The organism is Nocardioides alcanivorans (assembly GCF_021555175.1).
Taxonomy (GTDB): Bacteria; Actinomycetota; Actinomycetes; order Propionibacteriales; family Nocardioidaceae; genus Nocardioides; species Nocardioides alcanivorans.
Genome location: NZ_JAKGRW010000054.1, coordinates 120,001 through 165,385 on the forward strand (window position 1 = coordinate 120,001; position 45,385 = coordinate 165,385).

The 45,385-nt window shown below is 67.0% G+C and carries 46 protein-coding genes, 1 tRNA gene, 2 rRNA genes and 1 pseudogene (1 of these 50 cut by a window edge); 32 read left to right on the forward strand and 18 right to left on the reverse strand.

Annotated elements, in window-relative coordinates; all coding sequences use genetic code 11:
• From L1066_RS23325 to L1066_RS23340, 4 genes are all read left to right on the forward strand, one after another.
• Positions 1-2,340, forward strand: a 23S ribosomal RNA gene (locus L1066_RS23325); it begins 768 nt to the left of the window's first position.
• A 90-nt stretch (positions 2,341-2,430) separates the two neighbouring features.
• Positions 2,431-2,547, forward strand: a 5S ribosomal RNA gene (gene rrf / locus L1066_RS23330).
• Between the two features lie 107 nt (positions 2,548-2,654).
• Positions 2,655-3,641 carry a tetratricopeptide repeat protein gene (locus L1066_RS23335; RefSeq protein ID WP_235738746.1) on the forward strand — a complete coding sequence of 329 codons (987 nt, stop codon included), beginning with the start codon at positions 2,655-2,657 and terminating at the stop codon, positions 3,639-3,641.
• A gap of 152 nt (positions 3,642-3,793) precedes the next feature.
• Complete coding sequence (locus L1066_RS23340; protein ID WP_235738747.1) at positions 3,794-4,105, forward strand: single-stranded DNA-binding protein; 312 nt, start codon at positions 3,794-3,796, stop codon at positions 4,103-4,105.
• Here the strand turns inward: L1066_RS23340 and L1066_RS23345 are convergent.
• Positions 4,059-5,162: a DUF1015 family protein gene (locus L1066_RS23345; protein WP_235738748.1), complete on the reverse strand. Its 1,104-nt coding sequence runs from the start codon at positions 5,160-5,162 to the stop codon at positions 4,059-4,061. The genes L1066_RS23340 and L1066_RS23345 overlap by 47 nt on opposite strands.
• Before the next feature lie 87 nt (positions 5,163-5,249).
• Between L1066_RS23345 and L1066_RS23350 the strand changes: the two genes are divergently transcribed.
• The 24 genes and pseudogenes from L1066_RS23350 (at position 5,250) to L1066_RS23455 (ending at position 25,833) form a co-directional block, all read left to right on the forward strand.
• The gene (locus L1066_RS23350) at positions 5,250-6,134 is read left to right on the forward strand and encodes an HAD-IIA family hydrolase (RefSeq protein WP_235738749.1); all 885 of its coding nucleotides are present in this window, start codon (positions 5,250-5,252) and stop codon (positions 6,132-6,134) included.
• Complete coding sequence (locus L1066_RS23355; RefSeq protein WP_235738750.1) at positions 6,131-6,343, forward strand: hypothetical protein; 213 nt, start codon at positions 6,131-6,133, stop codon at positions 6,341-6,343. Before L1066_RS23350 ends, L1066_RS23355 begins: the two co-directional genes overlap by 4 nt.
• Positions 6,303-7,181 carry a TlyA family RNA methyltransferase gene (locus tag L1066_RS23360; RefSeq protein WP_235738751.1) on the forward strand — a complete coding sequence of 293 codons (879 nt, stop codon included), beginning with the start codon at positions 6,303-6,305 and terminating at the stop codon, positions 7,179-7,181. The genes L1066_RS23355 and L1066_RS23360 overlap by 41 nt, the downstream gene beginning before the upstream one ends.
• On the forward strand, positions 7,178-8,116 hold the full coding sequence (locus tag L1066_RS23365) for an NAD kinase (protein WP_235738752.1): 939 nt from the start codon (positions 7,178-7,180) through the stop codon (positions 8,114-8,116). Before L1066_RS23360 ends, L1066_RS23365 begins: the two co-directional genes overlap by 4 nt.
• Complete coding sequence (locus L1066_RS28170; RefSeq protein ID WP_312008640.1) at positions 8,113-8,457, forward strand: AAA family ATPase; 345 nt, start codon at positions 8,113-8,115, stop codon at positions 8,455-8,457. Before L1066_RS23365 ends, L1066_RS28170 begins: the two co-directional genes overlap by 4 nt.
• Positions 8,367-9,245, forward strand: coding sequence for a DNA repair protein RecN (locus L1066_RS28175; protein ID WP_312008642.1), 879 nt, complete (start codon positions 8,367-8,369; stop codon positions 9,243-9,245). Before L1066_RS28170 ends, L1066_RS28175 begins: the two co-directional genes overlap by 91 nt.
• A 40-nt stretch (positions 9,246-9,285) precedes the next feature.
• Positions 9,286-9,864: a DNA repair protein RecN gene (locus tag L1066_RS28180; RefSeq protein ID WP_312008670.1), complete on the forward strand. Its 579-nt coding sequence runs from the start codon at positions 9,286-9,288 to the stop codon at positions 9,862-9,864.
• 106 nt (positions 9,865-9,970) lie between these two features.
• Positions 9,971-11,137 (forward strand): putative cytokinetic ring protein SteA, encoded by a 1,167-nt coding sequence (steA, locus tag L1066_RS23375; protein WP_235738753.1) that lies wholly within the window; start codon positions 9,971-9,973, stop codon positions 11,135-11,137.
• Positions 11,134-12,219 carry a copper transporter gene (locus L1066_RS23380; RefSeq protein WP_235738754.1) on the forward strand — a complete coding sequence of 362 codons (1,086 nt, stop codon included), beginning with the start codon at positions 11,134-11,136 and terminating at the stop codon, positions 12,217-12,219. The genes steA and L1066_RS23380 overlap by 4 nt, the downstream gene beginning before the upstream one ends.
• On the forward strand, positions 12,132-13,814 hold the full coding sequence (pyrG, locus tag L1066_RS23385; protein ID WP_235738755.1) for a CTP synthase: 1,683 nt from the start codon (positions 12,132-12,134) through the stop codon (positions 13,812-13,814). The genes L1066_RS23380 and pyrG overlap by 88 nt, the downstream gene beginning before the upstream one ends.
• 1 nt (position 13,815) lies before the next feature.
• Positions 13,816-14,403 carry an NUDIX domain-containing protein gene (locus L1066_RS23390; RefSeq protein ID WP_235738756.1) on the forward strand — a complete coding sequence of 196 codons (588 nt, stop codon included), beginning with the start codon at positions 13,816-13,818 and terminating at the stop codon, positions 14,401-14,403.
• A 16-nt stretch (positions 14,404-14,419) separates the two neighbouring features.
• Positions 14,420-15,334 carry a site-specific tyrosine recombinase XerD gene (xerD, locus tag L1066_RS23395; protein ID WP_512699734.1) on the forward strand — a complete coding sequence of 305 codons (915 nt, stop codon included), beginning with the start codon at positions 14,420-14,422 and terminating at the stop codon, positions 15,332-15,334.
• Positions 15,331-17,898: a DEAD/DEAH box helicase gene (locus tag L1066_RS23400; protein WP_235738757.1), complete on the forward strand. Its 2,568-nt coding sequence runs from the start codon at positions 15,331-15,333 to the stop codon at positions 17,896-17,898. Before xerD ends, L1066_RS23400 begins: the two co-directional genes overlap by 4 nt.
• A gap of 171 nt (positions 17,899-18,069) precedes the next feature.
• Positions 18,070-19,017: a ParA family protein gene (locus L1066_RS23405; RefSeq protein WP_446499927.1), complete on the forward strand. Its 948-nt coding sequence runs from the start codon at positions 18,070-18,072 to the stop codon at positions 19,015-19,017.
• A complete protein-coding gene (locus L1066_RS23410) occupies positions 18,986-19,327 on the forward strand; it encodes a hypothetical protein (protein WP_235738758.1) in 342 nt (113 codons plus the stop codon). The genes L1066_RS23405 and L1066_RS23410 overlap by 32 nt, the downstream gene beginning before the upstream one ends.
• Positions 19,324-20,172, forward strand: a complete 849-nt coding sequence (locus L1066_RS23415) for a segregation and condensation protein A (protein WP_235738759.1) — start codon at positions 19,324-19,326, stop codon at positions 20,170-20,172. Before L1066_RS23410 ends, L1066_RS23415 begins: the two co-directional genes overlap by 4 nt.
• On the forward strand, positions 20,169-21,623 hold the full coding sequence (gene scpB, locus L1066_RS28185) for an SMC-Scp complex subunit ScpB (RefSeq protein WP_312008647.1): 1,455 nt from the start codon (positions 20,169-20,171) through the stop codon (positions 21,621-21,623). Before L1066_RS23415 ends, scpB begins: the two co-directional genes overlap by 4 nt.
• A 103-nt stretch (positions 21,624-21,726) precedes the next feature.
• Positions 21,727-22,371 carry a prephenate dehydrogenase/arogenate dehydrogenase family protein gene (locus L1066_RS23430; RefSeq protein WP_312008649.1) on the forward strand — a complete coding sequence of 215 codons (645 nt, stop codon included), beginning with the start codon at positions 21,727-21,729 and terminating at the stop codon, positions 22,369-22,371.
• A pseudogene (locus tag L1066_RS27280) lies at positions 22,368-22,469 on the forward strand (prephenate dehydrogenase dimerization domain-containing protein); the annotation flags it as partial. The gene L1066_RS23430 and the pseudogene L1066_RS27280, both read left to right, overlap by 4 nt.
• A gap of 31 nt (positions 22,470-22,500) precedes the next feature.
• Positions 22,501-22,797, forward strand: a complete 297-nt coding sequence (locus L1066_RS23435) for a hypothetical protein (protein ID WP_235738793.1) — start codon at positions 22,501-22,503, stop codon at positions 22,795-22,797.
• 104 nt (positions 22,798-22,901) lie between these two features.
• On the forward strand, positions 22,902-23,579 hold the full coding sequence (gene cmk / locus L1066_RS23440; RefSeq protein WP_235738760.1) for a (d)CMP kinase: 678 nt from the start codon (positions 22,902-22,904) through the stop codon (positions 23,577-23,579).
• Positions 23,576-24,313: a lysophospholipid acyltransferase family protein gene (locus L1066_RS23445; RefSeq protein WP_235738761.1), complete on the forward strand. Its 738-nt coding sequence runs from the start codon at positions 23,576-23,578 to the stop codon at positions 24,311-24,313. The genes cmk and L1066_RS23445 overlap by 4 nt, the downstream gene beginning before the upstream one ends.
• Positions 24,313-25,668, forward strand: coding sequence for a ribosome biogenesis GTPase Der (der, locus tag L1066_RS23450; RefSeq protein ID WP_376707727.1), 1,356 nt, complete (start codon positions 24,313-24,315; stop codon positions 25,666-25,668). The genes L1066_RS23445 and der overlap by 1 nt, the downstream gene beginning before the upstream one ends.
• A 91-nt stretch (positions 25,669-25,759) precedes the next feature.
• Positions 25,760-25,833: transfer RNA gene (locus L1066_RS23455), tRNA-Pro, on the forward strand.
• Between the two features lie 78 nt (positions 25,834-25,911).
• Here L1066_RS23455 and L1066_RS23460 read toward each other — a convergent pair.
• The 6 genes from L1066_RS23460 to L1066_RS23485 form a co-directional block, all read right to left on the reverse strand.
• Positions 25,912-27,003, reverse strand: a complete 1,092-nt coding sequence (locus tag L1066_RS23460) for a tyrosine-type recombinase/integrase (RefSeq protein WP_235738763.1) — start codon at positions 27,001-27,003, stop codon at positions 25,912-25,914.
• Between the two features lie 126 nt (positions 27,004-27,129).
• Entirely contained in the window at positions 27,130-27,504 is a 375-nt protein-coding gene (locus L1066_RS23465) for a helix-turn-helix transcriptional regulator (RefSeq protein WP_235738764.1), read from the reverse strand.
• A complete protein-coding gene (locus tag L1066_RS23470; protein ID WP_235738765.1) occupies positions 27,485-28,774 on the reverse strand; it encodes a hypothetical protein in 1,290 nt (429 codons plus the stop codon). The genes L1066_RS23465 and L1066_RS23470 overlap by 20 nt, the downstream gene beginning before the upstream one ends.
• Positions 28,774-29,094: a hypothetical protein gene (locus tag L1066_RS23475; RefSeq protein WP_235738766.1), complete on the reverse strand. Its 321-nt coding sequence runs from the start codon at positions 29,092-29,094 to the stop codon at positions 28,774-28,776. The genes L1066_RS23470 and L1066_RS23475 overlap by 1 nt, the downstream gene beginning before the upstream one ends.
• A gap of 225 nt (positions 29,095-29,319) precedes the next feature.
• Complete coding sequence (locus L1066_RS23480) at positions 29,320-29,820, reverse strand: hypothetical protein (RefSeq protein ID WP_312008655.1); 501 nt, start codon at positions 29,818-29,820, stop codon at positions 29,320-29,322.
• Positions 29,821-29,862: 42 nt separating this feature from the next.
• Positions 29,863-30,303 carry a single-stranded DNA-binding protein gene (locus tag L1066_RS23485; RefSeq protein WP_235738767.1) on the reverse strand — a complete coding sequence of 147 codons (441 nt, stop codon included), beginning with the start codon at positions 30,301-30,303 and terminating at the stop codon, positions 29,863-29,865.
• A 414-nt stretch (positions 30,304-30,717) separates the two neighbouring features.
• Here L1066_RS23485 and L1066_RS23490 point away from each other — a divergent pair, with 414 nt between their 5' ends.
• Together L1066_RS23490 and L1066_RS23495 are read left to right on the forward strand one after the other, a co-directional pair.
• Positions 30,718-32,148 (forward strand): hypothetical protein, encoded by a 1,431-nt coding sequence (locus L1066_RS23490; RefSeq protein WP_235738768.1) that lies wholly within the window; start codon positions 30,718-30,720, stop codon positions 32,146-32,148.
• A 188-nt stretch (positions 32,149-32,336) separates the two neighbouring features.
• The gene (locus tag L1066_RS23495; protein WP_235738769.1) at positions 32,337-33,509 is read left to right on the forward strand and encodes a hypothetical protein; all 1,173 of its coding nucleotides are present in this window, start codon (positions 32,337-32,339) and stop codon (positions 33,507-33,509) included.
• 108 nt (positions 33,510-33,617) lie between these two features.
• On the opposite strand, the gene L1066_RS23500 is transcribed toward L1066_RS23495, so the two are convergent.
• The 11 genes from L1066_RS23500 to L1066_RS23550 form a co-directional block, all read right to left on the reverse strand.
• Complete coding sequence (locus L1066_RS23500) at positions 33,618-34,409, reverse strand: abortive infection system antitoxin AbiGi family protein (protein ID WP_235738770.1); 792 nt, start codon at positions 34,407-34,409, stop codon at positions 33,618-33,620.
• 184 nt (positions 34,410-34,593) lie between these two features.
• Positions 34,594-35,619 (reverse strand): type IV secretory system conjugative DNA transfer family protein, encoded by a 1,026-nt coding sequence (locus L1066_RS23505; protein ID WP_235738771.1) that lies wholly within the window; start codon positions 35,617-35,619, stop codon positions 34,594-34,596.
• A gap of 5 nt (positions 35,620-35,624) precedes the next feature.
• The gene (locus L1066_RS23510) at positions 35,625-36,362 is read right to left on the reverse strand and encodes a type IV secretory system conjugative DNA transfer family protein (protein ID WP_235738772.1); all 738 of its coding nucleotides are present in this window, start codon (positions 36,360-36,362) and stop codon (positions 35,625-35,627) included.
• Positions 36,359-36,964, reverse strand: coding sequence for a hypothetical protein (locus L1066_RS23515; RefSeq protein ID WP_235738773.1), 606 nt, complete (start codon positions 36,962-36,964; stop codon positions 36,359-36,361). The genes L1066_RS23510 and L1066_RS23515 overlap by 4 nt, the downstream gene beginning before the upstream one ends.
• The gene (locus L1066_RS23520; RefSeq protein ID WP_235738774.1) at positions 36,961-38,067 is read right to left on the reverse strand and encodes an ArdC family protein; all 1,107 of its coding nucleotides are present in this window, start codon (positions 38,065-38,067) and stop codon (positions 36,961-36,963) included. Before L1066_RS23520 ends, L1066_RS23515 begins: the two co-directional genes overlap by 4 nt.
• 7 nt (positions 38,068-38,074) lie before the next feature.
• Positions 38,075-39,604, reverse strand: coding sequence for a putative type IV secretion/conjugal transfer ATPase (locus L1066_RS23525; protein ID WP_376707726.1), 1,530 nt, complete (start codon positions 39,602-39,604; stop codon positions 38,075-38,077).
• Positions 39,601-39,996 carry a hypothetical protein gene (locus L1066_RS23530; protein WP_235738775.1) on the reverse strand — a complete coding sequence of 132 codons (396 nt, stop codon included), beginning with the start codon at positions 39,994-39,996 and terminating at the stop codon, positions 39,601-39,603. The genes L1066_RS23525 and L1066_RS23530 overlap by 4 nt, the downstream gene beginning before the upstream one ends.
• 57 nt (positions 39,997-40,053) lie before the next feature.
• Positions 40,054-41,523, reverse strand: a complete 1,470-nt coding sequence (locus L1066_RS23535; protein ID WP_235738776.1) for an SCO6880 family protein — start codon at positions 41,521-41,523, stop codon at positions 40,054-40,056.
• Positions 41,520-42,779 carry a TrbL/VirB6 family protein gene (locus L1066_RS23540; RefSeq protein ID WP_235738777.1) on the reverse strand — a complete coding sequence of 420 codons (1,260 nt, stop codon included), beginning with the start codon at positions 42,777-42,779 and terminating at the stop codon, positions 41,520-41,522. Before L1066_RS23540 ends, L1066_RS23535 begins: the two co-directional genes overlap by 4 nt.
• Before the next feature lie 49 nt (positions 42,780-42,828).
• Entirely contained in the window at positions 42,829-43,101 is a 273-nt protein-coding gene (locus L1066_RS23545; RefSeq protein WP_067430786.1) for a DUF6112 family protein, read from the reverse strand.
• A gap of 102 nt (positions 43,102-43,203) precedes the next feature.
• The gene (locus L1066_RS23550; protein ID WP_312008661.1) at positions 43,204-43,494 is read right to left on the reverse strand and encodes a DUF6112 family protein; all 291 of its coding nucleotides are present in this window, start codon (positions 43,492-43,494) and stop codon (positions 43,204-43,206) included.
• Between the two features lie 92 nt (positions 43,495-43,586).
• Here L1066_RS23550 and cmtR point away from each other — a divergent pair, with 92 nt between their 5' ends.
• Complete coding sequence (cmtR, locus tag L1066_RS23555; RefSeq protein ID WP_235737733.1) at positions 43,587-43,961, forward strand: Cd(II)/Pb(II)-sensing metalloregulatory transcriptional regulator CmtR; 375 nt, start codon at positions 43,587-43,589, stop codon at positions 43,959-43,961.
• Positions 43,958-45,385: heavy metal translocating P-type ATPase (locus tag L1066_RS23560; RefSeq protein WP_235738779.1), on the forward strand; the 1,428-nt coding region annotated here is incomplete at its 3' end. The genes cmtR and L1066_RS23560, both read left to right, overlap by 4 nt.

Consider the following 45,385-nt stretch of genomic DNA (forward strand, 5'->3'; position numbering starts at 1 on the left):
GCGGAGTGATCTATCCATGGGCAGGTTGAAGCGCGGGTAAGACCGCGTGGAGGACCGAACCCACTTAGGTTGAAAACTGAGGGGATGACCTGTGGATAGGGGTGAAAGGCCAATCAAACTCCGTGATAGCTGGTTCTCCCCGAAATGCATTTAGGTGCAGCGTCGCGTGTTTCTTGCCGGAGGTAGAGCACTGGATAGCCGATGGGCCCTACAAGGTTACTGACGTTAACCAAACTCCGAATGCCGGTAAGTGAGAGCGCGGCAGTGAGACTGCGGGGGATAAGCTCCGTAGTCGAGAGGGAAACAGCCCAGACCATCAGCTAAGGCCCCTAAGCGGTGACTAAGTGGAAAAGGATGTGGAGTCGCACAGACAACCAGGAGGTTGGCTTGGAAGCAGCCATCCTTGAAAGAGTGCGTAATAGCTCACTGGTCAAGTGATTCCGCGCCGACAATGTAGCGGGGCTCAAGTCATCCGCCGAAGCTATGGCATTCATGCGTATACATTAGCCGCCCTTGAGGTTGGTTCAGTGGTGTGGATGGGTAGGGGAGCGTCGTGTGGGCAGTGAAGCGCCGGAGTGATCCAGGTGTGGAGGCCACACGAGTGAGAATGCAGGCATGAGTAGCGAATGAAGAGCGAGAAACTCTTCCGCCGAATGATCAAGGGTTCCAGGGTCAAGCTAATCTGCCCTGGGTAAGTCGGGACCTAAGGCGAGGCCGACAGGCGTAGTCGATGGACAACGGGTTGATATTCCCGTACCGGTGAAGTAACGCCCATGATGAATCAGTGATGCTAACCGCCCAAAAGCATCCTTATCCCTTCGGGGAGGGGGTGTGGCTGCGCGGGACCCGAACTGGTAGTAGTCAAGCGATGGGGTGACGCAGGAAGGTAGTCCAACCACAGCGATGGTTGTCTGTGGCCAAGGGTGTAGGGCGAGAGGTAGGCAAATCCGTCTCTCATGTGCCTGAGACCTGATGGGGAGCCAATTGGTGAAGTGGATGATCCTATGCTGTCGAGAAAAACCTCTAGCGAGTTATGAGCCGCCCGTACCCCAAACCGACTCAGGTGATCAGGTAGAGAATACCAAGGCGATCGAGTGAACCATGGTTAAGGAACTCGGCAAAATGCCCCCGTAACTTCGGGAGAAGGGGGGCCCGGAACGTGACCCCACTTGCTGGGTGAGCGGGAAGGGCCGCAGAGACCAGGCCCAAGCGACTGTTTACTAAAAACACAGGTCCGTGCGAAGTTGTAAGACGATGTATACGGACTGACTCCTGCCCGGTGCTGGAAGGTTAAGGGGACCTGTTAGAACTTCGGTTCGAAGCGGAGAACTTAAGCCCCAGTAAACGGCGGTGGTAACTATAACCATCCTAAGGTAGCGAAATTCCTTGTCGGGTAAGTTCCGACCTGCACGAATGGAGTAACGACTTGGGCGCTGTCTCAACCATGGACTCGGCGAAATTGCATTACGAGTAAAGATGCTCGTTACGCGCGGCAGGACGGAAAGACCCCGGGACCTTTACTATAGTTTGGTATTGGTGTTTGGTTCGGCTTGTGTAGGATAGGTGGGAGACTGTGAAGCATTCACGCCAGTGAGTGTGGAGTCATCGTTGAAATACCACTCTGGTCGTACTAGATGTCTAACCTAGGTCCGTTATCCGGATCAGGGACAGTGCCTGATGGGTAGTTTAACTGGGGCGGTTGCCTCCTAAAATGTAACGGAGGCGCTCAAAGGTTCCCTCAGCCTGGTTGGCAATCAGGTTTTGAGTGTAAGTGCACAAGGGAGCTTGACTGTGAGACAGACATGTCGAGCAGGGACGAAAGTCGGAACTAGTGATCCGGCGCTGGCATGTGGAAGCGGCGTCGCTCAACGGATAAAAGGTACCCCGGGGATAACAGGCTGATCTTCCCCAAGAGTCCATATCGACGGGATGGTTTGGCACCTCGATGTCGGCTCGTCGCATCCTGGGGCTGGAGTAGGTCCCAAGGGTTGGGCTGTTCGCCCATTAAAGCGGCACGCGAGCTGGGTTTAGAACGTCGTGAGACAGTTCGGTCCCTATCCGCCGCGCGCGCAGGAAACTTGAGAAAGGCTGTCCCTAGTACGAGAGGACCGGGATGGACGAACCTCTGGTGTGCCAGTTGTTCCGCCAGGAGCACGGCTGGTTGGCTACGTTCGGAAGTGATAACCGCTGAATGCATCTAAGCGGGAAGCATGTTTCAAGATGAGGTTTCCCACCGGGTTAACCGGGTAAGGCCCCCAGTAGACGACTGGGTTGATAGGCCGGAGGTGTACAGCAGTAATGCCTAGCCGACCGGTACTAATAGGCCGAGGGCTTGTCTTCTTACTTCTTTTTTGTTTCGCGTCCACTGTTTGGTTCTGGGACAACAACCAACCCCAGTTATATGTTGGTTGAATAGTGTGCCCGTAGAGTTACGGCGGCCATAGCGTCAGGGAAACACCCGGCTCCATTCCGAACCCGGAAGTTAAGCCTGACAGCGCCGATGGTACTGCAACCGCGAGGTTGTGGGAGAGTAGGACGTCGCCGGACATACTTTTGATGTGGGTCACCCCCGAGATTCAACTCTCCGGGGTGGCCCACTTCGCATTTGTCGGCCATAGTTGGTCGAGACGTTGTCAAGAGAGGAAGTCGCCACCATGCCCAGCAGTCAACGACCCAATGGACCGCGGCGAGGCGGTGGCGACGGACGGCGTGAGGGGCGTCCGGAGCGTGGTGGCCGGCCGAGCGCTGGTCGCTCGGGAGACGAGTCCCGCGGTCGGGGCCCCAACAAGGACGGCTCGAAGCCAGGGGAGCGTCGCAGCAGCAGTGCGCGTCGTGACGACCGGCCCACCGGTGGTCGGCGTGACGACCGACGCGATGACCGCAAGGGCGGCGACCGTCCCGGGCGCAAGAGCGATTGGAAGCGTCCGTCCTCCGATCAGCGTCCTCGCTCGGAGGAGCAGGCCCGCTACGACGGTCCGGAGTTCCCCGAGGAGATCACGGGCAAGGAGCTCGACCGCTCGGTGGCCCAGCAGCTGCGGGGACTGCCCGAGAAGTTGGCCCAGCGTGTCGCCAGGCACCTGGCTGCGGCTGGCATGCTCATCGACTCGGATCCGAAGACGGCCTACCAGCACACGCTGGCGGCGCGGGCGCGCGCTGCGCGGATCGCCGTTGTGCGTGAGGCCTGCGGTGAGGCGGCCTACGCAGCCGGGGAGTACGCCGAGGCGCTGTCGGAGCTGCGTGCCGCCAAGCGTATGAACGGCGTCACCGCGTACCTGCCCATCATGGCGGACTGCGAGCGGGCCCTGGGGCGGCCCGAGCGGGCGCTTGAGCTGGCGAAGAGTCCGGCGATCAAGAACTTCGAACCCGCCGCCAAGGCGGAGATGACCTTGGTCGAGGCCGGCGCGCGCCGAGACATGGGCAACGTCGACGCTGCTCTCCGCATCCTCGAGAATGCGCCGCTGTCGACGAAGACGCGTGCTTCGTGGGTGGTTCGCCTCCGTTACGCCTACGCGGAGACCCTGCTGGAGGCGGGGCGCAACGAGGAGGCCCTCAGTTGGTTCCACCGCACGGTGGCCATCGACGGTGAGGACCTGACGGATGCCGCCGCCCGCGCCTCCGAGGTGGAACGACTGATCGGCTGAGCTCCTCTGCCTCGTCCGCTGTTCTCCGGCCCAGGTGAGTGAGCCGGAGTTGCAGTGTTGCCTGTGGATCGCCGGGCGCGGTCCACAGGTCTGGTGGGACCCGGGCTCGGCGCCGGTGGGTTCGGGCACCGTGGTGCTCGGAGGTGGTGCACATGCACAACGAAGTGGTCCTCGAGGGCGAGTTGCCCAAGGATCCGGTCGAGCGAGAGCTGAAGACCGGGGAACGCGTCTGGCTGTTCCAGGTGGCGGTTCCGCAGGTCTCCGGTGAGGGGCACGACCGGGTCGACTGCTCAGTGCGGTCGGGGCGGATGCTCCGGGTCGTGGCGGCGTGGCGTGCCGGGGACCGGGTGCGGATCGTGGGACACCTACGGCGACGGTTCTTCACAGCGGGCGGAGTGAGCCGCTCCACGCTGGAAGTCAGCGTGCAGACCGGCCGTCGGGCACGGCGCGCAGCTGCCGCATGATGACGCCGATGTGCGGTTTCGGCTGGAACGAGCTCGCCTTCTGGGGGAGCAGGTGACCAGAGCGCGCCGACTCCGCCACCTGGGCGAAGGACGGGGACGGCAACAGCACCGCGGTCGCCGTGCGCGCCCGCCCCATGGCTTCGCTCGCCGAGTGGTGGTGTCCGACGGTCTCGGGCAGCACCTCCCAAGCAGGCAGCAGGCTTTCGTGGAGCCATCTCACCAGGAGGCCCACCGGTTGACGCGGGCGCAGGGTGCCCCAGGCGGCGCCGTCGTGCAGCACCAGTGCTCGGTCCAGGTGGGCCAGGGCCTGGTGACTGGTCGGCTGGCTCGTCCAGTCGGCATCGAGCAGCTCAGCGGTGCGAGCCACGGTCGCGAGTGAGAGCCGGGGCACGGTGCGGTGGATCGCTCCCAGCTGGAGCGGGGTGTCGGTCTGGTCGACCACCATCACCAGCGTCTGTGCCCAGTCGCTGCCGGGGTGGAGGCGCCGGAGCCGTTGAGCCGCCTCGAAGCGGTGGTGGCCGTCGGCGATCACCAGGTGGGCGTCACGTAGGGCACTTCGCACCACGTGCTCGGCGTCGTTGCTCCGGATCTGCCAGAGCCGGTGGAGCTGATCGGCCCGGTCCGTGTAGACGAAGTGGGGCGGTTCGGCGGTGGTGCTGTCGAGGACCGTACGGATGTCCGCCGGTCCCTCGTGGATCAGCAGGATCGGAGCGGGGTTGAGTTGCATTGCGCCCATCCGCTCGACCAACTGCTCGACCTGGGCGACGTTGACGTCCTCGTGCGGATGTACGTGCTCGGTCGCCGTCGCGAGTTCGAGAGCGCCCACGATCCCGCGCACCGTGACACCGTGCGAGGTGTATTCGTGCACATACAGGGCGGGCTCCCGATCACGCGCGAGCCGTCCCCGGGCGCGCCACTCGCGGATACGGGCCGGGACGGATCGATAGGGTCGGGACAAGATCCGGTGTGCCACCGGGTCACCGACGTGGCTGTCGGCGAGCCGGAGCGCGCGGAAGCCGGTCAGCACAAAGGCGTCCCCGACGGCGTACTCGTCCATTCTGACGATCGTAGGGGGCGGCACACAGAAGCGTCGCCACTGCGTGGGACCCACGGCGTGGCGTGGACAGATCAGGAGGAGACACGCGTGGCCGAGACACCGGGGTTGCTCATCGACGGGTTCGATCACTTGCTGCTCGACCTGGACGGCTGCGTCTACGAAGGCCCTCGAGCGGTGCCCGGGGCGGTGCCTGCACTGGCGCGGGCGCGAGCGCAGGGTGTGACCCTGAGCTTCGTCACGAACAACGCCGGGCGTACCCCCGCCCAGGTGGCTGCGCACCTCGTGGAGTTGGGCATCGACGCCGGTCCCGATGACGTGGTCACGTCAGCGCAGGGCGCCGCCGCACGACTGGCGGAGCTGGTGCCCCCGGGTTCGCCGGTCTTCCTGGTCGGAGGCGAAGGGCTGCTCCGCGCGCTGGAGGAGGTCGGCCTGCGTCCGGTGAGCCGACTCGACGACGATCCGGTCGCGGTGGCCTCGGGATTCGGACCGGAGCTGCCGTGGCAACGGATCGTCGACGCGGGCATCCTCCTGCGCCTGGGGCTGCCGTGGGTGGCGGGCAACGCCGACATGACCTTTCCCACGGGCAACGGACTGGCGCCAGGACACGGCGCGCTCGTCGAACTGCTCGAACGCTTCAGTGACCGACGCGCCGAGGTGACCGGCAAACCGGCGCCCGGGCTGTTCCTGGAAGCGGTACGACGCCGAGGTGGTCGCCGACCACTGGTGATCGGCGATCGCCTCGACACCGACATCGCGGGGGCCCGTGCGGCGGGGCTGCCGTCGCTGCTGGTGATGACCGGGGTGACCGGTCCCAACGACCTGGCGGCGTGCCCGGTCGAGTCGAGGCCGACCCATGTGGGTGCGGATCTCGGTGCGCTCCACCTGCCGGTCGGGGAAGCTCGGTGGGACCCGCCCACGGTGGGCGAGGTGCGCCCGGCATCGTCCGATGCGGGCGGTAGCGTGGTGCCATGACCCAGGACAGCCACCCCACCCCCGAGACCGACCCAGTGGTCGCGCCCGTGGAGTTCTCCGCTGGTGTCCCGGTGACCGGCGACGAGGCGGTCGACGCCGTGCTCGCCGACGTGGTGGCTGCTGCTGACCAGCCGCTCGAGGAGCACGTGGGCGTCTTCGAGCGCGCCCATGAGGGTCTCCGTGCCGCACTCGACTCGCGCGGGGCGTGACCGGGTGCCGCGTCGTCTTCGCCTCGATGCCGAACTGGTCCGCCGCAAGCTGGCCCGCTCGCGCGAGCACGCCTCCGAACTCATCGCTGCCGGTCGGGTGACGGTGCAGGGCGCCCCAGCGACGAAGCCTGCCACCGGCGTGACCACCGATGCGGCGATCGTGGTGCGCGAGGATCCCGACCGTCCTGACTACGTCTCGCGCGGTGGCCACAAGCTGGCCGGTGCCCTCGAGGACTTCGCCGCGCTCGGGTTCGGTGTCGAGGGGCGACGGGTGCTGGACGCCGGCGCCTCCACAGGCGGCTTCACCGATGTGCTCCTGCGCAGTGGAGCCAGCGAGGTCGTGGCCGTCGACGTGGGCTACGGCCAGCTCGCCTGGTCCCTGCAACAGGACGAACGGGTCCGGGTGCACGATCGCACCAACATTCGCGAGCTCACCCCTGAACTCATCGGTGGTCCGGTCGACGCGGTGGTGGGCGACCTCTCCTTCATCTCGCTGGTGCTCGTGCTCGACTCGCTGCTGTCGGTCGTGAGCGACGAGGCCGACCTGGCCCTGATGGTGAAACCCCAGTTCGAGGTGGGCAAGGAGCGCGTCGGCAAGGGCGGTGTGGTCCGCGACCCCGATCTGCGGGTCGAGGCCGTGCAGGCAGTCGCTCGTGCGGCCTCGGCGCGTGGTTGGGGCGCCCGGGCCGTCACGACCAGCTCGTTGCCCGGCCCCTCGGGCAACGTGGAGTTCTTCCTCTGGCTGCGTCGAGGCCCTGCGGTCCTCGACGACGAGCTCCTCACCGAGGTGGTTCGCAACACCACCCGGCTCGCCTCTGGTGAGAGGGTGGAGACGTGACCGACCGACGCAGAGTGTTCCTGATCGCCCACACCGGTCGTGACGACGCACGCACGGTCGCCCGAGACTGCTGCAAGCGTCTGGTCGACCAGGGCATCGGCGTGCGCCTGCTGCGCACGGAGGCCGCCGCCCTCGACCTCGACGCCCTCATCGACGAGCCGGCGCTGCAGAGCGTCGACCCCGGCCCCGGCCTGTCAGTGGGCTGCGAGCTCGTGGTGGTCATCGGTGGCGACGGCACCATCCTGCGCGCTGCCGAACTGACCCACGGCGACAACACCCCACTGCTGGGCGTCAACCTCGGACACGTCGGTTTCCTTGCCGAGGCCGAGTCCGACGCCGTCGAGGACACCATCGCGGCGATCATCGACCAGCACTACACGGTCGAGGACCGGCTGACCATCGACGTGAAGGTCTTCCAGGGCAAGGAGGTGGTCTCCACCACCTTCGCGCTCAACGAGGCGAGCGTCGAGAAGGCCGCTCGTGAGCGGATGCTCGAGGTCGTCGTCGAGATCGACGACCGCCCGCTCTCCCGTTGGGGCTGCGACGGTGTCGTGCTGGCGACGCCCACCGGCTCCACGGCCTACAACTTCAGTGCCGGCGGCCCCGTGGTGTGGCCCGGTGTGGAGGCGCTCCTCATGGTGCCGTTGAGTGCCCACGCGCTCTTCGCGCGGCCGCTGGTCGTCGCTCCCACCTCCATGCTCGCGGTGGAGGTGCTCTCCGGCACCGAGGGCGCCGGCGTGCTGTGGTGCGACGGCAGGAGGACCGTCGACCTGCCGCCGGGCGCCCGCATCGAGGTCCGACGTGGTGCCCACCCGGTCCGCCTGGCGCGACTCCACCAGGCACCCTTCACCGATCGACTGGTCGCCAAGTTCGACCTGTCCGTCGAAGGATGGCGGGGTGCGGCCGAACGTCGTCGCCGCGGGGCCGGCGCATGATCGAAGAGATCCGGATCCAGTCCCTGGGCGTCATCGAGTCCAGCACCATGGAACTGGGTCCGGGGCTGACGGTGATCACCGGTGAGACCGGCGCCGGCAAGACGATGGTGGTGACCGCACTCGGTCTGCTGCTGGGCGGACGCGCGGACTCGGGCGCGGTGCGCACCGGTGCCACGCGGGCTCGGGTGGAGGGGATCGTCGACGCCACGGCGCTGGCGCGGTTCCGCGGTTCCGTCGAGGAGTCCGGGGAGTGGTCGAGGACGGCCGGGTACTCCTGGCCCGCAACATCGCGGCCGAGGGGCGTTCGCGCGCCTTCGCCGGCGGCGCGTCGGTGCCGGTGACCCGGCTGGCAGAGCTGGCCGAGCCGCTCGTCGCCGTGCACGGTCAGTCCGACCAGCACCGGTTGCTGCGGCCGGCAGCCCAGCGCGACGCCCTCGATCGGTTCGGTGGCGCGAGGCTCGAGAAGCTGCTGAAGCAGTGGCGCGAGACCCACCGCACGCTCAGGGAGGTCGAGGCCGAGCTCGACGACACCGTCAACCACGCTCGCGAGCGGGCCCAGGAGGCCGACCTGCTCCGCTTCGGCCTGGAAGAGATCGAGGCTGTCGGTCCCGTCCCCGGAGAGGACGCCGACCTCGCTGCCGAGGAGTCCCGGCTCAGCTTCGCCGACACGCTGCGGGCCGCTGCCGAACAGGCCCGTGAGGCACTCTCCGCCGAGGAGGAGGCCCCGGACGCGCTCGGCGCGGTGGGCGTGGCCCGCAGGCTGCTCGACGGCGTACGCGACCACGACCCGGACGTGGCCGCACTCAGCGACCGTCTGGCCGAGGTCAACTACCTGCTGGCCGACGTCGCGGCAGAACGTGGCGTCCTACGCTGCCGGTATCGACACCGATCCCCGCCGACTGGCCGGAGTCTCCGAGCGGCGCGCGGCGTTGACGGCGCTCACCCGCAAGTACGGCGAGACGATCGACGAGGTGCTGGCCTGGGCAGAGCAGGGCAGCAAGCGACTGCTCGACCTGGACCAGACCGACGACCGGGTCGCGGCACTGCGGGCTCGCCGCTCCGCGCTGCGCTCGGCGCTGGTCGACACCGGGACGGCCCTGTCGAAGCTGCGCACCAAGGTCGCCACTGAGCTCGCCGAGACCGTCACCGATGAGCTGACGAAGCTGTCGATGCCCCACGCCCGCCTCCAGATCGTCGTGACCCAGACCGAGGTCGACGCCCCGGCCGACCCGGAGGTCGTCGGGACGCCGCTGGCGGTCGGCAAGCGGTGGCTGCGGATCGGGTCCCACGGTCTCGACGACGTCGACCTTCAACTTGCGGCCAACACCGGTTCCGAGCCTCGCCCGCTCGCGAAGGGCGCCTCCGGGGGCGAGCTCTCCCGCGTCATGCTGGCGCTGGAAGTGGCGCTGGCCGGCACCAGCCCGGTGCCCACGTTCGTCTTCGACGAGGTCGATGCCGGCGTCGGTGGCAAGGCGGCGGTCGAGATCGGGCGGCGGCTCGCCGCGCTGGCCCGGAGCGCACAGGTGCTCGTGGTGACCCACCTGCCCCAGGTCGCAGCCTTCGCCGATCGCCACGTGGTGGTCGCGAAGTCCAGTGACGGCACGGTGACGACCTCCGGACTCACCGTGCTCGGCGCTGACGACCGGGTCCGGGAGCTCTCCCGGATGCTGGCTGGCATGGAGGAGAGCGACACTGCGCTCGCGCACGCCCGAGAGCTCCTCGAGGTGGCACAGAACGACCGGGCCTGAGAGGGCGCGCTGCTGAGCCCCGGTGCCGTCGGATCCGATGCGATCCCCACCACGTCCGCGTGGCCCCCGGAAACGACCCACCTTCGCGTGTCACGATGGCGCCGCCATGAGACTCACCAAGCAGCGTCACTCGCCCGAGCTTCCGGGGATCGTCGGCGTCGCGCGCGTGGACCGGCGTACGGCGGCCCTGCTGCCTCGCCTGCAACGCGGCGACATCGCGGTCATCGACCACCTCGACCTCGACCGCACGACCGCCCAACGCCTGGTCAACGCCCAGGTTGGCGCGGTCGTCAACGTCTCCCGGTTCGTCTCCGGCCGTCACCCGGCTCGCGGCGCGGGGGTCCTGATCGAGGCCGGTATCCCGCTCGTCGACCAGGTGCCTGCAGCAGAGGCCGCCCGGATCCGGGATGGGGCCAGGTTGCGACTGCACGGCGGCGAGGTGCACTCCGCGGAGGAGCTGCTCGCCTCGGGCGAGGAACTCACCGCCGAACGGCTCGCGGAGGAGCTGGAGGGTGCCCGTGCGGGTCTGCCCAGCCAACTCGCGACCCTCACCCACAACACCACCGAGTTGCTCCGCCGCGAGGAGCGACTGCTGTTGCACCGCGAAGGGCTGCCGCGCGTCGGCAGCACGTGGGCAGGCAACCCGGTGCTGGTCGTGAGCCCGGGCCCCACCGTCGCCGAGGAGCTGCGGGGGCTGAAGCCGTGGCTCAAGCAGCAGCCGGTCACGGTCGTGGCAGTCGGTGCTGCCGCCGAGGCCGCGACCAAGGCCGGCCGCAAGGTCGACGTGCTGGTGCTCGCCGCGGGCGACCTCGAGCTGGTGTCGGCGAAGGCTCTGCGCGCCGCCGGCGCCGTGGTGCGGGTGGGCGCGCCCGGCGAGGCCGAGATCGAGTCCTTGACCCGTCTCGGGGTGCGTGCCCAGGTCTTCGACACGTCGGTCGGTGCGCACGAGGCTGCCCTCGTGATGGCGGTCGCTGGTGACGCCACCGTGGTGGTCTCGGCTGGTCATCACGCCGACGTCGCCACTTTGCTCGACCGTCAGGGATCTGGCCCGTCCGCGCTCCTGGGGCGACTCGCCGTCGGCGACCGGCTCGTTGATGCCGAGGTGCTCCCGCAACTGTGGAGTGGCCACGTCCGCTCCTGGCACCTGTGGCTGGTGCTCCTCGTCGGTCTGCTGGCGGTTGCCGCCGCCGTGCTCGTGACTCCCGTGGGCCAGGACTGGTGGGACCAGCACGGCCGCGATCTCTTCGATTCGATGCAAGGACTGTTCCGATGATCTCCTTCCGCCAGCACGTCGTCTCCCTCGTTGCGGTCCTCGTCGCCCTGGCGGCCGGGGTCGCGCTCGGGGGTGGGCCGCTCTCCGACATCGGCCGGACCGCGTCGCCCGAACTGCGAGCCGAGAACGACGACCTGCGCGCCGACTTGAAGGCGGCCAACGGCGCGGGTGAGGTGGCCGACGAGCTCCTCACTGCCCACGCAGCCAAGGTCGCTGCCGGCACGCTCAAGGATCTGCGCATTGCCCTGGTGACCCTTCCGGGGGCGCCGGAGGAGGCGATCGTCGGCGTGGACCGATCCGTGCGCCAGGCCGGTGGCACCGTCGTCGCGACCTACGGTCTCGAGGCCAAGGCGTATGACGCGTCCGGCAAGTCGCTCGTCGACACGCTGGGCAGTCAGCTCGCCGACGGGTTGGATGCCGTGCCAGCAGAGGCGACCACCTATGAGCGACTGGGCGCCATCATCGCTGCCGCGATCGTCGGGGCCGATGACACGGCCACTTCGGTGACCAGCAGCTTGACCTCTGCGGAGCTCATCACGGTCTCCGACGAGGCAGCTGCCGCCGACCTCGTGGTCGTGATCGCGGGGAGAAGGCCTCGAACGTCGAGGCCGAGGCGCTCGCCGACCTGCTCGGCGGCCTGGATGCAGGGGTGGACGGAAGCGTCGTCGCCGCCACGTCCGCATCGGCCGACTCCGGTCTGCTCAATCGGCTTCGCGACGACGCCGACTGGGCCTCCGTGGGCACGAGCGTCGACTCGGTCCAGACCGCTTCGGGCCAGCTCAACGTGGTGCTGGCGCTCGCGGCGGACGCCGCGGGCGGCTCGGGCCACTTCGGCGCGCTGGGCGCTGACGGAGCCGTCCCCAGCAGTTGATCCGGCGCGCCACGTGGTGGGGTGTCCCAAACCGTCCGGGGGACCGGTACACTGGAATCCCGTAGTGGACGGTGACAAATCACCAGTCTCAACGTCTGATCGCGGGAGTTTTCCTTGGGCACAGTGCCGACCAAGCATGTCTTCGTCACCGGAGGCGTTGCGTCTTCGCTCGGCAAGGGGCTCACCGCCTCGAGTCTGGGCAGTCTGCTGAAGTCCCGCGGACTCCGGGTCACCATGCAGAAGCTCGATCCCTATCTCAACGTGGATCCGGGCACGATGAACCCGTTCCAGCACGGCGAGGTGTTCGTGACCGAGGACGGAGCGGAGACCGACCTCGACATCGGGCACTACGAACGCTTCCTCGACACCAACCTCAACCAGATCGCCAACGTCACCACGGGGCAGGTCTATTCGTCGGTGATCGCCAAGGAGCGCCGCGGCGACTATCTCGGTGACACGGTGCAGGTCATCCCGCACATCACCAACGAGATCAAGGACCGGATCCTCGCCATGGGCGGCGACGACGTCGACGTGGTCATCACCGAGGTCGGCGGAACGGTCGGCGACATCGAGTCGCTGCCGTTCCTCGAGGCGGCCCGTCAGGTGCGCCACGACGTGGGTCGCGACCGGGTGTTCTTCATCCACGTCTCGCTGGTGCCCTACATCGGCCCGTCCGGAGAGCTGAAGACGAAGCCCACCCAGCACTCCGTGGCCGCGCTGCGTCAGGTCGGCATCCAGCCCGACGCGATCGTGTGCCGTTCCGATCGTGAGCTGCCCGACTCCATCAAGAAGAAGATCGCGCTCATGTGCGACGTCGACGTCGAGGCCGTGATCAACTGCGCCGACGCCCCGTCGATCTACGACATCCCGAAGGTCATCCACCGTGAGGGCCTCGACGCCTACTTGGTGCGCCGTCTCGACCTGCCCTTCCGTGATGTCGACTGGACCGTGTGGGACGACCTCCTCCGCCGGGTGCACCACCCCAAGGAGGACATCACCGTCGCACTGGTCGGGAAGTACATCGATCTCCCCGACGCCTACCTCTCGGTCGGCGAGGCCTTGCGTGCCGGCGGATTCGCGCACGAGGCGAAGGTGCACCTGCGCTGGATCCCCTCCGACGAGTGCGAGACCGACGCCGGTGCCGCCAAGCACCTCGAGGACGTCGACGCCGTCTGCGTGCCCGGCGGCTTCGGGATCCGCGGTATCGAGGGCAAACTGGGCGCGCTGAAGTATGCCCGCACCCACGGCATCCCGACGCTCGGTCTGTGCCTCGGCCTGCAGTGCATGGTCGTCGAGTACGCGCGCAACGTAGCCGGCATCGCCGGTGCCGGCTCCACCGAGTTCGACCCCGCGACCACTGAACCTGTCATCGCCACGATGGAGGAGCAGAAGAACTTCGTCGAGGGTGCGGGCGACCTGGGCGGCACCATGCGACTCGGCTCCCAACCGGCCCAGCTGGTTGCGAGTTCCGTCGTCGCCACGGCCTACGGCGCCACGTCCGTCACCGAGCGGCACCGGCACCGCTACGAGGTCAACAACTCCTACCTGCCGCAGCTGACCGAGGCGGGCCTGGTCGTCTCGGGCACCCATCCGGACTGGGGACTCGTGGAGTTCGTCGAACTCCCCGCCGACGTCCACCCCTACTACGTCGCCACGCAGGCTCACCCGGAGCTCAAGTCGCGTCCCACCCGCCCGCACCCGCTCTTCGCGGGGCTGGTCGGTGCGGCGATCGAGCGTCAGCGTGAGTTGCGCATCCCGATGGACGAGTCGCAGCTGCACCGGGTCGAGGAAGACACCGAGGAGTGACGTGGCGCTGATCGGCGACACCCCGGAGTCGTGGCCGGTCGATTCATCGACCTACCTGCACCGCGACGACTGGGTGGTGGCGTTCCGCTCCGACCAGGTACGCACGCCGCAGGACCCTGACGCTCCGTCCTTCCGTCGTCTCGTGGTCGAGCATCCCGGCGCCAGCGTGGCCATGGCGGTCGACGCCGACGACCGGGTGTTCTGCCTCAAGCAGTACCGGCACCCCGCGCAGATGCGTTTCCTGGAGTTCCCCGCCGGCGTCATGGACGCTGCCGGCGAGGACCCGAAGGACGTCGCGGTGCGCGAGCTGCGCGAGGAGGCCGAGCTCGAGGCCGGGCGCTGGACCCACCTGCTGTCGGTGTGGGCCACCCCGGGCATCTCCGCCGAGCGGCACCACCTCTTCCTGGCCGAGGAGCTCTCGACCGCGAGTCGAGGAGACTTCGCCCTGCACCACGAGGAGGCCGACATGGAGTCCCTCTGGGTGCCCTACGCGGAACTCCTGGACGGGGTGCTTGACGGCACCGTCAGCGACGCCCCGGTGGCGCTCGCGGTGCTGGCGCTGCACGCTCGACGACTGCGGGGGCAGTGAGCTGGAGCGCGACGACCTGGTGCGGGTGGTCCGTACCTACCTCGATCACCTCGCCGTGGAGCGCGGCCTGGCCGACAACACGCTGAGTGCCTATCGACGTGATCTGCGGCGCTACCGGGAATTCCTCGAGAGCCGTGGCATCACCCGGCTCGGGGCGGTCACGGAGCAGACGGTGGCCGACTTCCTCACTGCGTTGCGCGAGGGCGACGCCGACCATCCGGCGTTGGGCGTGACGTCGGCGGCCCGCACCCTCGTGGCTGCCCGTGGCTTCCACAAGTTCGCGGTGGGCGAGGGAGTCGTCGAGACCAATCCGGCGGCCGCCGTCAAACCGCCGACCCCCGACAAGCGCCTCCCGAAGGCGTTGCCGCTGCCCGACGTCGAGGCGATCCTCGATGCTGCGGGCGCGCCGGGCACGCAGTTGGCGTTGCGTGATCGGGCCCTGCTCGAGGTGCTCTACGGCACCGGGGCCCGGATCTCGGAGGCCGTGGGTCTCGATGTCGACGACATCGACACCCACGACGCCACCGTGCTGCTGCGTGGCAAGGGCAGCAAGGAGCGGTTGGTGCCCATCGGCTCCTTCGCGCTCGAGGCGGTCGACGGCTACCTGACGCGGTCGCGTCCTGCACTGGCCACCAGCGCCTCGCCGACGGGTGCCCTCTTCCTGAACGCTCGCGGTGGCCGGCTCTCACGGCAGAGCGCGTGGACGGTGCTGGTCAAGGCCGCTGAGCGCGCCGGGGTCACCGTCGACGTCTCGCCCCACACCTTGCGCCACTCCTTCGCCACCCACCTGCTGGAGGGCGGCGCCGACGTACGCGTGGTGCAGGAGCTGCTCGGTCACGCGTCGGTGACCACCACCCAGATCTACACCCTCGTCACCGTCGACAGCCTCCGCGAGGTCTTCGCGACCGCCCATCCGAGAGCGCAGCGATGAACGCCCCACACCTAGGCAAACGACTGGTCGCCCCCGGCAACCCCGACGGCGTGTACGACGCCTTCCTGGGCTGGGTCGAGGACCTCGGGCTGGGGCTGTATCCCCACCAGGACGAGGCGATCATGGAGATCGTCGCCGCCAACAACGTGATCCTCGCGACGCCGACCGGTTCGGGGAAGTCGATGGTCGCCACGGCGGCCCAGTTCTGGGCACTGTGCGAGGACAAGGTCAGCTTCTACACCGCGCCCATCAAGGCGCTGGTCAGTGAGAAGTTCTTCGCCCTCTGTGCCGCCTTCGGGGCCGACAACGTCGGCATGCTCACCGGGGACGCCTCGGTGAACCCCGATGCCCCCATCATCTGCTGCACTGCCGAGGTCCTCGCCAACATCGCCTTGCGGGAGGGCGAGACTGCCGACGTCGGCCTGGTGGTGATGGACGAGTTCCACTACTACTCCGAACCCGATCGCGGTTGGGCGTGGCAGGTCCCGCTGCTGGCGTTGCCCCAGGCGCAGTTCGTGCTCATGTCGGCGACCCTCGGCGACGTCACGTTCTTTCTCGAGGACCTGACCAGGCGCACCGGCCGGGAGTCGGCGCTCGTCGACGACGCCGAGCGCCCGGTGCCCTTGTCGTTCAGCTGGTCACTGACGCACCTGGGCGAGACCCTCAGCGAGTTGGTGGCGACCAAGCAGGTGCCCGCCTATGCGGTGCACTTCACGCAGAAGGACGCCGTCGAGCACGCCAACTCGTTGGTGGCCGCGAAGTTCGCCGATCGCGAGCAGCGCGACGCGATCAACGAGGAGATCGGTGCGTTCCGTTTCGGAGCCGGCTTCGGAAGGGTCCTGTCCAAGATGCTGCGCAGCGGCGTCGGCGTGCACCACGCGGGGATGCTGCCCAAGTACCGTCGGCTCGTCGAGCAACTGGCCCAGAAGGGTCTGCTCACCGTCATCTGTGGCACCGACACCCTGGGGGTCGGCATCAACGTGCCGATTCGCACGGTGCTGTTCACCGGGCTCGCCAAGTTCGACGGCACCCGCCAGCGGATCCTGCGGACCCGGGAGTTCCAGCAGATCGCCGGGCGTGCGGGCCGGGCCGGTTACGACACCGCCGGGTACGTCGTCGTCCAGGCGCCGGAGCACGTCATCGAGAACGAGGCAGCCAAGGCGAAGTCGGCGGCCAAGAACGCCAAGGACCCCAAGAAGAAGAGCAAGCCACACCTCAAGAAGCCGCCCGAGGGCACGGTGGTGTGGACCGAGCAGACCTACGACAAGCTGGTCGAGGGCAAGCCGGAGGCGCTGGTCTCGCGCATGAAGGTGGACAACTCGATGCTGCTCAACGTGGTCGCGCGCGAGCGCGACGCGTTCCAGGTGATGCGGCAGCTGCTCCGCGACAACCATGAGGACGCCAAGCAGCAGGTGCGGCTGCAGCGGCGCGCGCTGCGGTTGGCGCGCTCGTTGGTGGAGTCCGGCGTGCTGGTGCGGTTGGACGAGGTGGATGAGTACGGCCGCCGCTACGTCCTGACTGATGCGCTCCCGGAGGACTTCGCCCTCAACCAGCCCCTGGCGCACTTCGCGCTGGAGGCCTTCTCGGTGCTCGACCCCGAGGCTCCCGAACATGCACTCGACCTGGTCTCCGTCGTCGAGTCGGTGCTCGACAGTCCGCGTCAGGTGCTCTTCGCCCAGCAGAACTCGGCGCGGGGAGAGGCCGTTGCGGAGATGAAGGCCGACGGGATCGAGTACGAGGAGCGGATGGCGCTGCTCGAGGAGATCACCTGGCCCAAGCCGTTGTCGGAGCTGCTCGAGGCGACCTTCGCGATCTATCGCACCGCCCACCCGTGGCTGCCCGAGGACGCCCTCGAGCCGAAGTCCATCGTGCGGGAGATGTTCGAGCAGGGCTACAGCTTCACCGAGTTCGTGAGCCGTCACCAGCTCGCTCGCTCCGAAGGCCTGGTGCTGCGTTATCTCACCGATGCCTATCGCACGCTGCGCCATACGGTGCCCGAGAGTCGTCGGACCCCGGAGTTCGAGGAGCTCGTGGAGTGGCTGGGGGAGACGGTGCGCCAGACCGACTCCAGCCTGCTCGACGAGTGGGAGGCGTTGACCGATCCGGACCTGGCTGCCGCCGCCATCCGTGACGAGGCGCCGCCCCCGCCGCGCCCCCTCTCGCAGCGTGAGCGCGCCTTCTCCGTGATGATCCGCAACGCGATGTGGCGGCGCGTTGACGCGGCTGCTCGCGACGACCTGGATGCGTTGATCCGCGGTGAGCGCGCCACTGCGGATCTCTTCGAGCCTCCCCGCGAGGTGCTGATGACCCGCTCGAAGTGGGACGAGGCCCTGGAGGCCTACTACGCCGAGCACGACGAGATCCGCACCGACGCGGACGCCCACGGGCCGTCGTACCTGCAGGTGGAGAGGGCCGGCGACGTGTGGCAGGTGCGCCAGACGTTGGCCGACCCCGAGGATCACCGTGACTGGGTGATCGAGGCCGAGGTCGACGTCGTCGCATCGGATTCGTTGGGTGAGGCCGTGGTGACCGCGACCGCAATGCGGCGGTTTGACGGAATCTGATCAAGGTTGGGGCAACCCCTGCCTTGTTCGCCGCCGCGCTGGCGGCCTACAGTCTGACGCAGGCACGGCCACAAGTCGCCGTGTCGACAAACAGCAGACGGGAGTGCATCGATGAGCAGTGGCGGACCGCCCCATGGCTTCTCCGGAAACCCAACTGGTGCCGCTCCTGCAATGCCGCCACGGGGCCCCGTCCCCACCCCTCATCGAGACGAGCCACTCTTGAACGACCCGATCCCGTTTCCCGACGTGACGCCTGCCGAGGCGAAGCTCGGTCCCACCGGCCGTCCGATGCCGGTGATCCCGGAGCCGAAGCCGGTCGCCAGCCATGGCAACGCGCGGATCATCTCGATGTGCAACCAGAAGGGCGGCGTCGGCAAGACCACGACCACCATCAACCTGGGTGCGGCCCTCGCTGAGTTGGGCCGCAAGGTGTTGCTCGTCGACTTCGACCCGCAGGGTTCGCTGTCGGTCGGACTCGGCCTCAACCCGCACGAGATGGACCTGACGGTCTACAACCTGCTGATGGAGCCCGACGTCACCTTCGACGAGGTCGTCGTGCCCTCCGGCGTGCCGGGCGTCGACCTGCTGCCCTCCAACATCGACCTGTCGGCGGCCGAGGTGCAACTGGTGCACGAGGTCGCCCGGGAACAGACCCTGCAGCGGGTGCTGGAGCCGGCCGTCAGTCAGTACGACGTGATCCTCATCGACTGCCAGCCCTCCCTCGGACTGCTGACCGTCAACGCCCTCACCGCCTCCGACGGCGTGATCGTGCCGTTGGAGTGCGAGTACTTCGCACTGCGAGGGGTCGCGCTGCTGAAGACGACGATCGACAAGGTCAAGCAGCGGCTCAACCCTCGCCTGCACATCGACGGCGTGCTCGGCACCATGTTCGACGGCCGCACGCTGCACAGCCGCGAGGTCATGGACCGACTGGTCCAGGCCTGGGGCGACACCGTGTTCCACACCGTCATCCGCCGCACCGTGAAGTTCTCCGACTCCACCGTCGCCGGCGAACCGATCACCTCCTACGCCTCCAGCTCGCCCGGCGCCGAGTCCTATCGCCAGCTGGCCAAGGAGGTGTTGGCGCGTGTCGAGACGGGTGAGCCTGCCCGCAGCTGACGACCTCTTCCGGCCCACGTCGAGCCATGAGCCGGCCCCCGCACCCGATCCGGCGCCCGCAGCGCCGGAGGCCGGGAAGAAGTCGGCCGGACGGACGACGGGTCGGATCCGCCATGACGAGAAGATGACCGTCTACATCTCCTCCGACGAGTTGTTCGAGATCGAGCAGGCCCGACTGGCGCTGCGGCGTGACCACAAGTTGGCGGTCGACCGTGGCCGACTGGTGCGTCAGGCGGTGGCGCTCGCGCTGGCCGACCTCGAGGAGCACGGCGAGGACAGCCAGTTGGTGCAGCGCCTGAGGGAGCCGTGACCGACGCCGCGGTGGAGCCCGAGGCGGCCACCGGCGGGTTCGCGGTCACCCTCGACAACTTCGAGGGGCCCTTCGACCTGCTCCTGCAGCTGATCTCCAAGCACAAGCTGGACATCACGGAGGTCTCACTCTCGACGGTCACCGACGAGTTCATCGCGCACGTCAAGGCCGGTGGCCCGGTGTGGGACCTCGAGCAGACGACATCGTTCCTGCTCGTCGCGGCGACCTTGCTCGATCTCAAGGCTGCACGGCTGCTGCCGCAGGCGGAGGTGGAGGACGAGGAGGATCTCGCCCTGCTCGAGGCCCGCGACCTGCTCTTCGCACGGTTGCTGCAGTACAAGGCGTTCAAGCAGGTGGCTGGTGTGTTCGAGGGTCGACTGGCCAGCGAAGGACTGCGCCATCCACGCGCCGTCGGCCTCGAGGAGCGCTTTGCCCGATTGCTGCCCGAGGTGCTCATCGGCATCGGGCTCGAGCAGTTCGCGGCACTGGCGGCGAAGGCGCTCGAGCCGAAGCCGGAGCCGGAGGGCGTGAGCCTGCACCACATCCATGCCCCGGCGGTTTCGGTGCGGGAGCAGGCGACGATCGTGGTCGAGCGGCTGCGGTTCGGCGGCACCCTCACCTTCCGGTCCCTGTGCAGCGACTCGCCCGACACGCTCACCACGGTGGCCAGGTTCCTGGCGCTGCTGGAGCTCTTCCGCGAAGGTGCGGTCGGCTTCGATCAGATGACACCGCTGGGGGAGCTCAATGTGCGCTGGACCGGCGGCGACGACGACGCCATCGCCGACATCGACGAATTCGAGGGAGCGCCCCAGGAGGCGCCCACAGACCGGGAGGCGCAGTCGTGACGGACATCGAGACCGACGAGCTGGTCGAGGAGACCCCGCTGCCCCAGTTGCATCCGTCGCTCGAGGCAGTGTTGATGGTGGCCGACCAGCCGCTCGACCAGCTGACCCTGGCGACCGCCGTCGGGCACCCGGTGGATGCCGTCGTGGCAGCGTTGGAGGAGCTCGCCGCCGACTACACGGAGCAGGGACGTGGCTTCGAGCTGCGCAACGTCGCCGGAGGCTGGCGCTACTACACCCGTGAGGAGCACGCCGGCGTCGTCGAGACCTTCGTCCTCGAAGGACAACAGTCGCGGCTCACCCAGGCGGCCCTGGAGACACTGGCCGTGGTGGCCTACAAGCAGCCCGTCTCGCGCGCCCGGGTCTCGGCGATCCGGGGTGTCAACGTCGACGGCGTGATGCGCACCCTGCTGGCCCGCGGCCTGGTCGAGGAGGCCGGCGCCGACGAGGAGACCGGGGCGAACCTCTATCGCACCAGTTCCTACTTCCTCGAGCGCATCGGCATCACCTCGCTCGACGACCTGCCCGAGCTGGCTCCGTTCCTGCCCGACATGGAGGACATGGAGGACGACCTCCTCGCCTTCTCCGGAGGCAGCACGGAGACCCCCGTTGCCGAGCCGAGCGCGACCTCTGATGAGGTGGTTGCGACCGACGCCGCCGGGGCAGCGGTGAGTGACGACGTACGGGGGTGGGGAGTGATCCCCGAGACCGACGAGGACGGACTGATCCGTCTGCAGAAGCTGCTGGCCCAGTCGGGGGTGGCCTCGCGCCGCAAGTGCGAGGAGCTGATGCTCTCCGGTGTGGTCGAGGTCGACGGAGAGATCGTCACTCGACTCGGCACCAAGGTCGACCCGCGCACTGCGGTGATCCGCGTCGACGGGCTGCGGCTGCCGCCGATCAGTCCCAACGCCTACCTGGTGCTCAACAAGCCGCGGGGCGTCGTGTCGACGATGTCCGATCCCGAGGGACGGCCGACGATCAGCGACTACGTGGCCGAGCGGCCGGAGCGGCTCTTCCACGTGGGCCGGCTCGACACCGACACCACCGGTCTGCTGCTGCTCACCAACGACGGCGAGTTCGCGCACCGGATGGCGCATCCCTCCTACGAGGTCGACAAGACCTATGTCGCCGAGGTCGACGGCGAAGTCTTCCGCAGCACGTTGAAGAGGTTGCGCGAGGGCGTGGTGCTCGAGGACGGCCCGGTGCAGGTCTCCCAGGTGCGCGTCGTCGAGACCGGCCGTGGTGCCGCGCAGGGCCGCAGCATCGTCGAGCTCGTGATCCACGAGGGTCGCAACCGCATCGTCCGGCGGTTGCTGGCGGAGGTCGGCCACCCGGTACGTCGCCTCACCCGCACCCGGTTCGGCCCGGTGAGCCTGGGGCGGCTCCCCGAGGGCGAGATGCGTGATCTCACCAAGGACGAGCTCGGCACGCTGTTGGACGCTGCCAAGCTCTGAGGCCCGTCACTGAGGCCGCCGTCCCACTTCGTTGCACGTGCAGCGGCGGACCCGGTATAGCCTTGCACCCGCCCGACCGCCCACCGATCCGAGGAGCTTGAGAGTGCTCGACCGCGCCCTCACCGGCCCCGTCCGGGTCATCGGCACCGGCCTGCTCGGCACGTCCGTCGCACTGGCGTGCCGCCAGCGCGGGCTCGACGTGTTGCTCTCGGACACCGCGCGCGAGCACGTGCGCACTGCTTCCGGTCTCGGCGCCGGACGCAGTGACGACGGGACGCCGCCGCAGCTGGTCGTGGTCGCAGTGCCGCCGGACCTGCTCGGCGCGACGATCGTTGCCGCGCTCACCGAGACCGATGCCGTCGTGACCGATGTCGGCAGCATCAAGTCGCGCCCGCTCGCGGAGGTGCGTGCCGACGTACCTGCCGAGGCGCTGGCGCGTTATGTCGGCAGTCACCCCATGGCGGGCAGCGAACGCTCCGGCCCGCTTGCGGCCTCGGCTGCCCTCTTCGAGGGCCGACCGTGGGCGATCACCGCGCACGAGTCGGCAAGTCCCGACGCAGTGGCGCTGGTGCGCGAGCTCGTCGACCTGTGCGGCGCGGTGCCGTTCGAGTTCGGCCCGGAGGAGCACGACCGGGCGGTGGCTCGGGTCTCCCACCTGCCCCACCTGATGTCGGCGCTCACCGCCGGACGGCTCGCTGGTGCGCCAGCGGGACACCTTGCCCTCTCCGGCCAGGGGTGCGTGACGTGACCCGGATCGCGGGAAGCGACCCCACTTTGTGGAAGCAGATCATCACCGGCAACGCCGAGGCGCTGGCCGAGCTCCTCGACGACGTCGCCGGCAAGCTCACGGAACTGCGGGAGATCGTGGTGTCCGCCGATGCCGAGGCGCTGGCCGTGCTGCTGGCCGAGGGGTGGCGGGCACCCAGGCGATCCCCGGCAAGCACGGCGGTCCGGCCCGACCGACGACGGGCGTCTTCGTCTCCGTGCCCGACCATGCGGGGAGCTGGCGCGGCTCTTCGCCGACGCCGGCGCCGACGGGGTCAACATCGAAGACGTGCACATCGACCACGATCCGGGCCGTCCGGTGGGTCTCGTCGAACTCGTGGTGGCGGCCGAACAGGCCGAGCACCTGGTGTCGTCGCTCACGGCGCGCGGTTGGAGCGTCCAGCCCTGAGCGTGCCGGTGACCGTGTGGGTTCACGTCGGGGCAGGTCGAACGGTGCTTTGTCGGTAGGCTACGGCGGAACCAGAGCGCCATCCCCGAGGAAGTAGGCACCGCGTGAACAGCCAGGCCCGCAAGATCGTCATCGCCATCGACGGGCCGTCGGGTTCGGGCAAGTCCAGCACCTCGCGTGGCACCGCGACGCGGCTGGGAATGCGCTACCTCGACACGGGGGCGATGTTTCGGGCGATGACCTGGTGGATGCTCGAGAGCGGCATCGACGTGCATGACGGCGAGGCCGTGGCGACCGCCGCGGGACGTCCGTCGATCGTCTCGGGTACCGACCCGCAGGCGCCGACGATCACGGTCGACGGCACCGACGTCGCGGTGGCGATCCGCGGTGAGGCCGTCACCGGTGCCGTCAGCCCGGTGAGCGCCGTACCCGCAGTGCGCACCCGGCTGCTGGAGTTGCAGCGGGAGGTCATCGGCGCGGGCGACATCGTCGTCGAGGGGCGCGACATCGGCTCCGTGGTGTGGCCCCAGGCCGAGGTCAAGGTCTACCTGACTGCGGACCCCGCCGCCCGTGCCGCACGTCGTGCGCTGGAAGAAGGGGGCAGTGATGTCGCCGCGACCCAGCAGTCCCTGCTCGCCCGCGACCGGATCGACTCGGGTCGAGCGACCGCCCCGTTGACGATGCCTGACGGTGCGCACCACATCGACACCACGGACTTCACGCTGGACGAGGTGATCGACCAGGTGGTCGCCCTGTCCGAGGCGGTCAAGGATCGGGCGTGACCTCGGGCGACCTTCCGCACACGCATGGCGTGCCGCTGCCGGCACGGCGGTTGCTGCACCGGGGTCGTCCGGCCTCGCGGCGGATCATCGAGTCCTGGTGGGACGTGCACGTGCATCGTGCCGAGCTCGTGCCCACGACCGGACCGGTGATCGTCGCCGGCAACCACATCGGCGTCGCAGACGGACCGTTGCTCGCCATCCTGGGACCGAGACCGGTGCACGCGTTGACGAAGCGCGAGATGTTTGACAAGGCGGGCGGGTTCTTCCGTGCCAGTGGCCAGATCCCCCTGGATCGGGAGCACGCGGACCCCAGGGCGGTGAAGATGGCGGTGGCAGTGCTGCGCGACGGCGGTTGCGTGGGGATCTTTCCGGAGGGCACCCGCGGTCCGGGCGACTTCCCGCGGTTCCACAGCGGCGCGGCGTACCTGGCACTGGTGACCGGGGCGCCCGTCGTACCCGTCTCGTTCTTCGGCACCCGGGATCCGGGTGCCGGCAGCAGTTCCGTGCCACCGCGTGGTACCCGCGTCGACATGGTGCACGGGGAGCCCTTCCGGGTCGCCGCCACACCGTGGCCGAGGACACGGGAACAAGTCGATGCCACCACGACGTTGCTCAAGGAGCACATGGTGGCGCAATTGGAGGCAGCGCAATCCCTGACCGGGCGTCTCCTGCCCGGGCCGCTGCCCACAGACCACCCCGATGACGGCAGAACTCCGTCAGGACGAGGAGCATGATGAACGACCAGATCGAGCCTGTCAGCGACCAGACGGGACCTACGCCCGTGTTGGCCGTGGTGGGTCGCCCCAACGTGGGCAAGTCCACGCTGGTCAACCGGATCATCGGCCGTCGCGAGGCGGTCGTCGAGGACCGTCCCGGCGTCACGCGTGACCGGGTCTCCTACGACGCCAACTGGAACGGGCGCGCTTTCACCGTCGTCGACACCGGCGGTTGGGACCCCGACGCCCGTGGCCTCGCCGAGCGGATCGCCGCACAGGCGGAGATCGCCGTCAGCCTCGCCGACGCCGTGCTCTTCGTCGTCGACGCGACCGTGGGCATCACCGACGCCGACGAGGCCGTCGTGAAGATCCTGCGCAAGGCCGACAAGCCCGTGGTGTTGGCCGCCAACAAGGTGGATGCGCAGCACCTCGAGAACGAGGCCTACGGTCTCTGGAACCTCGGCCTGGGCGAGCCGCACCCGATCTCCGCGGCGCACGGCCGCGGCACCGGCGACCTGCTCGACGCCGTGCTCGAGGCGCTCCCGGAGACCCCGGAGCACGGCTTCGGTGAAGTCGGTGGTCCGCGCCGTGTCGCGCTGGTCGGCAAGCCCAACGTCGGCAAGTCGTCGCTGCTCAACAAGCTTGCGGGGGAGGAGCGGGTGGTCGTCGACAACGTGGCGGGCACCACCGTCGATCCTGTCGACGAGCTGATCCAGCTGGGCGGCAAGGAGTGGCGGTTCATCGACACCGCCGGCATCCGCAAGCGGGTCAAGGAGGCGTCGGGCCACGAGTACTACGCCTCCCTGCGTACGGCGAGCGCCATCGAGCGCGCGGAGGTCGCGGTGCTGCTGGTCGACGGCTCGATGTCGATCTCGGAGCAGGACCAGCGCATCATCCAGACCGTGCGCGACGCCGGCCGCGCGTTGGTCATCGCGTTCAACAAGTGGGACCTCGTCGACGAGGAGCGCCGCTACTACCTGGACCGCGAGATCGAGCGCGAGCTGGTGCAGGTGCAGTGGGCGCCGCGGATCAACATCACGGCTCGCACCGGGTGGCACGTCGACCGGCTGGTGCCGGCGATCGAGCGTGCGCTGGAGGGTTGGGAGACCCGGATCTCGACCGGCCAGCTCAACGCCTTCCTGGGGCGTCTGGTCCAGGAACACCCGCACCCCGTGCGCGGCGGCAAGCAGCCCAAGATCCTCTTCGGCACGCAGGCGCAGAGCGCGCCCCCGACGTTCATCCTCTTCACCAGCGGCAAGCTGGACGCCGGCTACGAGCGCTTCATCGAGCGCCGCCTGCGTGAGGAGTTCGGCTTCGTGGGTACGCCGATCGAGCTGCAGGTGCGCCCGCGCGAGAAGCGCAAGCGCACCTGACCCCTGCCCCGGTTTGCACTCCTGACCAGGCTCTGGGGTAAGGTTCACTCGCTCCTTGAGGGTGGTCTTCGGGCCGCTTGCAGAGGGGCATCGGGCTGTGGCGCAGCTTGGTAGCGCACTTGACTGGGGGTCAAGGGGTCGCAGGTTCAAATCCTGTCAGCCCGACCGAAAAACCGCCTCTGACCAGCGAAAACGCTGAGTCAGAGGCGGTTTGTATTTGAGTCAGATCGCCTTATTAACCACTTATTCACCATTTATTGCCGGCGGGTCGTCCTCGGCGGGTTGGGCAAGTTCGTCGAGCACGTGCGCGACGTCGGCAGCGATTTCTGGCTTCGAGATGTAGAACTGCCGGGTGATCACCGGCGAGGAATGCCCGAGCTGCTTGGCGGCGGTCTCTGCTCCTACTCGTTCCGCGACAAGGGTCGCCACTGTCTTGCGGAAGGTGTGCGGGGTGACCCACTCCAGCCCGGTGTCCTTGCGGATCTGCCTCCAGCGACGCTCGACGTTGGTGACCTGATGCCAGGTGCCGTTGCGGGTCGCAAACACTGGTGCTTCTGGAGCGGCGTCAGCAGCAACCGAAAGTCGGCGTACGAGCACTGCGGCTGCGAAGTTAGGAATGATCACGGTCCGCAGGCTGGAATCGGACTTGGGGCTGGGCTTGCGGTAGGTCCCCTTGCCGGGCTCGGTCTTGACTGTCCCGCTGATCGTGACCTTGGGACGGTCGCCGTCGAGGTCGACGTCAATCCACCGCAGCGCGAGGATCTCCCCAATCCTCGCCCCGGTGGCGAGCATGAGGTCGATAATGTCGGCCATGTCGCTGTTGGCCTTCGGCCCCGGGCGACTCTGGTCGGCCCAACTGCTGAGGGCCGTGCGCACGGCTTCAAGGTCACTGGCGCTCAACGAGCGTGGCTCAGCCTTCTCCCGGTGCAGACGAGACGTCTGCTGCACGGGATTGGTGACGAGCGCATCGTGACGCACCGCGAGGCTGAGCATTGCGCCCAGGACGACCTTCGTCTTGCGCTGCCGGCTCGCGCTGACGGACCGCAGGCGGATGAGGAAGAGGTCGAGGCGACTCGTGGTCGCCTCGCGCAGCCGGAGGCCACCCAATCCGGGGTGCACGACCTTGTCGAGCACGCGCTGGTATTCATTGATCGTTGTGTTCTCAAGCCGGCCTTCGTCGCGAAGAAATTTGATCCAGATCGCGCCGAGCTTCGCGATCGTCGTTTCAGCCGTGATCGACTGTTCCGTGGGTGCTTTGCGCTCAGCGAGCTTCGCCCGGAGGGCACGTTCGGCGGCTGCCTTGGTGGTTCCGGTTGCTGTGACTTGGCGTGTCATGCCGTCCGCGTCCCGAATCCGGGTGCGAGCTCGGTAGGCGCCGTCGCGCACCCGGAATGTATGGATCGATCCCCAGGTGCCCAAGTCAGTAGGCGGTCGTCCGCTTCCCATGGTTTGATCCTCCCTTCACCGAGGTGCGCTGGCACGGGACAGAGATACGCCGACGTCAGAGTCGCCCGACGTGACCGACTGTCCGTCGACGGACTCGATGTGTTCGTTCACCCAGGCATCCAAGTCGGCACGTCGGTAGCGCAAGCAGCTGCCGAACCGCACGGCCGGCGGGCCGTATCCCGCGCGGCGGGTGCGCCACGTGTAAAGCGTCGCCTTCGGGATGGACAGGTACTTCGCGGCTTGGTCGATGGTGAGGATGTCGGACTCCTCGGTCGTTTCGATGGTCGAACTCATCATGTTCTCCTTGGCGTGGGTGAGAACGGGATAGTCCTCACGAGTAGAGGTGTGCTGGTTGTCGCGTGGCTGCTGGTCACAGGCCGGGCGGGACACGTTGACTCACTCCTTCCTGACGGGGGTGTGGGATCGAGTTCGCGAAGGTGGCTCTCTCGGTCGCGCACGTGGGCGACACGGGGGCAGGCCTGGCAGGGGCGCGGAGTCGTTGGTCGACGGTGACCAGGAGTTGGGCTCGCTGCGGGACATCGAGCGGGATGTGGCGGGAGCGCTGTTGCTTGACCGCGCCTCCGCCGGGGGTGAGGTCAACGCGGGGGATGCCGACGCGGATGAGGTAGCTGCGGTCGTCGGCGCCGGCCTTGATGGTGTGGGCGATGCGGCGGTCGATGTGGATAAACAGCGCGTCGAGGTGTCGCAGTGCCCGCGGCTCGACAGGGGTGCTGGGGCTGAGGGTCCGAGCACGGGAGGCGGCGAGTGCGCCTTGAGCGGCGGCGACGCCGTGGCCAATGAGACCGCGCAGGTTGCGGGACTGGTCGATCAGGAGTGCGTACGTGCTGGCTCGTTCGGCCCACCTGACGGCGAGTTCTCGACCACCTCTCACGGCCGGGGCGAGAGCGGCAGCGTGGTGGGAGACGATGCGTTGGGAATCCAGGATCAGCCGCAGGCTGTGGCCATCGGGTTGGTAGCGGAGTCGCACGAGGAGGTTGTTCTCTGCCTGCAGGACACCGCCCAGTCCGGGAAGGGTGGGTCCGTCGGCCAGACGTACGGGTGGACGCCAGCCGCGCCGGTCCACGCTGTAGTCCGGTTCGCCGTAGCCGGCGTGCGCGGCGCAGACGACGGCAGCCCGTCCGAGCAGGTCCGCTTCGGCGATCGGTTCCCAGCCGCGAACGGCTGCCGTGGAGCGGCGGTCGAGGCCGGTGAGGGCGCGGGTGATCTCGGCGGCGTCCTTGAGGACAGTCATCGCCTGCTCCTCAGTGACTTCGGCATAGGTGAGGCCTGCAGGGAAGTCATGCTCACCAAGGGCGGCACCTTTCGCTGCTTGTCGCCACAGATCGACGACGTGATGCGGGTGTGGCGTGGCCAGTTGCTCGACGGTCGGCAGGGGAGCGGAGTAGCTGGCGCGCGTTTCTGTGAGCCGGACGCGTAGTTCCTCGGCCGGTCCGCGGGTGCGCGGCGTTGTCCCGCCGCCCTCAGTGCTGGGGTTCGACGCTCGGACGGCTTGTTGGCACCACACGGTGATGCTGTGGCGGAAAGACCCGATCAACTGGATGGCATCGGCAGGCAAGTCGTCGACGCCGCGGCTGGCACGGCCCAACTGCATCAGGGTGCCGAGCGCTTCCCGCATGAGGGCAGTGTTCTCGCCGTACATCAGAACTCACTGATGTCCGCGCAGGGATCGTCGCGGTCACGGGCCAAGTCCAGCATGTCGAGAAGCAGTTCAATCTGGAGCTTGTCGACCCCGTGGTCGGTGAGTTCCTTGACCGCGCTGACGGCGATCGCGTGCAGGATCGCGCGGTCGTCGGTCAATCCGCGGGTGTCGAGCGCGGGGATATCGTCACCGTGGACGAGGTCGAGGTAGAGCAGCGCGTGCTCATACTCGACCGAGCCATCGAACGTGAGGGCTTCATCGGCCAGGGCCGCGATGTAGGTGCGGGCCTCGGCCAAGGTGACCGCGTGGGCAAGAAGCATGACGGGTTCCTTTCGTTGAAGAGCAAGTGCGCAGAACGCCACCGTGCGCCGCGAAGGTCTCGCGAGGCCGTGGTGGTTGACGGGGTTGTGGAGAACCAGACGTTGTCCACAACCCCTGCGCTGGCGCGGGTGCTCAGGACACCCGTCGTGCGACCTGGGCCTCGATCTGGCGGCGGGCGGTGACGTCTTCCATGACGAACTGGGCGAAGTCGGCATCCCGGTCGGTCACCTCGGACTCGGACCCGCCGTTAAAGGTGGGTTCACCGGGCCAAGTGGTCTGCCGGGTCGGGCGATCGCGGTCCAGCCGCGTGCCGCAGGCCGCGACCCAGTCACGCAACCGATTGCGAGCCTCAGCGAAGTCGCGGTGCCATCCCAACGGCGACGAGGGGAGGCATCGGGGCCATAGCAGTTCAGCCAATGCAGGTGCAGTGCGGAGAGTTCCCAGACGAGTTCATCGTGTCGGTGCCACATCGGCGGCAGCAAGCTCGGGGCGAGACCGTAGGTGCCGCGCAGCCAGTTCACCCATGCGTTGAGATCGAGCCATTCGGCTTCGGCCTCGTCGGCGCTGATGGTGTTCCAGTTGATCGGCCCCAACGGTTCTGCCAACGACGACGAGGACTCGGAAGGCTCCGACCACTCCGAGTTACCTGTTGAAGGCGCAGCCGATTGGTGAGTGTCGAGGGTCTCCCACGTGTCGAACACCGGATGACGTTCGTCATCGAGCAACGACGGCTGCATCCCCTCGTCGGACGCCTTCGACGCCATGGCTCAGAGTCCGACCGCGGCAGGCGGCTCCACCGAGCGGGCGGATTCCCGCCCTGCTGCGGGCGCGGTTTCAGGCCCGGCGGCAGGGGCGGGGCGGTCGACGTCGTAGCGGGTGCGGGCGGTGTCGTGCCCGATACGGCGAGCAACGAACTCCTCCCGCTGCACCGTGGTGCCGTCGCGGTCGAATTCGTACTCGTGGACGTAACCGGAGGCGACGAACTGGTCCCCGACACGGAACCTCGCATAGGCCCGCTCGGCGGAAGACTTGAACAGCACCATGTCGCAGAACTGTGGGTCGAGCTTGGTGAACGCACCATCGGGTTCCTTGCGCCACTGCTCGATCCCGACCCGGGCACGGAACCTGGCAACGTCACTCTTGCCGTACGTCAACTCGGGGGCGGTGGCGATGAAGCCATGAAGGCTCATCTGCGTTGGGATCGTCATCGTCGACTCCTGACCTCACGCGACGCCGTGGTCGGCGATCGCTCAGAAGTCAGGTGCGTATGCCATTCCCGGCGTAGCATGACGCTCGGGCCAGAGTCGACTCGTTCGACAAAGTCATGTTGGAACCGTTCACTGGTTGGCAGGACGCAGTTGTGGCGCAAGCGCGTCGAGGGCCTTCAAATTGACGCAAGTCCGGCGCGACTTGGACGGATGTTCTCGGAATCGAGCCTGGCACATATTCGGTTGAGATCGACGTCCTTCCGGCCCACTTAGACGCACGAGTGGGAGTGGGTCCTCGTCACGTTTCTGGCCGGGCCTGGCCCTCTCAACGGATACGCTGATATACCGGACTGGCTGTCGTTAGTCTGGCCGAGTCACGTTGATGATCTTACTCCGGAAGAGGCGCAGTCACTGATGGGCGCAGCGAAGTCCAATGAGCCGAACATCAGCTTTGACGGTGTCGACTGCATTGTGGTCGACACCAACTTCGGCCCGCATGGGTATCCGGACATGCCCCGCCTAAAGCAGTTGGCGGCGAGCGCGCAGCGCGTTGGCATACGAGTCGGGGTTCCAGAGGTTGTGGTGTGGGAGTGGGCAGAGCATCTACAGCAGAAGGTCAGCGCCGCGTTCACGGCCACTAGGCAAGCCAATGGTGCGATGCTCAAGGGTGGGTTAGGGGCGATCGCGACCCCGGTGGCATCCACCGCGGACAAGATAGCGATCGAGCTGGCAAGAGCGGTGCAGACGGTTCCTAACCTGGTTCTGATCCCGGCCTCCGAGAGGAACGCGCGGGATGCGCTTCGGGACCAGATACTTCAACAGGGTGGTGGGTCTAAGAAGAATGAAGTGAAGACAGGTGCGGCAGACTCCGCCTGGATCCGCGACGCCGTGGAGTGGGCGGACGGCGACACTACGCGGTTGGTGTTCGCATCAGAGAATTTGTCGGACATTACGGCGGTGTGCGAGCACCTGAAAATCAAGGCACCTGCTAGCGGTTCCGAGAAGCAAGTCACGGGTTCGTTGGAGGGCTTGGAGCCGAGAGGTTTCGCTAGCAAGGACGTTGTTGAACTCCGCAGATACATTCGGAGCGTTCTGCCTCAGTACGCGCGTGGAGGCGTGCACGGAGACGAGTCATCCTCCGAAATTCCACTCTGGCTGCTGACGGTAGAGGAGGACGGCCTCGGAGATCTTCCCGAGGGCGCGGTGGTTCAAGCTGTAGAAGTCATTGGACTGACCAGGCTCACGGCCGTGACCGACGAGGAAGTTGGCACGCGACCACAATCGACCACTGTCCGCGCCCGCTTCACGTTCGTTGGCGACGTCGAAGTGGACTACTACATGCTCGACGTGAACGGCGAAGTGCAGTCAAGTAGCGAGATTTTCTCCGACATTTCAGTATCGACCGAACTGCAGTTCTCGAAGGAAGACGGCACATGGGCCTACGAGTCTTCTTTCGACACGTATGTGAACGATGCGCCTCCAAGTGGCTACGACGAATCCAATGACTACTTGGCGGAAGTAGTTGAGACACTCTGCTTCCACCTCGGTGAAATCCCTGACGAATGGCCGACAGAGGGTGAACCTGAGCAGCAGTTCGAACGTCAGGGTGTTGAGGTCACCGTCTCATTCGACGGGGATCCGTATGGGGACTGGACCATCGATATCGAGGTTGGCAAGGCGTCTGCTCACGTGGGAAGCACCTACGATCCGGGTAGCTGGGTATGGGCGGGCAAGGACGGCTTCCACTCTCGACCACCGTACGAGCCGTCCTTTTGGGCAGTTGGGGTAGGTAAGGCCAGTTCGATGTCGTTAGATGCGTGGCTCCGGGCAGTTCTTCCTGACTAGAGAGCGATGTTTCGTTCAATTGACCATGCGTAGCGGCGTCACGCAGCAGCCCCTGTTCTTCAACCGGTACTCGCGGTTTCCGCGTCTACGCAAGAGTTGCCACGTGCGGCCCCGCCAGCGCATCAACGTCGCCTCCACGTGAGCCACCCCGAGCCGCGCGTGCTAAGTCAGGATGATGAGATGTGCCGGTGACCTTGTTCTCCCAGCGTGACCGCACCGATACGTCACCGCGAGCGCACGGCGAGACCCAGCACGCGTTCTACGATCGCGTCGGTGGCGCATTCTGGGACGACGTCCGCGACCTTGTCGAGTCCTGGTTCTCGCGTGTCGACCAGACCGACCAGCTTGACCTAGGCGGCCGGTTGCGTAGCGACGACGACCGCCAGTTCAACGGAGCGTTCCACGAGCTCTACCTGCATGAGAGCCTGCTGCGGATGGGTTACACGCTGACTATCCACCCCACACTCCCGAACTCGGACAGGCACGTCGACTTTCTCGCAGAGAAGGGCCAACGAGCGTTTTACCTGGAGGCGGGCTCCGCTCGACCAAGCGATGTCGCGACCGCCAGTTCGGCCCGCATGGGACAGGTCTACGAATTTCTGAACAAGATGGACAGCCCCAATTTCAGGTTCGCGGTCAAGCTCGTTCAGCACTCGAAGCATCCCCTGAAGCCGGGCCCTCTTCGAAACAAGGTCCGGGAGTGGATCGAAACTCTGAACCCCGATGACTGCCTGCTGAGCGACAGTGTTCGCCTGGCGGAACTGCCCCAGCTGTCCTACGAGGACTCGGGGTGGCTCCTGGAGCTGACTGCGATGGGCAGGCCTCCCTGGCAGCGTGGAGATTCAGCAGTTCGCAACGTCCGAATGACTGAAGACGATCAGGTCTGGACCGACGAGGGTGGCATCGCGAAGACGCTGAAAGCCAAGGGCCGGGCGTACGGCGAGCTCGATGCTCCTTTCGTTGTGGCCGTGGCTACGGGCAGCATGGGAGTCACCGACGGAGACATTGCAGCTCTGCTGTACGGAAACGGTCACTGGGACTCAGACGGCAGTGGCGGCGCCCAACTCAAGCAACGCCAACCGAACGGATACTGGAAAGCTGGCAGCCACTCCAAACACCGAGGCGTGTCCGCGGTGCTCGTCGTTCCGCTCCTTCGACCGGCGACCATCGCCGCACAGCAGCACACCATCTGGGAGCATCCGGACCCCGAAATCAAGGTTGATGAGCTTTCGCTATGGCGGCGCGCCATCTACGACAACGGCATGCCGACCTTCATCGATCCGGAACGCACCCAAGCTGACTGGTTCGACCTCGACGACGACTGGCCTACTGGCGACCCATACCCTCCGAGGGTTCGTTGACGCCGCCGCCGGGCGTTCGTTCTTGACACGATTGCGGTTTCTGACTACCCCTCAGTTGATTGAAGCGGGCACGACTGCCGAAGAGGGCCGGTGCTGCCGACCCGAAAGCTAGATATCGTCCCGCGCCATTTCGTCCAACCAGCCATTGAGCTCATCGCGCAACTCCGCCTGAAGGTCCCGTCGCTCGTCATCCCAAGCCGAACCCAGGTCGCCTGAAGGCGCGGTGTCAGCGCCGTCGATCCACGATTCCGTCCACTCGGGGAATTCGACCTCGACGACTGCTGGACCTTGCCGGATCACGGTTTCCTGCTGATCGCGAGGCCAGTGAGTGTCGACAAGTGGGGGCATGTAGCCAGCCCACCCTTCGATCGTCTCTTGCTTCCACAGTTCGATAGCCCACGCGTGTTGAGATTCCGGTGCAAACAAGAGAGCTATGTCGTCCGGCTGAAAGTGGAGGCCGCCCCGGATGCGCCATTCCCGCTCCCACCGCCAATCATAAGGAGCGGCGACTTCATTCGGCGCAGCGTCGCGCGGGTAATCGACGAAGGGCGTGACTCGCCAGAGCGGATGGCTTGGATCGGGGCGATTGTGAAACGCCAGTTCGCGGACCGTATTGAAGAACTCGGTTTGCACAGCGCTATCACGGGGCAAGTACCAGACCGGCGCGGCACCTTGAGCCTGCATCCAAGCCTTCGTGAATCCGAGTCCGTACCCACCGTGTTGGTCTGCCAAGGTGGCCACACTGTTCAACGCCGCCATCTCGCTGAAGCAGGCCACGGTCTGGGACGACGCAAGCACGTCAACGTTGAAGGCGGCCCCGAACGGATTCTTAGCCTGGACTTGTCCTTCCTTGAGGATTGCGGTCAACAACTCGGCCTGGGCGGTGAGATGAATCAGCACACAGATCGCCTCGCCACGTTCACCTCGACCATGGCGACACGGTAGTGCAAGACAGTCCTGCAGTGCGGGCCCGGCGAACCGTGAGCGCCCCGGACTGCGTCACTCCGCGAGTGACGCAGGGGCCTTGAGCCAGTTTGCGCTGATCCACAACACCAGCGAGACGCGGTGTTCGGTCGTGCGGAGGTCATGGCACTTGCCGCGGCCGCAGTGCTGACTCCACGGCGGTTCGATCGGTCCGGAGTTGCGATACGTCCTTCCGCGCGGCCCAGGAGCGCAGATCTGTGACCAGCGGCGGCGAACTGCGCAGCAGGACGAGACCAGTACCGAACGGCAGAGTTCGGACCGTCTCCGGAGGCATGACTGGTACGCGGCGGGTCGAACGTTGGAGGGATCGGGAGCCGTAGTCGCCGATGGAGATGGTGTCAGTCTTTTCGTCGCGTTCGCCGATGAGTGCGGAGAGGTCCTGGAGGTCGCGTGCTGAGGATGTGCCGCCGAGGATGATCTTGACGATGGAGGCGTCCCAGATGGCGCCGGCGGCGTGGTCGCCCCATTTGTCCCGTACCTGGGACAGGGATTGAAGGACGGGCATCGTGGTGATTCCGGTGCCGCCGCCTTCGGCCATGAGTACCGGCAGCGACGGGAGCGGGGAGAGGTTGCCGATCTCGTCGAGCGCCAGCAGCAGCGGTGGATCGAGGCGTGCGCCTGGGGATTGGGCCGCGAGTCGTCGCGCGGTCTCGACGAGGTCTTCGATGAACGCGGCGACCAGTGACCACGAGGCACCAGCGCCGGCGCCGGTGGCCAGCAGGTAGAGGGTGCCGCTCCCCGTGAGGAACTCAGTTGGGTCGAATTGTTCGCCGGCTCGTGGGGTGACGGCGTCGAGCACGCGGGGGTCGGCCAGGCAGGACAGTGCGAGAGAGACGCCCATCCAAATGGAGTCGCGGGTTCGGGCGTCGGCATGGATCATCGAGTCCAGGGACTCTCCCCACCCGGTCGCGGCGCCCGAGTGGGAAGCCAGGATCGCCACGGCATCTGCCGCGGAAGACGGTGACAGCGTCCAGGCAAACAGTTCGGCCGGGCTTCGGTGATCGAGTGCCGCTGCGTGCAGCAGTGCTTGGAGTGCGGTGCGGGTCTTGCCTTCCCAGAACCCGCCGGACTCGACGCCACCGGCGGATAGGCCCGTAGCTGAGGCAAGGCCGGTGGCCCGGATCATCGCGGTCAGCGGGTCTTCACAGCCTCGGACTGGCGACCAGCGCAGCCCGGCGGGGAGTCCTTCGGCCAGACGTTGGGGTCGAACACGGCCACGGGGCCGTGTTCATGGCGAGCGGTGATGGTGGCGGCGACGTTGTCGGGTCGGGTTGCTGTGGTCACGACTGCGCCGGGGGCATCGAGGATGGCGTTGATGACCACATGCAGGCCCTTGCCAGAACGGGGTGGGCCGAGCACCAGGATCGAGTCTTCGACTGAGGCCCAGATCTCCATGCCTCGAGTTCGCCCGAGCAGATAGCCCACGTCGCCAGCGACTGCGTGGTCGAGGCTCGGTCGCAGCGTCGAACTGCGTCGTAGGAGGGCCTTCTTCGATGCCGTGTTCACGACGTCGTGGCGGGTAGCGGTCCCGATCAGCCGGCGTGGGTCATGCTGTGACGTGTGTCGAAGGGCCGCGATGCGGCGCGACACCACGATTGCGCACGTCGAGCCGACGGCGAGCATGAGGACGAGTACGGTCCAGTAGGACCACGCGGAGATCTCGGCTCCGAGGGCTCGGCCGGGATCGCTTGGATGGCCGAGGACACGGAAGCCTGCCGACCAGCCAGCATCGGGTTGTTCAGCACCGATCACCCATGCAGCCACGGTGGCGGCGAGCCGCAGGACCGCGGCCGCCACGCCGAGTCCTGCGATCGCGATGAGCGCAAGGTTGACCAGGGTGTCGTCAATTGGTCGCGCGCCGCCGTTCATGACGCCTCGCGGCCCGACGAGGGTGCTTTGGGTGGTGTGACGTTGACGGCTCCGGAGATAGCGCCGATCAACACCACGTGAGCACCGTGTCGTTCGAGAAGCGCGACGGGCAGGTTCAGCTCTATGGTTCCGTCCGCCTTGGCCCGATTGCGATAGATCACGACCGCGATCGTGATCTCCTCGCCGTCTGCGAATCCGGTACCAGTCACCTCGCCTGACCTGAGCTGGGCCGACAACGTCGTACGTCGAGCCGTTACGTCCTGCGCGTGCGGCGACGGTGAGACGACAAGACCGTGTGCTCGGTCGATGGGTGCTGTTTCGGGGGTGTGGAAGTCGGTGAACACCTTGCCGTCAGGTTCGTGGATCTCGACCCGCAGTGCGGAATCGTGCTCGGTTGCGACCTGGTCAAGCAGCGGCCGGAGTCCAGCACGAGACATCTGAGACTCTCCGCCGGTGTCCCGGCTGGGGTACGGGAGATCGTCGACCGTGACGTCGAGCAGACCGTCCTGGTCTACGTCGATGCGGACCAACGGCAGGACGACGGGGACCCGCGGCCTGTTGGTGGATCGCCGGTACGCGGTCGCTGGGTTGTGCAGGCTCATATCCCAACCACCTGTTGCGCGACGACCGGACGTGGTTCAGATGCATCTACGCCGCGAGCCGGACCCTGTCGGGCGGGTGCCTGGCGCTGCGCCGTTTCCCGGACGAGTCCGGGAGGGTCGCCGTCGCCGACTTGTGCGGTGTCGAGTTGGTCGAGCACCAGCAGGGACGTCGTACGGACCCGCTCTGCAGTGGCTTGCACGACCTCGACGGGATCGGAGCCGGGGACGCTGCTGGCCCAACTCGACACGTACGGGACGGTATAGGAGCTGGTGTCGAGTCCGTGAGCGGCGCCGATCATGAGAGCCACGGACTCGGCCTCGACCTCAGCGATCCCGCGGTGCAGGATGGCATCGACGGCTGCCCCGTCGGTAGCACCACGAATGTCAGGGGAGTGGAGCATGACGTGCCCGAGCTCGTGAGCCAACGTCTTGACCCGTGCAGAATCTTCCATGTCGGCACGCACGGACACCTGCCGGGTGGAGAAGTCAGTGAGCCCATTCGCGCCCCCGATCGCCGCAGCATCAGGGACCTGCTGAAGCGTGAACCCGAGGGCTTCGACCTGGGCTGCGAGTCCTTCCCACAGTCCCGCTGGCGCATGACCAGACAACAGTGTCGGCGCCGGCTGTGTGGGCAACGGATCGCCATCGGTCTGGGAGACGTCCCACACATACGCTGGCCGCAGCCCGACCATCTTCGTTCGCGCGACCTCACCCGGCTGGGGGCGTTCGCCGCGGCCGAGGCGGCGCCACGAGTCGCTGTTGTTCGGGGTGCGGGAGGCGAACCGGGCGGTGACTGGGGCGAGGATCCCGTACCCGGATTGGCCCTTCATCACCTGGCGCCCAAGCGTCTGCCACTGCTTGAACCCCGCGACGTACGTCGGAGTCGGCGCCGGCACGCGCCCGAGCTGGAACGCTTCGTTGTGCTGGATGTAGATCAGCATGACGTTGTTGAACGACCGGGAACGGAAACGGGCAGAGAACTCCAACGCTCGGCGCCAGTCCTCACCGCTGACCAGTGCGCCGACCGATTCGGTCAGTTTCGTGTGGAGGGCGTCGAGCTTTGCTTCCCGGGCTTCCTGCGCTTCGCGTGTCTGGTGCCGCATGGCCAACTCACCTCCCTGACGTGTCTTCAGTCAGGTGCGCAGCAGCGTTCGGGGCGACGGTCATTCGGCCAGCGGTGTCGAACAATTTCAGCTCGGCGGGATGTAGCTGATGTTGCACAACGAACGAGCGGTGCTTGATCCGCCACAGGCCCTGCCCAGTGCCGAGCGTGGGCAGCAGTGATTGCTCGGTGCCGGTGAGGCCCAGGGCAGATGCAGTGCTGCCGAGTTGGTCGGATTCCTGGCGGTACACCACCCGTGTTTCAGCGTTCGCCAGCAACGAGGACGCCAAGGCTCGCATCGCGGAGCCGGAGTCGCCCACGTTTTCGAGGTCGGACAGCTTGTGGAAGACCAGCATGTTCGCGATCCCGTAATGGCGTGCGAGGCGCCAGTGGGCGTCCATGCGTCGCAGCAGCGCGGGGTGCGACATGAGCCGCCACGCTTCGTCGTACACGACCCAGCGTTGTCCGCCGTTGGGGTCCAGGAGCGCGGACTCCATCCACGCCGACGCGCACGTCATCAGCACCGAGACCAGGGTTGCGTTCTCGGTGACGCGCGAGAGGTCAAGGGAGATCATCGGCAGCGTCGGATCGAACCGCACGGTCGAGGGGCCATCGAACAGCCCGGCGAGGTCGCCGGCAACCAACCGGCGCAGGGCGTGGCCGGGAAGGCGTCCGTCTTCGGCCAACCTGCCGTCGGGCTTCGTGGCCGGGTCGGGCTCCAAGAGTCGGTCGACGACCAGTGGCAACACCGGCACTTCTGCGGTGCGTACGACGTCGGCCAGCGCGATGTCGATCGCGGTGTGCTCCAACGGTGAGAGCCGCCGATCAAGCACGGTCTCGGCCAGCGCCCCGAGTAGGTCGCGTCGACGGGCAGTGACCTGCGCGAGCCATTGAGCGTCGTCGATGCCGCCCGGGCGGTGTCCTTCGTCGAGCGGGTTCAACCTCGTGGCCATCCCGTGGCCGAGCGCGATGGCCCGACCGCCCACGGCTTCGGCGACGGCAGTATGTTCACCCTTCGGGTCGCCGGGGATGTAGACACGACGCCCGAACGGGATCGAGCGCGTGTAGAGGCTCTTGGCCAGCGATGACTTGCCTGAGCCGACGATCCCGGCCAGCACGACGTTGGGTGCGGTGATGAGGCCGCGGGCGTAGAGCACCCACGGGTCGTAGACGAATGAGGACCCTGAGTAGAGGTCTTGGCCGACGAAGACACCGTCGCTGCCGAGCCCGCCCTCGGCCAGAAACGGGTAAGCCCCGGCAAGGGTGGCCGACGTGTCCTGGTGGCGGGGTAGCCGCAGTCGACCGGGTGAGCGCAACGCCGCCGGTCCCGGTTCGCCAGCCTTGGGGAGCAAGACCGTCGCCTTCCGTTCGGCGACCAGAGCATCGGACTTGGACTTCGCCGCCGACTTCTGCTCCGATCGGTCACGTGCCAGCAAGCCACGTGCCGCGAGCTTGCGGGCCTTGCGGTCGCGACGTCGTTCCCGCTTCGGAGCAACGAGAACCGAGCTGTGTAGTCGCGATCCGTCCCGGTCGATCACAGCGACACCGCGTTGGCGGTGTGCCCGCGACCCGGTGCTTCGAGGTGGCGGGGCTGGTAGACAATCGTCGCCTCGGACGCGTGCGCGCTGTCGATGGACTTGCCGACGCTGGTCAGCATCTCCGCGGCGCGGTGCAGGTCCCACGAGACGCGATAGGCAGCGCCGGTCTGTCGCGGATCGATGACCGTCGCGTCTGCGCGTGCTCCATGCTCGTCATGAAACGAGCCGATTTGATGCAGGGCTTGGCTCAACGATGCGATGGCCTGCGACACGGACCCGAGCACGCCGTAGATCTGCGACGGGTCTTCGATGCGTCGGGTGGCGTGGGCGAGACCGCGCAACGCTTGCTCAGCTTCGGTGGCATCGGCGGCGGGGTCTTCGAACGTCGGCATGGTGTGCTCCAGAGGTGTCGGGGATGGTCACCAACGAGGTGTGTACGGCTGCCCGGGTCAGATGCTGCGGCACAGCGGCAGCGCAGCGGCGCTGAACGCTTGTGCCTGTTGGCCCCAGAGCCGTCGGGTTTCGCAGGATGCTTGGGTGGCTGCTTGTTCGATGTCGGCGATGGCTCTTTCGAGTTCGTCGGGGTCGCCTGCGGTGATGGCGATCAGCCCGGTGAAGCGGAGGATGCCGTGGCCGGCGGTGAGGTCGGCTTCCTGCTGCAGGACGTCGTTGTACTCGGCGTTGTGTTGCGCGTCTTCGATCTGCCCGATCCGTTGGCGTTGCGCTGCATCGGAGACGTACTCGGTCTTCTTCTTTCGAATATCGCGGGCGGCTTGGTCGGTGCGCATCGGGGTGTAGAGCAGGGTGAAGGTCCGTCGGATCCCCGACGACAGCAGCACAGGGGCGAGGAAGCCCGGAAACACCAGCGACCTGGGCCATTCGCTGATCCACAGCACGCAGTGGTGTGCGGAGTCTGACCGCAGTGACGACCAGCTTTCGGTGACAGCAACGGGGCCGGCTGTGGCCAGATCGCGCCCGACGTCGCCGTGTCGCTCCAGCGCAGCTCCGACGTCGGGGTCGTAGGCGCCGCGCAGGATCACGGCCAGGTCGCCGGGTTCGAGCCAGTCCGACGGGGAGAGGTCAGCAGAGCGAAGGGCGGCCACGATGGTCGACATCTCTTGTCGCAGCACGGCGGCAGATCCTCGGTTGCCCCCTCCTGCGGCTCGGATGGCCCGGCCGGCGGTCTTGAGGTCCAGGGACAGGGAGATGGTGGAGGCGTGGCGCTCGCCGGCGGGTCCGGCGCGGTCGATGAGTTCGCCGTACGTCGTCGCGGCAAAGGAGTCGTCCCCGGTGCCGTGCTGGTTCCACCACTCGGCCAGTCCCTTCCCGGAGTCGGGCAGGGTCCGCTCCATGATCTGCAGCGATGCGATGCGTCCGGAGCGGCATGCGGTGGCCAGGACTCGTCCCCACCCGGTGACGCGGCGTTGTTGTTCGAGGGGGTCGAGCAGGATGAATGCCGGGTGCGCGACCGCGACGATCGCGGTCAGGGTGTTGCGGTGCGGGTCGTGCACCATCACGGCGCCGGTCTCGGGATCGAGCCATTGCCGCAAGCGGGCGGTATCACCGGGCAATGCGAGCGTGCCGACAGGTCGTGGAGCTACGACCCGTCGCCGGTAGATGAGTTGGCCGCCGGTGGATCGCCACAACCAGACGGCAGCGATAGGGAGCCACTGGATGAGCTTGCGGCCACCGACTCCGACAAACGCGAGCGCAGCGCAAAAGAGAATGACGGGGAAGGCGACGATCAGGCTTGCTCCGCCGCCGACGTACAGGGAGAACACGAGGTTGACGGCGCCGATCCCGACGACGACGAGTTGGGAGGCGGTCAACCCGAACAGGACACCGCGCCGGGAGAGGCGGGAGAACTTCACCGGCTGGAGTTCGTAGTCACCGGGCTTCGAGGAGGTAGCGGCGTTCATGACTTGCCTCCGGAACTATTGGATCCGCGAGTCGACATCGGGGGAGTGGGATCTGCGGTGTGGGCTGGAACCGTCCCGGAAGCGCCGGTCGGAGCAGCGGCCTGATCGGCTTGGCTGGAGACGAAGTTGCCCAACTTGGGCCCAGCGCTCGCGGCTTCCTTGGCCACCACAGCACCTGCTGCGACCGGACCGCCCGCGGCAGCACCGCCCCCACCAGATCCCGCGCCACCTGAACTTCCAGCGTTGGGTGCGGCGGCCGGGGTCGGACCGCTGCCTGAGCCACCAGCTCCACCACCACCGTTGCCCCCGCCGAGGATCTTCGGCACGCTGCCACCTGCTCCGCCGCCCGACGGGATCGGCAGTGGCCGGTTCATGGCGGACTTGGTCTCCTGTTCGGCTGACATTGCGTGGTACATGTCGAAGCCCATGAAGCTGATCGCCTTGTAGGTCATGTAGGGCGCGAACCCGGCCATGAGCATCAGCACGACGCCAGCGATCGGTTCACTCACCGATTGCAGGTCGGCATCGATCGGTGCGGATACCTGGGCGGTCGCGAGCAGGAAGATCACGACGAGCACGAGTTTGGACAAGATCAGCGCGATCACGAATGTTGCCCACTTGCCGATCCAGCCGCGGGTCTGGTCCCAGGAGGCGCCGGCCAGGGCGATGGGTGCGAACACGATGGCGACCAGCAGGAGTGCTTTGCGGACCAACAGACTGATCCATACGATCACCGCTGCACTGATCGCCATGCCGGCGAGGAAGATCGTCAGGATCGCGGCGGCTCCTGGTGCTTTGAGGCTGAGTCCGCCGATGCCGACAGCGAGCAGCGCGATGCGGTCGCCCATCTCGTCCATGTTGGTGCCGGCGGCGTTGACTATCCCGATGGTGAGTTGGTCGGTGATCTCCAGTGCCAACGCTAGGAGTGTGATGGCGACGAAGGACCCGAGGATCGATTTGGCCAAGCCGGTCGCGGCTCTTGTCAGGGCGGCTGGTTCTCGTCGGATCATGCCGCCTATGACCTGGAGCATGAAGAAGCCGAGCATTACGAACACCGCGACGCCGAACAGGATGTTGTAGACCTTCATGTATTCGTCGCTGGTGATGTCGACCGAGGTGGTGGAGTCGAAGACGGACCAGACCGACTCAAACATCCACTCAGCTGCGTTGCCCATACCCTCGGCGAGCCAGTCGAACGGTGCGGTCACCAGACTCGCGGCCGCATCACCGGCCTTGTCGCACACGGTGGAGACCACCGGTAGATCGCAGACACCCATCGCCGTTGCTCCCGTCGCTTGCTGAAGTTCAGACCGCTTGGCCGACGTTCCAGAAGAAGTTGACCAGCGCGACAGATGCGCCGGTCACGATCGCGGCGCCGAGGGCGATGACAACCCCCAACTTGCCGCGGCCGGCCAGGTGGGGGTTGGACGAGTTCGAGCCCATCGCCCACACGACGGCCGAGATGATCAAGGCAAGGACGGCCAGGATCAGGCCGACGGTCATAGACGCGCCGACGATCTTGCGGAGCTGTCCGATGCCGGGCAGGCCGTTGGAGTTCGGGTCGATGGTGATGTCCATCGGCAGAACCTGAGCAAGGGCGGGAAGTAGCTCAAGGTGAAACACGATTCCTCCTGAAGTCGCTGGATGTACCTGTTCGAGAGGTGCGCACACGCGCGCAGGTCAGAGCGCGGCGCCGACGTCGAGGAGCCAGTTCGCCCAGGCGAGAGCCCCACCAGTCAGCGCGGCTCCGCCGAGGGCGACAAAGACTCCGGCTTTCGCTTTCGAGGCGGACTGCCAGCTGCCGTTTGACGATGCGATGGCCCAGGCCGCGGCAGAGACGATCAGCATCAGGCACGCGAACAGCAGCCCATAGGTCAGCAGTGCGCCGATGACCTTGCGCATGTCAGCAGCACCGCCCACGGCCCCGAAGTCAGGGCCGACAGCTCGCGCCATCACATCAATTGTTGTCATGCTCGGTAGGTGCGGCGAGGGTGTCGGTCAGTCGAATGGCGACTGAGGCAAGCCTTGAGCCAATAGGTCAGCAGGTGCTGTATGGTCACCGCATGCTGACTATTGCTTCCCGTGTTGATGTGATGAATCGGTTGGGCCGGGCGATGGCTGATCCGACGAGGTCGCGGATCTTGTTGTCGTTGCTGGGCTCGCCGGGGTACCCGGCGAAGTTGGCGCGGGAGTTGGAGTTGACGCGGACGAACGTGTCGAACCATCTGACGTGTCTGCGGGGATGCGGGATCGTGGTTTCCGAGCCCGAGGGGCGGCAGACTCGGTATGAGATCGCTGATCCGCATCTGAGCGCTGCACTGACAGCGCTTGTCGACGTCACGTTGGCAGTGGATGAGAACGTGCCTTGTATGGACCCGGGCTGCACCGTGCTTGGTTGCTGCGAGGCTGAGGTTCCGTCATCGGAGGACGTCTCGTGAGCGCGGCGTGCGGGTGTGACGAGCCGTCCACTCCCGCAGTGGATGGGGCTGAAGATCCGGCGCGTCCGTGGTGGCGGGACCGGGGCCTGCTGATCCCGATCTTCTCGGGTATCGCGTTCGTCGTGGGGCTGGCTCTGGAGTGGTCATCGCTGGAGACAGCGGCATCGTTGATGTTCTGGCTCGGCCTGTTGCTGGGTGCGTACACGTTCGTACCCGGCGCGATCCGAAACCTGATCAAGCGCAAACTCGGGATCGCTCTGCTGATGACGATCAGCGCGGTGGGCGCGGTTCTTCTCGGCTATGTCGAGGAGGCTGCCGCGTTGGCGTTCTTGTACTCGATCGCGGAAGCGTTGGAAGACAAGGCGATGGACCGTGCCCGCGGTGGCCTGCGGGCTTTGCTGAAACTGGTGCCCGAGACCGCGACCGTAGTCCGCGACGGCAGCATGGGCGAGGTGCCGGTGAGAGAGATCCTGGTCGGGCAAGTGATGGTGGTCGGGCCCGGGGAACGCGTAGCGACCGACGGAGTCGTCCGCGCGGGGCGGTCGAGCCTGGACACGTCGGCGATCACAGGCGAGTCGATCCCGGTTGAGGTCGAACCCGGCGATGAGATCTCGGCAGGCGCGATCAATACCGCTGGCGTGCTGGAGGTCGAAACGACCGCAGCTGGCACGGACAACTCACTGACCACGATCGTGGAACTGGTGGAGCAGGCCCAGACCGAGAAGGGCGACCGGGCACGGGTTGCCGACAGAATCGCCCGCCCGCTCGTGCCAGGGGTCATGATCCTCGCGGTCCTCGTCGGTGCGATCGGATCGCTGTTCGGCGACCCGGAACTCTGGATCACCCGCGCGCTGGTCGTCCTTGTCGCGGCCAGCCCCTGTGCGCTAGCAATCGCCGTGCCTGTCACGGTCATCTCCGCGATCGGCGCGGCGAGCAAGTTCGGCGTGATCATCAAGAGTGGCGCCGCGTTCGAGCGACTCGGCGGCATCCGACACCTCGCGGTGGACAAGACCGGAACCCTCACCCGCAACCAGCCGACCGTGACCACGGTCATCCCCACTGCAGGCACGAGCGAGGACACGTTGCTCGCGTACGCGGCTGCCGTCGAACGGCACAGCACCCACCCTCTCGCGACGGCCATCACCACCGCTGCCGACGCGGTGCTGATGGCACAAGATGTGTCCGAGGAAGCCGGCCACGGCATCTCCGGGATCGTCGACGGACACCGAGTAACGGTGGGCAGCCCCCGCTGGATCGACCCAGGACCGCTCGCTGCCAGAGTGCAGAGCCTGGAGTCTGATGGACAGACCTGCGTGCTGGTCACCATCGACGGCCTGGTCGCCGGTGTCATCGGGGTCCGCGACGAACTACGTCCTGAGGTCCCCGAGGTCGTCGCGACATTGAACCGTCAGGGTATCGAGGTG

Bases quoted from the DNA above. Each gene is read 5' to 3' on its own strand.
- L1066_RS23345 (WP_235738748.1), bottom strand. From the start codon at position 5,162: ATGGACGAGTACGCCGTCGGGGACGCCTTTGTGCTGACCGGCTTCCGC.
- L1066_RS23355 (WP_235738750.1), top strand. From the start codon at position 6,131: ATGACCCAGGACAGCCACCCCACCCCCGAGACCGACCCAGTGGTCGCG.
- L1066_RS23535 (WP_235738776.1), bottom strand. From the start codon at position 41,523: ATGAACGCCGCTACCTCCTCGAAGCCCGGTGACTACGAACTCCAGCCG.
- steA (WP_235738753.1), top strand. From the start codon at position 9,971: ATGAGACTCACCAAGCAGCGTCACTCGCCCGAGCTTCCGGGGATCGTC.
- L1066_RS28180 (WP_312008670.1), top strand. From the start codon at position 9,286: ATGCCCCACGCCCGCCTCCAGATCGTCGTGACCCAGACCGAGGTCGAC.
- der (WP_376707727.1), top strand. From the start codon at position 24,313: ATGAACGACCAGATCGAGCCTGTCAGCGACCAGACGGGACCTACGCCC.
- L1066_RS23505 (WP_235738771.1), bottom strand. From the start codon at position 35,619: ATGATCCGGGCCACCGGCCTTGCCTCAGCTACGGGCCTATCCGCCGGT.
- L1066_RS23335 (WP_235738746.1), top strand. From the start codon at position 2,655: ATGCCCAGCAGTCAACGACCCAATGGACCGCGGCGAGGCGGTGGCGAC.
- L1066_RS23520 (WP_235738774.1), bottom strand. From the start codon at position 38,067: ATGCGGCACCAGACACGCGAAGCGCAGGAAGCCCGGGAAGCAAAGCTC.
- L1066_RS23380 (WP_235738754.1), top strand. From the start codon at position 11,134: ATGATCTCCTTCCGCCAGCACGTCGTCTCCCTCGTTGCGGTCCTCGTC.
- L1066_RS23545 (WP_067430786.1), bottom strand. From the start codon at position 43,101: ATGGACATCACCATCGACCCGAACTCCAACGGCCTGCCCGGCATCGGA.
- L1066_RS23460 (WP_235738763.1), bottom strand. From the start codon at position 27,003: ATGACACGCCAAGTCACAGCAACCGGAACCACCAAGGCAGCCGCCGAA.
- L1066_RS23475 (WP_235738766.1), bottom strand. From the start codon at position 29,094: ATGCTTCTTGCCCACGCGGTCACCTTGGCCGAGGCCCGCACCTACATC.
- L1066_RS23340 (WP_235738747.1), top strand. From the start codon at position 3,794: ATGCACAACGAAGTGGTCCTCGAGGGCGAGTTGCCCAAGGATCCGGTC.
- L1066_RS23470 (WP_235738765.1), bottom strand. From the start codon at position 28,774: ATGTACGGCGAGAACACTGCCCTCATGCGGGAAGCGCTCGGCACCCTG.
- L1066_RS23490 (WP_235738768.1), top strand. From the start codon at position 30,718: ATGGGCGCAGCGAAGTCCAATGAGCCGAACATCAGCTTTGACGGTGTC.
- L1066_RS28170 (WP_312008640.1), top strand. From the start codon at position 8,113: ATGATCGAAGAGATCCGGATCCAGTCCCTGGGCGTCATCGAGTCCAGC.
- L1066_RS23550 (WP_312008661.1), bottom strand. From the start codon at position 43,494: ATGACAACAATTGATGTGATGGCGCGAGCTGTCGGCCCTGACTTCGGG.
- L1066_RS23400 (WP_235738757.1), top strand. From the start codon at position 15,331: ATGAACGCCCCACACCTAGGCAAACGACTGGTCGCCCCCGGCAACCCC.
- L1066_RS23405 (WP_446499927.1), top strand. From the start codon at position 18,070: ATGCCGCCACGGGGCCCCGTCCCCACCCCTCATCGAGACGAGCCACTC.
- L1066_RS23510 (WP_235738772.1), bottom strand. From the start codon at position 36,362: ATGAACGGCGGCGCGCGACCAATTGACGACACCCTGGTCAACCTTGCG.
- L1066_RS23530 (WP_235738775.1), bottom strand. From the start codon at position 39,996: ATGCCGACGTTCGAAGACCCCGCCGCCGATGCCACCGAAGCTGAGCAA.
- L1066_RS23435 (WP_235738793.1), top strand. From the start codon at position 22,501: ATGCCGAGGCGCTGGCCGTGCTGCTGGCCGAGGGGTGGCGGGCACCCA.
- L1066_RS23515 (WP_235738773.1), bottom strand. From the start codon at position 36,964: ATGAGCCTGCACAACCCAGCGACCGCGTACCGGCGATCCACCAACAGG.
- L1066_RS23360 (WP_235738751.1), top strand. From the start codon at position 6,303: ATGAGGGTCTCCGTGCCGCACTCGACTCGCGCGGGGCGTGACCGGGTG.
- cmtR (WP_235737733.1), top strand. From the start codon at position 43,587: ATGCTGACTATTGCTTCCCGTGTTGATGTGATGAATCGGTTGGGCCGG.
- L1066_RS23485 (WP_235738767.1), bottom strand. From the start codon at position 30,303: ATGACGATCCCAACGCAGATGAGCCTTCATGGCTTCATCGCCACCGCC.